The organism is Streptomyces sp. NPDC048718 (assembly GCF_043198875.1).
Classification (GTDB): Bacteria; Actinomycetota; Actinomycetes; order Streptomycetales; family Streptomycetaceae; genus Streptomyces.
In genome coordinates, this window is sequence record NZ_JBICVG010000003.1 from 524480 (window position 1) to 580528 (window position 56049).

Genomic DNA, 56049 nt, shown 5'->3' on the forward strand with positions numbered 1-56049 from the left:
GCCAGCTGGAGCCCTTCTTCCCGGACCTGTCCGACCCCCGCTTCGCCACCGCCCTCGCGCTGGTCCACTCGCGGTTTTCCACCAACACCTTCCCGAGCTGGCCGCTCGCCCACCCGTACCGCTTCGTCGCCCACAACGGCGAGATCAACACGGTCAAGGGCAACCGCAACTGGATGACGGCCCGCGAGGCGCAGCTCGCCTCCGACGTCTTCGGCACCGGCCCGGACGGCCGCGGCGTCGAGCGCGTCTTCCCGGTCTGTACCCCGGACGCCTCCGACTCCGCCTCCTTCGACGAGGTCCTGGAGCTGCTGCACCTCGGCGGCCGCTCGCTGCCCCACGCCGTCTTGATGATGGTTCCCGAGGCGTGGGAGAACCACGGCTCGATGGACCCGGCCCGGCGCGCGTTCTACCAGTACCACTCCACGATGATGGAGCCCTGGGACGGCCCCGCCTGCGTCACCTTCACCGACGGCACCCAGGTCGGCGCGGTCCTCGACCGCAACGGTCTGCGCCCCGGCCGCTACTGGGTCACCGACGACGGTCTCGTCGTCCTCTCCTCCGAGGTCGGCGTCCTCGACATCGACCCCGCAAAGGTCGTCCGCAAGGGCCGCCTCCAGCCCGGCCGGATGTTCCTCGTCGACACCGCGGAGCACCGCATCGTCGAGGACGACGAGATCAAGGCCGCTCTCGCCGCCGAACGGCCGTACGAGCAGTGGCTGGAGACCGGCGAGATCGAGCTCTCCGACCTCCCCGAGCGCGAGCACATCGTGCACACCCACGCCTCGGTCACCCGCCGCCAGCAGACCTTCGGCTACACCGAGGAAGAGCTGCGCGTCATCCTCGCCCCGATGGCCCGCACCGGCGCCGAACCCATCGGCTCCATGGGTACGGACTCGCCGATCGCCGCCCTCTCCGAGCGCCCGCGTCTCCTCTTCGACTACTTCACCCAGCTGTTCGCGCAGGTCACCAACCCGCCGCTGGACGCCATCCGGGAAGAACTGGTCACCTCGCTGCGCTCCTCGCTCGGCCCGGGCAGCAATCTGCTCGACCCGACCGCCGCGTCCTGCCGCAGCGTCACCCTGCCCTTCCCCGTCATCGACAACGACGAGCTGGCCAAGCTCGTCCACATCAACGCCGACGGCGACATGCCCGGCATGAAGGCCGTCACGCTCTCCGGTCTCTACCGGGTCTCCGGCGGCGGCGACGCGCTCGCCGCCCGGATCCGCGACATCTGCGCCGAGGCCGACGCGGCGATCGCCGCCGGCGCCCGCCTCGTCGTCCTGTCCGACCGGCACTCCGACGCCGAGCAGGCTCCGATCCCCTCGCTGCTGCTCACCGCCGCCGTGCACCACCACCTCATCCGCACCAAGCAGCGCACCAAGGTGGGGCTGCTCGTCGAGGCCGGCGACGTCCGCGAGGTCCACCATGTGGCCCTGCTCATCGGGTACGGCGCCGCCGCCGTCAACCCGTACCTCGCCATGGAGTCCGTCGAGGACCTGGTCCGGGCCGGGACGTTCATCACGGACATCGAGCCCGAGCAGGCCATCCGCAATCTGATTTACGCCCTCGGCAAGGGTGTCCTGAAGGTCATGTCCAAGATGGGCATCTCCACGGTCGCCTCCTACCGGGGCGCCCAGGTCTTCGAGGCCGTCGGTCTCGACACCGCCTTCGTCGAGACGTACTTCAACGGCACGACCACCAAGATCGGCGGCGCCGGCATCGACGTCGTCGCCCGGGAGGTCGCCGCCCGCCACGCCAAGGCGTACCCCGCCTCCGGCATCGCCCCGGCGCACCGCGCCCTGGAGATCGGCGGCGAGTACCAGTGGCGGCGCGAGGGTGAACCGCACCTGTTCGACCCGGAGACCGTCTTCCGGCTCCAGCACGCCACTCGCACCAAGCGGTACGACATCTTCAAGAAGTACACCGACCGGGTCAACGAGCAGTCGGAGCGGCTGATGACGCTCCGCGGCCTGTTCGGCTTCGCCGCCGAAGGCCGTACCCCGATCCCTCTCGACGAGGTCGAGCCGGCCGCCGACATCGTCCGCCGCTTCTCCACCGGCGCCATGTCGTACGGCTCCATCTCCCGCGAGGCCCACGAGACCCTCGCCATCGCCATGAACCGGCTCGGCGGCAAGTCGAACACCGGCGAGGGCGGCGAGGACTCCGACCGGCTGTACGACCCGGAGCGCCGCTCCGCGATCAAGCAGGTGGCCTCCGGCCGCTTCGGCGTCACCAGCGAGTACCTCGTCCACGCCGACGACATCCAGATCAAGATGGCCCAGGGCGCCAAGCCCGGCGAGGGCGGCCAGCTGCCCGGCCACAAGGTCTACCCGTGGGTCGCGAAGACCCGGCACTCCACCCCCGGCGTCGGCCTGATCTCCCCGCCGCCGCACCACGACATCTACTCCATCGAGGATCTCGCCCAGCTCATCCACGACCTCAAGAACGCCAACCCCGAGGCCCGCGTCCATGTGAAGCTGGTCTCCGAGGTCGGCGTCGGCACCGTCGCCGCCGGTGTGTCCAAGGCCCACGCGGACGTCGTCCTCGTCTCCGGCCACGACGGCGGTACGGGCGCCTCGCCCCTGACGTCCCTCAAGCACGCGGGCGGCCCCTGGGAGCTGGGCCTCGCCGAGACCCAGCAGACGCTGCTGCTCAACGGTCTGCGCGACCGGATCGTCGTCCAGACCGACGGCCAGCTGAAGACCGGCCGCGATGTCGTGATCGCCGCCCTCCTCGGCGCCGAGGAGTTCGGCTTCGCCACCGCGCCGCTCGTCGTCTCCGGCTGCGTCATGATGCGCGTCTGTCACCTCGACACCTGTCCGGTCGGCATCGCCACCCAGAACCCGGTGCTGCGCGACCGGTTCTCCGGAAAGCCTGAATTCGTCGTCAACTTCTTCGAGTTCATCGCCGAAGAGGTCCGCGAGATCCTCGCCGAACTGGGCTTCCGCACCCTGGAGGAGGCCGTCGGCCACGCCGAACTCCTGGACACCAGCCAGGCCGTGACCCACTGGAAGGCCCAAGGGCTCGACCTGGCACCGCTGTTCCATGTCCCCGACCTGCCCGACGGCGCGGTCCGCCACGCCCTCGTCCCGCAGGACCACGGCCTGGAGAAGGCCCTCGACAACGAGCTGATCGAACTCGCCGCCGAGGCCCTGAACGCGCCCTCCGCCGAGAGTGCCGCCCCCGTCCGGGCCCAGATCGCCATCCGCAACATCAACCGGACCGTCGGCACCATGCTCGGCCACCAGGTCACCAAGCGGTTCGGCGGCGCGGGCCTGCCCGACGACACCATCGACATCACCTTCACCGGCTCCGCCGGCCAGTCCTTCGGCGCCTTCCTGCCCGCCGGCATCACCCTGCGCCTGGAGGGCGACGCCAACGACTACGTCGGCAAGGGCCTGTCCGGCGGCCGGATCGTGGTCCGCCCGGACCGGGGCGCCGACCACCTCGCCGAGTACTCCACCATCGCCGGCAACACCCTCGCGTACGGCGCGACCGGCGGCGAGATGTTCCTGCGGGGCCGCACCGGCGAACGCTTCTGCGTCCGCAACTCCGGTGCCCTGGTGGTGTCCGAGGGCGTCGGCGACCACGGCTGCGAGTACATGACCGGCGGTACGGCCGTCGTCCTCGGCGAGACCGGCCGCAACTTCGCGGCCGGCATGTCCGGCGGCGTCGCCTACGTCGTCGACCTCGACCACGGCCGCGTCAACCCCGGCAACCTCGCCGCCGTCGAGACCCCGACCGCCGCCGACACCGACCGGCTGCGCGAGATCGTCCGCCGTCACCACGAGGAGACCGGCTCGACGGTCGCCGAGAAGCTGCTCGCCGAGTGGGACACCGCCGCGACCCGCTTCAGCAAGATCATCCCGACCACGTACAAGGCCGTGCTCGCCGCCAAGGACGCCGCCGAGCTCGCCGGTCTCTCCGAGGCCGAGACCACCGAGAAGATGATGGAGGCGGCGACCCATGGCTGACCCCAAGGGCTTCCTGACCACCGGGCGCGAGATCGCCCCGACCCGGCCGGTGGCCACCCGCGTCAAGGACTGGAACGAGGTCTACGTCCCCGGCTCTCTGCTGCCCATCATCGGCAAGCAGGCCGGCCGCTGCATGGACTGCGGCATCCCGTTCTGCCACAACGGCTGTCCGCTCGGAAACCTCATCCCCGAGTGGAACGACTACGCCTACCGCGAGGACTGGGAGGCCGCCTCCGAGCGGCTGCACGCCACCAACAACTTCCCGGAGTTCACCGGCCGGCTGTGCCCCGCCCCCTGCGAGGCGGCCTGTGTGCTCGGCATCAACCAGCCGGCCGTCACCATCAAGAACGTCGAGGTCTCCATCATCGACCGGGCCTGGGACGCGGGCGGCGTACGGCCGCAGGTGCCCGAGCGGCTGTCCGGCAAGACCGTCGCCGTCGTCGGCTCCGGCCCGGCCGGTCTCGCCGCCGCCCAGCAGCTCACCCGGGCCGGGCACACGGTCGTCGTGTACGAGCGGGCCGACCGCGTCGGCGGTCTCCTGCGGTACGGCATCCCCGAGTTCAAGATGGAGAAGCGGCACATCAACCGCCGCATCGAGCAAATGCGGGCGGAGGGAACCAAGTTCCGTACCGGCATCGAGATCGGCCGCGACCTCACCGCGACCGATCTGCGCAAGCGCTTCGACGCCGTCGTCGTCGCCGCCGGCGCCACCACCGCCCGCGACCTGCCCGTGCCGGGACGCGAACTGCGCGGTGTGTACCAGGCGATGGAGTACCTGCCGCTCGCCAACAAGGTGCAGGAGGGCGACTACGTCACCACCCCCCTGTCCGCCGAGGGCAAGCACGTCGTCGTCATCGGCGGCGGCGACACCGGTGCCGACTGCGTCGGCACCGCCCACCGCCAGGGCGCGGCCTCCGTCACCCAGCTGGAGATCATGCCCCGGCCGGGCGAGGAGCGCAGCGAAGGCCAGCCCTGGCCGACTTTCCCGATGCTCTACAAGGTCACCTCGGCCCACGAGGAGGGCGGCGAGCGGGTCTACTCCGTCTCCACCACCCACTTCGAGGGCGACGAGGACGGCAATGTGCGGTTCCTGCACCTCGTCGAGGTCGAGTTCGCGGACGGCAAGCTGGTTCAGAAGCCCGGCACCGAGCGGCGGATCCCCGCCCAGCTCGTCACCCTCGCGATGGGCTTCACCGGCACGGACACCGCCAATGGACTCGTCGCGCAGCTGGGTCTCGACCTTGACGAACGCGGTAACATCGCCCGTGACAAGGACTTCGCCACCAACGTCGATGGCGTCTTCGTCGCCGGCGACGCCGGCCGCGGCCAGTCGCTCATCGTATGGGCCATCGCCGAGGGCCGTTCCGCTGCCCGCGCGGTCGACCGGCACCTGACCGGAGCCAGCTCGCTGCCGGCCCCGATCCGCCCCACGGACCGCGCGCTGACGGTCTGACCCACCGCCCCGGACCCGGGGCCCCTGAATCGTCCCGTACAACGACGTGCGGAACTGAGCGCGGCGCTCGCCCGAACTGTCCCCGACCAAGGACGACCTGGGCGGGCGCCGCGGCGCTAGTGGTGCGGGTGCGCGAAGCTTCGTGGTGGGCTGGGCATGCGGCCGTCGGCGGCGCGTACGGTCGCTGTCGGTTTCCGGGTGCGGGCGGTAGGGGGCGCGGACTGTTCTGGGCGGGGCGGTGCGGGACGGCCCGGTGCGGTGCGGGACGGCCCGGTGCGGTGCGGGCTACTGGAGGCGCATCCGGTGCGGGTGGGCCGGGTCGGCGGGGCAGACGAAGGCGCGGTATTCGCCGTCCCGTCCGACTCTGATCCCCGTCGCCCCGCCCAGCAGGTCGAACGGCTCCCAACTACAGTCCGGCCGGTTCTTCTCGTACGTGTCGATGGTCAGCAGCACCCGCATCTCCGTTCCGCAGGCGTCGCAGAACACCCGGACCAGATCGGTCCTGTGCCACGACTCCCACCCGCCGGCCTTCCAACCGGGCGCGAGGGACAGGTCGTACTGATAGCCGGGAGCCAAGCCGCCCATCCGTGCGATGAGTTCGTCCTCCCAGGCGTCGATGCGCGCGACGAGTCCGGCGGGCAGATAGTCGGCGTACGGATACTCGGTCACCTGCTCGGGATGCAGGACGCAGGGCTCCGGCACGTAGTACTCGCGGCCCACGACACCCGGCTCGGGCATGACGGCGAGCGGATCCGTCACGTCCGCCGCCCGTCGCCAGAAGAGTCGGGTGTACGGGCACCAGTGGGCGAACGGCCCGTCCTCGTGCTCGTAGAAGGGGCACCACAGCACCTGGAGCAGATCCGTCCCGGGCGGGGCGAACGGCGCCAGATCCGGGACGTCCCGTACGTACAACTGGGCCAGAGCGAGCAGCGGCAGCGGCCCGCCGTCGTGACGGTCCGGCCGCCCCTCGGTGCGCGTCAGTTCGTCGAGTTCGGCTCGCTCCTCGGCGGTGTAGGCGGGCCGCCCGTCCTCCGTACGCGGCCGCTGCCGGACCTCCCGCAGGATCCGCCGGTGGCGCCGCACCCGGTCCGGCGCCAACCCGGACACCCGCCCGTGCTCCGCGCACACCGGCCACGCCTCGCCCGCCGGCCACAGCAGCGGCCCGCCCACCGAACTCTCCCCGGCGGTCGGCGCGCCGGGCCGGGGGTGCAGCCGCGTGCCGGTGCGGGCCCACGGGATCAGCTCGGGAAAGGGGACGGTGACGTCGAGGGGGCGATACGGCGTGTGGAAGGCCATGACCACGACGGTACGGGGCGCGCTGCGGACCGTCTCCCGAGTTCGCGCGCGAGCGGGCGCCCGCGTCGGCAAGTCCCTTTCGCCCCCCTGTCATTCGGGCGCTGAGCTGGGAGAAGGGGGCCATTGGGCGGGCGGTGGCCTCTTTTGTAGACTCGCCGACGATCTTGACAGGCCGAGGGATGGGGGACGGCGAGTTGAACGACGGGCACGAGCACCGGTTCACGTACGTGCAGACGGGGGAGCAGGGGCAGGGGCGGGCGCCGGGGCGGGGGCGGTGGCTCAGCGAGCGGCTGGACGTGGCGTCGTTCCGTAACCCCAAGACCGTGGCGAGGGCGGTCTTCCACCCCGCCTGGGTGCCCGAGGGCGTCGACCCCACCGTGGAGAGCCTCAAGCGCGCCCGGGTCATCGCCGGCGCGATCACGGCGGTCGGCGTCTACACCTTCGTGGAGGGCGGCTTCGCCTTCGACGAGATGCTGGAGAACGTGCTGACGGCCAGTCTCGTCCTGCTCGTGCTTACCCCGCTGACGGTCGGCGTGATGCTCCTCGTGTGGCGGCGCCGCGCCGGAGCCGTCGGCCGCCACCTGCGCACCCCGCTCTTCAACTCGCTCAAGCTGCTGCTGCTCTTCATCGGCTCGGTCGTGCTGATGGTGACGACCTGGCGGATGGTCAACGGCAGTGGCTTCCTCGTGGGACTGCTGTGCCTCTTGGTGGGGCTGTGGCTCACCGTGTTCGTGGCCATCGGTGCCATGCACGTGTCCGGGAACTTCTTCGGCACGGCGGCCGTCCACCGCTGCCTGCCGCCGCTGCTCGCCACCGTGACGACCTGGCTGGTGGCGATCCCGGACCTGGTCAGCGGCGACTTGCACGGCCTCAGCCTCACCATGGGCATCGTCTTCATCCTGGGCGCGCCGGTCACGGTCACGGCGATCGCCCTGCTGGAGATGAAGCGCCTGCGCAGCCGCCACGGCATCCGCCTGGGCGACCACCCGGCGCCCCTGTCCGGGTACGGCCACCTGCCGCACCAGGACGGCCCGCCGGCCGGGAACCCGTATGCGGCGCCGCAGGGTCACATGCCTCCGACCGGCAACCCCTACGCGACGGGACACCGGACGCCGCCGGTTCCGCCGATGCCGTCCTCGCCGCCGCCGAACCAAACGCGGTAGGGAAGGTGGGGCTCCCGGCTGCGGGCGAGTGGCGGCCGATCTCGCGTTCGATGTGGAGTGGCCGGGGGCTTTCCGGGCGGGCGATAGTGACCCCATGTCTTCTCTCGTACGCCACGTCACCATCGATTGCTCCGACGCCTACACCCTGGCCTCCTTCTGGGCCCGGGTCCTCGATGCCAAGCTCGCCGAGGACGACAAGCCCGGCGCCCCCGAGGCCGTGGTGGACTCGCCCGGTGCCAGCCTCCTCTTCCTCCAGGTCCCGGAGGGCAAGACGGTGAAGAACCGCATCCACCTTGACCTCCGCCCCCTGGACCGCACCCGCGACGAGGAGGTGGAGCGCGTCATCGCCCTCGGCGCCACGCTCGTCGACGACCGTCGCCGCCCGGACGGTACGGGCTGGGCCGTTCTCACGGACCCTGAAGGTAATGAATTCTGCGTCGAGCGCAGCCAGGCCGAGCACGAGGCCACGCGGCGGCTCGCCGAGTAGCCCACCCGACGCGAAGTGTCGTCGGCCCGGTCCGATCGTCAAGGCGGTCGGGCCGAGCCGACGGTGCTTCCGGGGCCGGGGCCGGGGCCGGGGCCGGGGGCAGTGGACGGAATCTCGAAGCTATCGAGCGCGAGAGTTCTGCCCCCGTGAAGGGCCTCGTAGACGATCTCCGCGCGCAGTCTGTAGCCGCTGGTCACCTGCACCAGTCGCACTGTTCCGCAGGACACAGGACGAGCTGATCCCGAGGGTGAACCGGCTCCCGGGAAGGCGCGAAGCCGCCGGACGGCCGGACCTCAAGGGCACGGGCGTGCGGCGGCTTCGTGGGGCAGGTGGGACAGGTGCGTCAGCGGGAACGGCGTTGGGCGACGATCGCGCGGGTGACGATGGGCGGCAGCACGTCCTTGGCCAGCTTCCTGACCTTCGACTGCGGACGGCGCGCGGCGGCCACGGCGGGCTTGGGCGCCGGCTTCGGGGCGGGCGCGGGGGTGGGCTTCGGGGCGACGGGGACCGGGGCCGGCTCCGGGGCCTTGTAGCGGGACTGCGGCAGCGCCGGGGCTATGGCGCGCTTGCCGCCTATGCGTATCAGCGGTGCGCCGGCCACCTCCTCCACGCCGTGCCACAGGTCCTCGCGGGTCGCCAGCCAGGCCAGCATTTCCTCGCGCAGCGGCTCCGCGTCGCTCCACGTGGCGTACAGCTTGGAGCCGGTCACGCAGATCACCTGGAGGCCGTCGCGGGCCACGGCGCCCCAGACCGCCGCCGCCACACCCGGGCAGTGCTCGGAGCGGTAGTCGTCGAAGACGACCACGGCGCCCTCCGTCGCCACCGCGCGGGAGGCGGCGATGTCACCGTGCACGTGCTCGTACAGGTGCGAGGCGTCGATGTGGATGAACCGGCAGCTGTCCGCCTTCACCTCCTCGGTCACGACCGAGGTCGGCGCCATGACGATGGTCGGCAACTCGTCGTGGAACGCGAGGTAGTTGGCCTCGAAGGCGCGGCGCGTGAGCGTGGAGTACGAGGTCTCCATCTCCACCAGGTTCGACGCGTCCGGCGCGGGCGCGTCGAAGAGGTCGCACACCGTGAACCGTTCGCCGGACTGGAGGTACGACCCTATGAGAATGGCGCTCTTGCCCATGTAGGCGCCCATCTCCAGGAGATCGCCCCGCGTGTCGGGGTCGTCGTTCTGCTTCTTCAGGAACCAGTCGAAGAGCAGTTGGTCGACGGCCCAGAACCACCCCTTGACGTCTTCGAGCCGGGTGGGTGCCGTCAGCGCGGCGGCGGAATCTTGGGACATGGAGCGGTCATCCTCCGAAACGTGCCTCGGTCCGCCGCACAGCCTCTCTGTGCAGGGACCTCATAGCCTGCGAACGAACCTAGGTGGCGAATCCGCAGCATGCAACAACTCGTAGGAGAAACCCTGGTAATGAACGATCATCGGCAACCGCGCCGCCCGTCGCGCCCTCGCCTGCCGTGCCGCCGTGTTCCTGGCCGGGGGTGGATGTGGCCCGCCCCGTCCGGGGTGGAGGCCGGGCGGGGCGGGGGTCTTATGGGTGGGTGAGGAGTGTGGTGATGAGGATGATCCAGGCTGCGGTGGCGAGGACGGCTGTGGTGGTGCGCCACATCAGCGGGTTGTGTGGGGGGTCGGGGGTAAGGAGCGTTTGAGGGTCATTTTGGGTGGGTCGTGGGGGTGGTTGCGGATTTCGACGGCGCAGTCGACGGCCGCCGATTCGTCGTGGTGGGGTCCGTGGGCCGTGTAGTGGGTGAACCATGCGGCGAGGAGGGCGCAGACCGTGCAGCCGGGGGAGGGCTGGGGGTGGCGTCGGAGTCCGTGGTCGGTGGGGGGTTCTATTCGGCTGGTCACGGTTTCACCACCGGGGGGACGGGGGTGGTGAGGACGCGGATGCGTTCGGCTTCGGTTTCGGTGGGCGGGCGGAGGTCCGTGGTGGGGGCGGTCCATTCGGTTCCGCCGGTCACAGGGCGCAGGACGACGTGGCCGTTTTCGTAATCCATCACCCGGCCGGGGCGAGTTGTCGCCATGCGGGTATCGACCATGTAGGAGCCGACGGGGGGCATCGTCGCAGGCTGTGGGCTTGTTTGGGGCGTGTGTTCGGCCATCACCCGTTCCTTTCTGTAGTGGATTCACTACGAGGCGTCGCCAGAGTGGCTTAGAGTCGGAAGCTCCTTCAACTGGCGAGAACCGAAGGACAAGTTGTGGCCAACCTCAAGGAATTGCAGCCGGAGAGCAGCCCCCGGGCCGCCTTCGGCGCACAACTGCGCAGAGTGCGGGAAAGTCGGGGCTGGAAGCAGGAAGACCTGTCCGAACGGATCGGGTGTTCCAGTCAGCACATCTCCGCCGTCGAAACTGCGCGCAAACCGCCAACCCTTCCTTTTGCGCGGAAGGCGGATCAGGTCTGCGGCACCGCGAACACGGCCGATTCGTTTGAACGGTCGTGGCACGAGATGCGGCACGGCATCCTGCTGGAGGGCTTCCCGGAGTACGTGGACTACGAGGCGCGTGCCGTGGAGATCCGGTTGTTCCAGATCGGGGTCATTCCCGGGCTGTTGCAGACACCGGCGTACGCGCAGGCACTGGCCAACGGTCATGTCGAGCGGGGTTCCTTCACCCAAGAACAGGCGGATGAGGGTGTCGCGTTCCTTGCGCAGCGGCAGGAGGGGCTGGCGAGGGAGCACCCACCCATGCTCCTCGTGGTGATGGACGAGAGTTGCATCCGGCGTCCGGTCGGCGGCCCGGAGGTCATGGACGGGCAGCTCAGGCGATTGGTCGAGTTCGCCCGCATGCCGAACACCATGCTCCAGATGGCGCCCTACGCACTGGGGGAGCGGAGGCCGTTCAGCCTTCCGGTCAACCTACTGACGTTGCCGGACCGGTCCATGGTCTCGTACACGGAATCGCATGCCCAGGGCCATGTGGACCGTGAAATCGCCTCCGTCATGCCCATCCTGACGGCCTACCATCAGCTTCAGGCTGAATGCCTCTCGCAGGCAGACTCCGCGGCCATGATCGAGCAGGTACGAAAGGGCACCTTGTGACGACCGCATCCCCTCGATGGTTCAAGTCCTCCTACAGCAACACCAATAGTGACTGCGTCGAGGTCGCCACCAACCTCGTCGCCTCGCGCGGCACTGTCCCCGTCCGTGACTCCAAGGTCTCCGACGGGCCGTCGTTCAGCGTCTCCGCCGTCGCCTTCTCGTCGTTCGTCGCGGGCGTCAAGGACGGTCGGCTCGGCGCGTAACCGGCAACAAGCAGCCCTGCCTCGCCCCGCTCTGGGGCGGGCAGGGCTTCCTCTTGGAAATCCGGTGGTCGTGAGGGGCTGGGGCAAGAAGAATCCGGGCCATGACCCTGCTGACGCACTGGCCTCTCGCGGGCTTACGGTTGACCACTCCACGCCTGGAACTGCGGCTGCCGAACCTGGACGATCTCGCCGGGCTGGCCGCGCTGGCAGCCGAAGGTGTGCACGACCCGGAGGTGCAGCCCTTCACCGCGGCGTGGACGGATGTCGGGCCCGAGCAGCGAGCCCGGAGCGTCCTCCAGTACCACTGGCACCGCTGGAGTGCGTGGCGGCCGGAGGACTGGGAGTTGAACCTGGTGGCCGTCCGCGACGGGATCGTTGTCGGCACGCAGGGCATCAGCGCCCGGGATTTCTCGGTCCGCCGGGAGGTGGAAACGGGTTCCTGGCTCGGCCGGACCCATCAGGGCCAGGGCCTCGGGACCGAGATGCGTACGGCCGCCCTCCACCTGGCCTTCGCCGGCCTCGGCGCACAGCACGCCGTCTCCGCGGCGATGGCATTCAACGCGGCCTCGCTGGGCGTCTCGCACAAGCTCGGCTATCGCGAGGACGGCGTCGAGCGTCATGCCGTACGCGGCGAGCTGGCCGTCATGCGCCGGCTCCGCCTCACCGCCGAACGGTGGCAAGAGCACCAACCGTTCCCCGTGACGGTGGAGGGGCTGACGGAGTGCCTGCCCTGGTTCGGCCTGGGATGACCGCCAGGACGACGGCGGCGATCACGGCTCGGGGCGCCGGGCTCGTCATCAGGCCATGGCGGCCCGCTACCCCGTGACCACCCCCGTCTTCCGCCACTAGCATCGGTCCCAGGCTGAATCCGTGTCCCGCACAGGTTCGAAAGGGCATCCCCGATGACCGAGTCCCTGCGTTGGTTCAAGTCCTCCTACAGCGGCACGACCAGTGAATGCGTCGAAGTCGCTGCCGAATGGGTCAAGTCCTCGTACAGCAGTGCCACAAGCGACTGCGTGGAAGTCGCCGCCGACTGGTTCAAGTCCTCGTACAGCTCCAACGGAGGCGACTGCGTCGAAGTCTCTTCCCGCATCGCCGCCGCCCACCTCCGTGACTCCAAGGTGCCCGACGGGCCGTCCCTCTGCGTCTCCGCTGCCGCGTTCTCGTCGTTCGTCGCGGGCGTCAAGGACGGCCGGCTCGGCGCCTGACCATATCGCCTGGCCGTAAGTACGACCGCTGACCCGCCCCCGAACCGGGAGCGGGTCAGCGGTCCGCCTCCGTCAGCGACGACTCACCCTGTCGCCCCTCCCCGGGTCCCTCCGCGTCCGCGCCCGCTCCTGCATCCGCTGCCGCGCCCGCGTCCGTCTGCCCCGGGCGGGTCCGCTCGGCCCACGCGGCCACCGGCGGGCCCGCCGCGCCCACGCCCGCGAAGAGCACGGCGAGCAGGATCCAGCCCGGGTGTCCGAGCGCGAGGACCACGCCGGTGAGGAACGCGGGGGCGAGGGCCTGGCCCGCGTTGAAGCCGGTGCCGAAGAAACCCTGGTACTGCCCCTGGGCGTGGTCCGGGGCGAGGCTGAAGGCGAGCGTCCAGCCGCCCGAGGACTCGTACACCTCGCCGATGCTGTGGATGACCACGGCGAGGAGGGCGAGCACGAGCGCGACCCACGACGGTACGTCGGCGGACAGCGCCATCAGCGGGCAGCTCACCAGGAACAGGATCCCGGCGAGGCGGAAGGCGCGGCCGCCCTGGCGCGGGGTCTCCACCTTGGAGCCGAGTTTGCTCTGGAGCAGCAGGCACACGCCGTTGTTGACCGCGTAGACCGCCGCCACCGTCCAGCGCGGCGCGTCGGTGTGGGAGGTGAGCCAGATCGGCAGGAGCAGGGAGACGGTCTGGTATTGCAGGCCCATGGCGCTGTAGAGGGCGACGAAGGACACGTACGGCCGGTCGGCGAGGACGGACCACTGGCGGTGGCCCTTGGGCTTGGGCAGCGGCCGGTAGTTCGGGACGCCGAGGAAGGCGACCAGCCCGGCGAAGGCGAAACTGGCGGCGTTGGCGAGGATCAGCGCGGTGTACGCGGGGCGGGTGTCGAGCTGGATGGCGACCGCCGCGCCCAGGGTGCCGAGGACGACGCCGAGATTGACGTACGTACGGAGCTTGGCGCGGAAGGCGGCGGGGCGTTCGCCGCTCGCCTGTGCGATGACCGCGCCGCCCGCGGCGCCGCCGGCCGAGGCGGCCAGCCGGTCCACGGTGGCGACCAGGGTGAAGACGAGCCAGCTGTCGATGAAGACGAAGGCCGTCATCGCGACGGCCTGGATGGCGAAGGCCGCCAGCCAGATGGTGCGGGGGCCGTACCGGTCGGCCAGATTGCCCGCCGGAATCCCGGCCGCCAGGCCGAGGAGACCGGCGATCGTCAGGCCCAATCCGACCTGGGTGGCGGGGAGATGGACCACGAGGGTGAAGTAGAGGATCGAGGCGGTGTTGAAGAGGCCGTTGCCCACCCGGTTGATGAAACTGGCCACGATCAGAGCGCGTTGAGGGCCCGCGTCCGCGCCGCCGGCCTTCCGTGCGCCCCGGCCGCCCCGTATGCCGAACCCCCGTGTTGTCATGCGGTGAGGTTAACAAGGGCCTGGAACTGGGCTGTTGTACCCATGAGCGGTGCGGCGGAGTCCGGCGGACGCCATGGCCGCGCGCCCCCGTCGGCCGGTCCCGTACGCTCGGCGGACGGTACGCGAGAGAGAGGAGGACCCGGTCGTGGTCCTGAGTCTGCGCAAGGTCGAGGAGCGCGCGCCCGCGCTGGTCAGCCTGTACAAGAAGGCGGGGGACTCGCTCCGCAGGCACGGGATGGAGGGGCAGCGGGCCGCCGTCTACCTCGTTGTCGACTACTCCGGCTCCATGCGCCCGTACTACGCCGACGGCACCGTGCAGGCGCTCGCCGACCGCGTCCTCGGGCTCTCCGCGCACCTCGACGACGACGGGCGGGTGCCGGTGGTGTTCTTCTCCACGGACATCGACGCCCAGGCGGAGATCGCGCTCGACGACCACGAGGGGCGGATCGAGCGGATCGTGGCCGGACTCGGGCACATGGGCAGGACCAGCTATCACGTGGCGATGGACGCGGTCATCGACCACTACCTCGACAGCGGGGCGACCGCGCCCGCGCTCGTCGTCTTCCAGACCGACGGCGGGCCGACCAGCAGGCCCGCCGCCGAGCGGTACCTGTGCAAGGCGGCACGGCTGCCGATGTTCTGGCAGTTCATCGGGTTCGGCGACCCGGAGAGCCGACAGCTCGACTTCCTGCGCAAGCTGGACGAACTGCCGGTGCCGGCGAAGCGGTTGGTCGACAACGCCGGCTTCTTCCACGCCGGGAAGGACCCGCGCCGGATGCCGGACGAGGAGCTGTACGACCGTCTCGTCGCCGAGTTTCCCTCATGGCTCGCCGCCGCCCGGGCCGAGGGGATAGTCCGGCCCTGACCGCCCCGGTTGGTCACAGGCCCTGGCCGTCCCGGCCGCCCTGGTGGCCCCGACCGACCTGACCGAGCCGGCGAAGCCTGCCTCAGCCCGCTGGTCGCGGCGGCGGAGGGCCGCGTGTCGGCGTCCGCGACCTCCCCCGGGTGACGTCGCTCGTACAGTCCGCGCAATCCCGACGGAGGGTGTCGGGATTCCCGTGTTTCCTGAACGCATGGAAGACACCGGAATCAACTGGTCCGCCTTCGAGGCGGCCGACCCCGGACTCGCCGCCACCGTGCGGGAGCGCTTCGGGCAGTACACCCACCATGTCCTCGCCACCCTCCGCGCGGACGGCTCGCCCCGGCTCAGTGGCATCGAGGCCGACTTCCGAGGCGGGGAGCTGTGGCTCGGGATGATGGTGAACTCGCTCAAGGCGCGTGACCTGCGGCGCGATCCGCGCTTCGCGCTGCTCGCGAACCCGGGGGACGGCACGGACATGGGCGGCGGAGACGTCCGGGTATCCGGGCGGGCGGTCGAGATCACCGACCCGGAGCGGATCGCCTGGTACGTGGGGGAGTCCGGCGCGCCGGAACCGCTGCACCTCTTCCGGGCCGAGCCGGCCGAGGTGGTGCGCACCCGCGTCGAGGGCGAGGAGATCGTCTTCCAGGTCTGGAACCCGGGCCGCCCCACCCGGGTCCTGCGCCGTGGCAACGACGACAGCCCGCCGCGCGAGGACGCGCCGTGAGGGAGCCCGGCGGGGGGTGAGGGGCGCGAGGGGGGTGAGGGGTGCGGCGGGAGCGACCTACCCGACGGGTGCCATGGCCGCCACAGCCGCCCCTCCTGTCGAATGTCCGTCAGATCATTGACGCGAATATCCCCTGAAAGGGCGATTCAACGCTTCATGTGACATGAATCCCGGATGCGCCAACCAGGATCCCCTCGGCGCTTCACCCCCGAACCGCCATCGCGCCGAAGGGAATCCGAGGAACGATGAAGCTTGCCCGCGCCCTGTCCCTGGCGGCCTCCGCCGCCGTACTGAGCACTCTCACCGTGGCCGGCCAGACGGCACCGGCCTCCGCCGCGTCGTTCGTGGTCAGCGAGTCCCAGTTCAACCAGATGTTCCCGGGCCGGAACTCCTTCTACACGTATCAGGGGCTGATCAACGCCCTGGGCGCGTACCCGAAGTTCGCCAACAGCGGCAACAGCACCACCAAGAAGCGCGAGGCGGCGGCCTTCCTCGCCAACGTCAGCCACGAGACGGGCGGGCTGAAGTACGTCGTCGAGCAGAACACCGCCAACTACTCGCACTACTGCGACGCGTCGCAGTCGTACGGCTGCCCGGCCGGACAGTCCGCGTACTACGGGCGCGGACCGCTCCAGCTGAGCTGGAACTACAACTACAAGGCCGCGGGCGACGCCCTCGGCATCGACCTGCTCCACGACCCGTACAAGGTGGAGAAGGACGCGGCCGTCTCCTGGAAGACCGGGCTCTGGTTCTGGAACACCCAGAGCGGCGCCGGACGGATGACCCCGCACGACGCGATGGTCAACAACAAGGGCTTCGGCGAGACCATCCGCAGCATCAACGGCGCGCTGGAGTGCGACGGGAAGAACCCGGACCAGCGCGACTCCCGCATCAACCTCTACAAGAAGTTCGTCGGCATCCTGGGCACCGACGCCGGCGGCAACCTGTCCTGCTGAGGGCAGCGTGAGAAGGGGAGGAACGCCGGCCGGTCCGCCGACGTCCCTCCCCTTTCCGTCTCTCTCCCCTTCATCCCCCTCATCCCCCTCCGTCACCGCTCCTCCGGACGCCGCTCCTCGTCCGACACCGGGTCCGGGTAGGAGTACTCGTCCGCTGGGCCCGACGGCGACGAGTAGCCGTTCGACAGGACGGTGACATTGACGGTCGACGGCTTGTCCGGGCCGGTGACCCCGGACGGCGCGTTCACGGTGATCGTGTCGGGCGGCGCGACCAGGGCGCCGGTGGCCTGCACACTGCCGAAGGAGACCGTGGCGTCGGCGGTGAAGTTGACGCCGCTGATGGTGACCTGGGTGCCGCTCTTGCCACGCGTCGGATTGATGCCGGTGACCAGGACGGGCGGCGGGCCGCCGTACGCGAACTGGGCGGTCGGCACGGCGGGGGAGGTGCCGAGGCGGGTGGTGACCCGAACGTCGACCACCCCGATGCCGGGCGGGGCCCAGACGGTGATCGTGTTGTCGTCCTCGACGATGGTCGTGCCCGTGTACGCGACCGGGCCGAAGTCGATCGCGACACCCCCGGCGAAGCCGCTGCCGGAGATGGTGATCTGGGAGCCGGCCTGCCCGGCGTTCGGCTTGATCCCGGTGACCACGGGGCCGGGGAGGAGGGCGGGCGCCTGGAGCAGCCGGAGATAGACGTCGTTCGAGTGCTGGTGGGCGGCCTGGGCCATGAAGTCCTGGACGGACTTGCGCATCACGGCCGTGTTCTTGGTGTCGTAGTTCGGGTTCAGCGGGATGGCAGGGCCGGGCTGGGCGTACTTGTTGGGGCCGGGGAGCCCCGCGATCGCCGAGATCACCGCCTTGGCGTCGAAGTCCGCCGCCGGGCCGCCGTCCGGGTACCAGATCTTGGCCGTGTCGACGCTCGTCCAGGCCAGCGGCACCACGTCGTAGTTGTTGACGTACCGCTCGTTGACCACCCAGGACAGACCGGACGAGACGTACTTGGCGAAGTCCGGGCCACCGGCCGTCGGGGCGGCGAAGGTGTAGAGCCCGAAGGCAGGGGCGGAGGAGCCGGGCCAGGTCAGCGTTCGCAGGTGCGGGGCGACCATGGTGGCCAGAGCGCCGCCGAGGCTGTGGCCGGTCACCAGGACCGTCGGGTTCGGCGGGGCGGAGGCGAGGGCGCCGGCAAGGGCCTGCACCAGGGTGATTCCCTGCGTGCTCATCGCCATGATCTGACAGAACGCCTCCATCGCGCCTTTGGATACGTACGGCGGCGCCGTGTTCGACGACGTATGGAGGGCGGTGAACGGGACCACCGTGCCGACGTCCAGGTCCTCCAGCAGATCCGTCACGCTGCCGGCGACCGTGCCGCGCAGCACCACGGCGAACTGGTTGAAGCGTTCGTTGGTCCTGGCCAGGTACGCCATGTTCGCGTTGTCCTCGCTCAGCGCCGCCCACACCAGGCTCCAGCCGCCCTGGGTGGCGAGCAGGGGGACGGTGAGCTGCTGATTGACGCCGAGGATCATCCGGGCGCACTGCTCGGCGACCGACTCGCCCGAGGGACGGGGGGTGGCGGCGGTCGCCGCGATCGCGGCGAGGGTCATCGCCACCTGCTTCGTCGCCGGTGTGATCTGCTGGGCCGACATCCACGACTCCCTCGCCTCACGCCCGGCCTGACCGGGCGGGTCGTGCGCAATCTAGGACGTGGCGGGACCGGGGCAGGGGACCGGTGGCCGGACGGCGCCGGGCGTCACGCGGGCGGCCGATCGGGAGGCTGGTCGGGCGGTCGGTGGGGCGGTCGGCGGGGTGGTCGGCGGGGTGGCCGTTCCGGCGGCATTGATCATCGGAGCGGCCCGAAGGTAGCGTCACCGCCATGGAATCGACGACGGGTTTACGCATGGACACGCCCTCCACCGACCAGGCGCCGGCGGATCCGGTCGCGGCCGACGACATGCTCGCCACCCAGCCCGTCGGCTACTGGGCGGGCCTCGCGCACGCCGCCGTCACCCGCCACCTGCGGGACGCGATGGCCAGGATCGACGCGACGCAGCCGCAGTACTGGGTGCTCAACCATGTGAAGTACCGGCCGGAGGCACCGAGCCGCGAGGAGACCGTCGCCGCGCTGACCCCGCTCGCCGACGGCCCGCACGACATCGGCCGGGTCGTGGACCAGCTGATCCACCGTGCCTGGCTGAGGTCGGAGGGGTCGGAGGGGTCGGAGGAGTCGGAGGAGTCGGAGCGGTCCGACTCGTCCGGCGCCGGGCAGCGCCTGTACCTCACCGAGGCGGGGGAGACGGCCAGGACCCGGCTGCGCGAACTGGCGACCGAGCTGCGCGCCGTGGTCCACGAGGGCGTCAGCGACGAGGAGTACGTGGCCGCGCTCAGGGTGCTGCGCCGGATGATCGCCAACGTCGAGGCCCACACGGCCGAGGGCTGAGCCGGCCGGGGGCTGTCGGGCGGCGGAAGCCGGCGGGCAGCCCCCGGCATGGCGCTACGACGTGGCGTTCTCGGAAGTGGCCAGCCAGCGCTCGTCCTCGAACTCGGCGGGCACCTCGTCCTCCCAGGGGTCGATCCCGCGCCGCTCCAGTTCCTCGAACCAGCGGTCCCGTTGAGATTCGGGAAGGCGGTTTCCGCACCAGGGGCAGAATTCGATCGAGGAGCTCGACGTTCCACCGTCGTGGATGATCAGCCCGTACTCCTGGAACTTGGCGCTGAAGCGGATCAGCGCGTCCGGGCAGTCGAACGGGTCGTCGTGCAGGTCACAGCGCATGTTCACGTGGCGGGTCATCGTCTCGCAGCAGTGTCGGGGTGTCACGCCCGGAAGTAGAGCATGTCCGGCCGGTGGGCACCTCCCAAATTCTTCGCCCGGCGCCGGGTCACCGGCGCGGGTAGCGGGCGCGGATCGCGTCGACGCAGGTGTCCCGGGAGGTCGGGCCGCCGAACCGGAGGCGGTCGTACGCGGTGAACGCCGGTTCCAGAGCGTCGAGTTCGTCGACCAGGGCGTGAAGACGCGCGGACCACGGCGCCGAACCGGCGTCCGGCTCGTCCATGGCCGCTTCGATCGCGGCCGTCAGCTGCTCCTTGCGCTGGATGGTGGCCGGGGTCACGGTGTGCAGACAGACGTACTGCCCGCTGAGATACGCGTCCCACTCCGCCCGCCCGGTGGCCGGGTCGGCCGCCCAGTGCGCGGTGAACCACGCCTCCAGCAGATCGACGCCCCCGGCCTCGTCAGCGAGGCCGAACAGGTCGGCCGGCACCATCTCGGTGCCGTCGGAGCGCAGATATCCGGGAAGCGGCAGGCGCCCTGCCAGCATCAGTCGGCGGACCTCGTCGGCGTCACGGCCCCGCACCTCGCACAGCTGCTCCAGGGCGACGAACTGCCCGCTGACGTAGGCGTCATCGGCCTCGGTCATGGGATGGACGCCGTTGACCTCGTGGAACCTGTCGACGATTCGCCGCTTCAGATCGGTGGCCGGTGCGGCGGGCACGGCGGACATGGTGGACACGGTGGGCATGGGCGGTGTCGGCGGCGTGGTCGGCCGGGTCGGAATGTGCGGCACGGGGGTCCTTCGGTGGCGTCGGCGCGGGGTCTTCCGCGGGGACTTCGCACGCTAGAGGCCGGACGGTTCGGCGCTCGCCGAACGATGGGCGGCGAGGACCCGGGCGCGGCACCAGGACGGGGTGCCCCAGGCATCGCGAAGGGGGCGGGCCTTGCGGAGCCAGAGGGAGAGGTCGAGTTCGTCGGTGTAGCCGAGGGCGCCGTGGACCTGGAGGGCGGTGCGGGCCGCCGCGTACGCGGCTTCGCCGGTCGCGACCTTGGCCGCGGCGAGATCGCCGCTCGCGAAGGTGAGTGCGGCCCCGAAGAGGAGCGGGCGGGCGAACTCCAGGCCGATCAAGGTGTCCGCGAGCCGGTGCTTGACCGCCTGGAACGAGCCGATCGGGGCACCGAACTGGGTGCGCTGCCGGGCGTATGCCACCGTCCGGTCGAGCAGCGCGAGCCCCACGCCCAGCGACTGCGCGGCCGTCGCGAGCAGCGCCCAGTCGCGGGCCCGCCGCGCCGCCGCGCGCACCGCCGGCCCGGTGGCGAGGAGTTCGCCCCCGGGCAGGGGCCGGGCCAGGCGCCGCACCGGATCGGCCGAGACCCGTACCTCCCCGTGCCCCGGCGCGAGCCACAGTTCGTCCCAGGGGCCGGTGACGACCAGGACGGCATCGGCGGCGTCGGCGTCCAGCGCGTACGGCGAGCCCTCGGCGGCCAGGACGAGCGTCGCTATGGTCTCGCCCGCGACGAGGCCGGGCAGCAGCCGCTTCGCCGGGCCGGTCGCACCGCTCTCGCCTTCGGCCTCGCCCCCGCCTCCACCCTCGCCTCCACCCTCGCCTCCGCCCGGCTCGGCGAGTCGGGCGAGTTCCGCGAGCAGGACCGTCGCCGCGACCGACTCCACCAGCGGACCGGGTACCGCATGTCGGCCCGACTCCACGAAGGCGTAGGCGAGTTCGACCGGCAGGGGTCCCACCCCCTCGTACTCTTCGGGGGCCGCGAGCGCGAACACCCCGGCCGCGCCGAGCCGTGCCCACAGCTCCCGCGCCGGCGCGGAGTCGCCCGCCGCCCAGGCCCGTGCCACGCCCGGCGTACCGGCGGCGGTGAGCATCGCGTCCAGGGAGCGTGTGAAGGCGCGCTGTTCGTCGGTCGGCAGGAAACGCATCAGCGGCGGCCCTTCGGCAGGCCGAGCAGACGCTCGGCGATGATGTCGCGCTGGATCTCGTTGGTGCCCGCGTAGATCGGCCCCGCGAGGGCGAAGACATAACCCTCGGCCCACGGTGAATCCGCCCACTCTCCCTCCTCGCCCAACAGGTCCAGCGCCGTCTCGTGCAGGGCGAGGTCGAGCCCCGACCAGAACACTTTGTTCAGGCTCGACTCCGCGCCGAGATCCGCGCCCTCGGCCAGCCGCGCCGCGCCCGCCGCCGTGAACAACTGGTACGCGCGCGCTCCGATCACCGCGTCCGCCACCCGGTCGCCCAAGCCCGCGCCCGCCCCCACGACCCCTGCCGCCTCGTCCGCCTCCCCCGCCCCCTTCGCATCCCCGGACCGCTCCCGCCACAGCCGTACGAGCCGGTCGGCGGTGGCCAGGAAGCGGCCGGGGGAGCGGAGCGTGAGCCCGCGCTCGTTGCCGGTGGCGGACATCGCGATGCGCCAGCCCTGCCCGGGAGCGCCGACGACGTCCTCGTCCGGTACGAACACCTCGTCCAGGAAGAGTTCGGCGAAGGCCGGGCGGCCGTCGAGCCGGCCGATGGGCCGTACGGTCACCCCGGGCGCCCGCAGGTCGAACACCAGATACGTCAGGCCCCGATGCGGCCGGCCCTCCGCCGCCGGACCGGGGTCGCTGCGGAAGATCCCGAAGGCCCGGTCGGCGAAGGCGGCCCGTGACGACCAGGTCTTCTGCCCGGACAGCAGCCACCCGCCGTCCGTACGCACCGCGCGCGAGGTGAGCGAGGCCAGATCGGAACCCGCCTCCGGCTCGGACCACGCCTGCGCCCAGATCGTCCCGCCCGTCGCCATGGGCGGCAGCACCCGGGCCCGCTGCTCCTCGGTGCCGTACGCGAAGAGGGTGGGGGCGAGCAGGCTGACGCCGTTCTGCGAGACCCGGCCGGGGGCGCCCGCCGCGTAGTACTCCTCCTCGAAGAGCAGCCAGCGCGTCAGATCGGCGTCCCGGCCCCCGTACCGCTCCGGCCAGGACACCACCGACCAGCCCCCGGAGGCCAGTTCGGCCTCCCAGGCGCGATGGGCGGCGAACCCTTCCGCGGTCTCCAGCGACGGCAGCGGATCCGCCGGTACGTGGTCGCGCAGCCAGGCGCGGGCCTCGGCGCGGAACTCTTCCTCCTCGGCGGTGTAGGAGAGGTCCATCAGCAAACCAACTCCCTTAAGGAGCAGGCTGGTTGAAGGGGATCGGGAATGTCCGGCATGGCGGCTGCACATCCTTCCCTAACAAGTGTTTGGTAGGTTAACGTACGGCCATGAGCAGCGTCGAGGAGTTCCGCGCCGCGATACGCGACTGGCTGCAGACCCGGCTCACCGGCGAGTTCGCCGCCCTGAAGGGCCTCGGCGGCCCCGGCCGGGAGCACGAGGCGTTCGCCGAACGCCTCGCCTGGGAACGGCATATGGCCGACCACGGCTGGACCTGCGTCGGCTGGCCCGAGGAGTACGGCGGGCGCGGCGCGGACCTCGCGCGGCAGATCGCGTTCCACGAGGAGTACGCGCTCGCCGACGCCCCCGCCCGCGTCAACCACATCGGCGAACAACTCCTCGGCCCCACCCTCCTCGACCACGGCACCGAGGCGCAGAAGGCCCGATTCCTTCCCCGCATCCGAGCGGTGGAAGAGTTGTGGTGCCAGGGCTACAGCGAACCCGGCGCCGGCTCCGACCTCGCCGCCGTCCGCACCCGCGCCGTCCGCGACGGCGACGAGTGGATCGTGGACGGCCAGAAGACCTGGACCTCGCTCGCCCACCACGCCCAGTGGTGCTTCGTCCTCGCCCGCACCACACCCCGCGCCCCCGGCACCCGCCCCCACGCCGGACTGTCCTACCTCCTCGTCCCGCTCGACCAGCCCGGCGTCACCATCCGGCCCCTCACCCAGCTCACCGGCACCAGCGAGTTCAACGAAGTCTTCTTCGACGGCGCCCGCACCCCGGCCGGCCATGTCGTCGGAGCCCCCGGCGACGGCTGGAAGATCGCCATGGTCACCCTCGGCCACGAACGCGGCGTCTCCACCCTCGGCCAGCAGGTCGGCTTCCGCCGCGAACTCGACGCCCTCACCGCCCTCGCCCGCGCGAACGGCACCGCCGCCGACCCGCTCGTCCACGACCGGCTCGTCCGGGCCTGGGCCGGACTGCGCACCCTGCGCGCCCACGCGCTGTGCGGCACCGACCCCTCCCTGACCAAGCTCGCCTGGTCCCACTGGCACCGCGACCTCGGCGAACTCGCCATGGACATCCGCGGCGCCGCCGCCACCCTGGCCACCGCCGCACCGTACGAACTCGACGACTGGCAGCGGCTGTTCCTCTTCTCCCGAGCCGACACCATCTACGCCGGATCCAGCGAGATCCAGCGCAACCTCCTCGCCGAGCGGGTACTCGGCCTCCCGAAGGAGCCGCGCCCATGACCCCCCGTACGCCCGACCCGCCCCGTACGCCGGACACTCCCCGTACGCCGAACCCGGCCGCCGCGCCGCCCCGTACCCCCGCACCCCCTCCGCCGTACGTCCCCGGGCACGGGCTGCTCACCGGCCGCACCGCCGTCGTCACCGCCGCCGCCGGAGCCGGCATCGGCGGCGCCACCGCCCGCCGCCTCCTGGAGGAAGGCGCCCGGGTCCTCGTCAGCGACACCCACGCCCGGCGCCTCGCGCAGACGCAGGCCGCCCTCGCCGCCGAGTTCGGCGCCGGGCGGGTCGCCGCCCAACTCTGCGACGTCACCGACGAGACCCAGGTCCAGGCGCTGTTCGACACGGCGGTGCGGCTCCACGGCGGCCTCGACGTCCTCGTCCACAACGCCGGTCTCGGCGGCACCGCCGAACTCGCCGACATGAGCGACGACCAATGGCACCGCGTCCTCGACGTCACCCTCACCGGCACCATGCGCTGCACCCGCGCCGCCCTGCGCCACTTCCGCGACGCGAAGAACGCCCAAGGCGCCCAAGGGGTTCGGCGCACCGGCGTGATCGTCAACAACGCCTCCGTCGTCGGCTGGCGCGCCCAGGCCGGGCAGGCCCACTACGCCGCCGCCAAGGCAGGGGTGATGGCCCTGACCCGCTGTGCCGCCGTCGAGGCCGCCGCGTACGGCGTCCGCGTCAACGCCGTCGCCCCCTCCCTCGCCCTGCACCCCCACCTGGTCAAGGTCACCTCCGCCGAACTCCTCCAGGAGCTCACCGCGCGCGAGGCGTTCGGCCGGCACGCCGAACCCTGGGAGGTCGCCAACGTCATCGTCCTCCTCGCCAGCGACTACACCTCCTACATGACCGGCGAGACGGTCTCCGTCAGCAGCCGGCACCCCTGAGGACCGGGCCGGGGCGCGAGAATGGACAGGTGCCATCCACCAAGAAGAAGACGCAGGTGACGCCCACCCCGCCCGCGCGGCGCGGGGAACTCCTCGGCACCGCCGCCGAGGTGTTCGCCGCCCAGGGCTACGACGCCACCACCGTCCGCCAGATCGCCGACGCAGCGGGCCTGCTCGCCGGCAGCCTCTACTACCACTTCGATTCCAAGGAATCGATGCTCGACGAGATTCTCTCCACCTTCCTCACCGAACTGTGGGACGGCTACGACACCGTCCTCGCCGCCGGCCTCGGCCCCCGGGAGACCATCGAGGCCCTCGTCACCGAGTCCTTCCGCGAGATCGACCGGCACCGCGCCGCCGTCGCGATCTACCAGCGCGAAGCCCGTCACCTCACCGACCAGCCCCGCTTCCACTATCTCGTCGAATCCCAGGTCAGGTTCGAACAGGCCTGGCTCGGCACCCTGGAACGCGGTGTCGCGGCCGGCGTCTTCCGCGCCGACCTCGACATCCGCCTCACCTACCGCTTCGTCCGCGACACCGTATGGGTCGCCGCGAGCTGGTACCGGCCGGGCGGGCAGCACAGCCCGGAGGAGATCGCCCGCCAGTACCTGTCGATGGTGCTCGACGGGATCGCCGTACGCATGCCCTAGACGTCCGAGGGCCCGGGGTGGCCAGTGCCCGGGGTGGCCAGTGCCCTGGCTGCACGCGTGCCTTGGGTGTACGCGTGCACCGGACGTCCAAGGGCCGTCAACGCCCGCAGTCCACCAGGCACAGGAGGGACAGTCATGGCCGAGGCCTACATCGTCGACGCGGTTCGCACCCCGGTGGGCCGCCGCAGGGGCGGTCTCGGCGCGGTCCACCCGGCCGACCTCGGCGCCCACGTCCTGACCGCCCTGGTCCGGCGCACCGGCATCGACCCGGCCGCCGTCGAGGACGTCGTCTTCGGCTGCCTCGACACCGTCGGCCCGCAGGCGGGCGACATCGCCCGCACCTCCTGGCTGGCCGCCGGACTGCCCGAGGAGGTCCCCGGCGTCACCGTCGACCGCCAGTGCGGCTCCTCCCAGCAGGCCGTGCACTTCGCCGCCCAGGGCATCCTGTCCGGCACCCAGGACCTGGTCGTCGCGGGCGGCACCCAGAACATGACGATGATCCCGATCGCCTTCGCCTCCCGGCGGGCCGCCGCACCGCTGGGCCTCACCGAGGGCCCGTACGCCGGATCCGAGGGCTGGCGCGCGCGATACGGGAACGTGCCCGTCGATCAGTTCCACGGCGCCGAACTGATCGCCGCCACCTGGCACATCACCCGCCGCGACCAGGAAGAGTTCGCCCTGCGCTCGCACCGGCGGGCGGTCCGCGCGAGCGACGAGGGCCGGTTCGCGCGCGAGATCGTCCCGTACGGGCAGGTCACCGCCGACGAGGGGCCGCGCAGGGACACCAGCCTCGCCAAGATGGCGGGCCTCGCGCCGGTCGTCGAGGGCGGCACCATCACCGCCGCCTGCTCCTCCCAGATCTCCGACGGAGCCGCCGCGATGCTGCTCGCGAGCGAACGGGCGCTCCGCACCCACGGGTTGACGCCCCGGGCCCGGATCCACCACCTCTCCGTACGCGGCGAGGACCCGATCCGGATGCTGTCCGCGCCGATACCGGCGACCGCGCACGCCCTGAAGAAGACCGGGCTGACGATGGACGCCATCGACCTGGTCGAGATCAACGAGGCGTTCGCTCCGGTCGTCCTCGCCTGGCTCAAGGAGACCGGAGCCGACCCGGATCGCGTCAACGTCAACGGCGGCGCCATCGCCCTCGGCCACCCCCTCGGCGCCACCGGCGTCCGGCTGATGACGACCCTGCTGAGCGAACTGGAACGCACCGGCGGCCGTTACGGCCTCCAGACGATGTGCGAGGGCGGCGGCCAGGCCAATGTGACGATCATCGAACGGCTGTAGGGCGGATCCCTTACGGGCTGTACCCGATATACGGGTCTTACGGGGCCGTATATCGGTTGTCGACCGATAGGTGATCGGGGGACGGCTTACTGAGAGTCGACGTTCTCTTCGCGACGACCCTGGAGGCCCTCGTGCTCAGGCAGGCAGTTCTTCGAGTCATGATCGGCGGGGCGGCGGCCCTGGTGATCGGCGCCGTGGTCGTGCCGGCCGTGTCCGCTCACGCCACGACCACGGAGCCCGCCCCCGCGGGGACGGCGCCCAAGGGATGCAGTGGCAGCACCATGGGCTGCGTCTAACCCGGCCGTACGACGGGGACCGGCGATGACCGACATCGTGACGCGCCGCCTCCGGCTGCGCCGCTTCCGCGTCGACGACGCGCCCGCCCTGGCCCGGTATCGCTCCGATCCGTCGGTCGCCCGCTACCAGACCTGGCGCTCGCCGATCGGCCGGGCGGAGGCCGAGAAGATCGTCGCGGGCTACCGCGCGGAGAATCCCGAGGTGCCGGGCTTCTTCCAGTACGCGATCGAGCGCCACCGGCGCCCCGGCCTGATCGGCGACCTCGCCGTCGCGATCGAAGCCGGTGGTGGCCAGGCGGCGATGGGCATCACGCTCGCCCCGGACGTGCGGCAGCACGGCTATGCCACCGAGGCGATGGCGGCGGTGGCCGACCGGCTCTTCACCCTGGGCGTCCGGCGGATCACCGCCGCCTGCGACACCCGCAACACGGCGTCCGCGAGGCTCCTGCGACGGGTGGGCTTCGAAGAGTGGGGCCGGGAGAACCAGTACATAGAGGAGCGCGGCACCCACGCCGACCATCTGCTGTTCACGATGTCGAACGAGCAGCCGCGCCGCACCTCGTGAACCTGCCGGGAACCGACCGGTTCCCGGTGAACACCCCGCGCACCCCGCGCGGACACAACTCACAGGAGGACAACATGGTGGACCCGGGACGCGTCTCGGACCGTATCGCACCGGTCGACGCCGAGACCGAGAACGGAGCGCCGGCCGAGGAGGTGCGGAACCGGCCGGAGGAGCCGGGTGACGCGGAGGACACCGAGGCGTAGCCCTCGGACCCTTCGGGGTAGCCAAGGGCCGTAGGGGAGAGCATCCCTTACGGCCCTTACGGCCCTTACGGCCCTTACGGCCCTTACGGCCCTTACGGCCCTTACGGCCCTTAGGGGTCGGGGAGGACGTGTCTCTTGCGGCCTCCTACGGGCCCGCGTCCCCTACGGGCGGGGCAGGGTCCGCAGCGCCTCCGCCGCCTCCGTCATGATCCGGTCCACCAGCTCCCGGCAGCTCGGCAGATCCTCGATCACCCCGGCGACCTGGCCCGAGGCCATCACCCCCAGATCCGTGCGGCCCTCGACCAGCGCGGCCCTCAGCAGCATCGGGGTGTTCGCGGCGAGCAGGACCTGGCTCCAGGACAGATCCTTGCCGTGCCGCAGGGCCCGGCCGTCGCGGACCATCGCCGTCCAGGACAGCCCCGACACCCGGCGGAAGACCGCCGCCCGCCGGACCGCGTGTGCCAACGCCCGTACCCTGCCAGCTCGTTCGAGTGCGTCGACCATCTCGGTGCGCAGCATCCGGTGCGGCAGTCCGTCGACGGCGGTGGTGACGAGGGCGTCCCGGGGGGCCGCTGCCAGATAGCGGGCCTTGACGGCGTCGGGGACGGTCGAGTCCGAGGTGAGGAGGAAGCGGGTGCCCATGGCGATGCCCGCCGCCCCGTAGGACAGCGCGGCGACCAGACCGCGCCCGTCGTGGAAGCCGCCCGCCGCGATCACGGGGATCCCGACGGCGTCCACCACCTGCGGCAGCAGGACCGTCGTCGCCACCTCGCCGGTGTGCCCGCCGCCCTCGCCGCCCTGGACGACCACGGCGTCCGCGCCCCAGGCGGCGACCTTCTCGGCGTGCCGGCGGGCCCCGACCGACGGGATGACGACGACTCCGGCGTCCTTCAGCTCGGCGATCAGCTCCCGTGACGGCGCGAGCGCGAACGACGCGACCCGGACACCCTCTTCGACGATGATCCGGACCCGTTCCCGGGCGTCGCCCGCGTCCGCCCGCAGATTGACCCCGAACGGCTGGTCGGTGCGGGACCTCACCTCCCGTACGGCGGCCCGGAGCCGTTCGGTGCTCATGGTGGCGGAGGCGAGGATGCCGAGGGCGCCGGCGTTCGCGGTGGCCGACACCAGCCGGGGCCCGGCGACCCAGCCCATGCCGGTCTGCACGATCGGGTGCCGTACGCCGGTCAGTTCGGTCAGCGCCGTTCTCACCGGGGTCCCACCTCGCGCTCGCGCCGCCCGCCGGGGTCGAGGATCTCGCGGATCAGCCGCAGTTCGGCGGGGCTCGGTGCGCGCGTCACCGGTACCTCCTCGTCGGGGCCGTCGACGGCGAGGTCGAAGCCGGTCGCGGCCCGCACCTCGGCCACGGTGACGCCCGGGTGGGTGGACGCGAGTCGCATCCGGTGGTCGGGCGTCGCGAAGTCGAGCACGGCCAGATCGGTGACGACCCGGGGGAGATGGTGGTACGGGCCCGTGGCGTGGTCGTAGCCGACACCGCTGATCATGTCGACGCGCTCGACGAACACCCGCAGCGAATGCCGGGGAATCCAGTAACTCACCGGATGATTCAGCGTGTTGACGGGGGCTCCGCGTACGCCGAGGAGTTGGCGGGTCGGCCGGTGCCAGTCGCCGACGCAGGAGATGTTCTGGTTGCCGTACCGGTCGATCTGGCTCGCGCCCATCATCACGTGCCGCCGGCCGCCGGTCACCAGGGCCAGATGCCTGCGGTACGGCAGCCAGCCCTCGGGGCGCCCGTCGAGGCCGACCAGGAGCGCCTCGCCGTCGGTGAGCAGCAGCTCGGGGGCGAAGGTCCGCCGGGCGAGAGCGGCCCCGAGGGCCGGGACGAGACCCATCGGGCTGGCCAGGATCTCCCCGTCGCCCCGCCACGCCTCGGCGCAGGCCACCACGCAGACCTCGGCCCGGGTGGCAGGCGCGGCTTCGACGGAAGGGGCGGCTTCGGCGGTAGGGATGGTCTCGGCGGCGGGGGTCGCCGGGCCGCTGTCCGCTGTCGTCATGTCCGTCCCTCCTCGCGCGCGTCACTCGCGCTCCGTTCCTCGTGCCAGGCGCGGACGGCGGCCTGGTAGTCGTCCTCGCTCTTGCCGGACAGGAAGCGTGCGGCGAACGCGGGCCAGGGCGTGGTCGCGTACAGCTTCTGGAACGCCTCGTCGCGCCCGTGGTCGGGGGCCGCCGAGGTGAAGTGCGCCCCGTTCGGGGCCTCGGTGACCCCGGTGACGGTGTGCCGGGAGACCAGCAGGGTCTGCGGGACGGTGTCCGGCCCGAAGCCGTCGACCAGCCGTTCGCAGGAGACGTACGCGGTGTCGGCGGCCTCGCAGAACAGGTCGTCGAAGTACGGATCGGGCCCGAGGTACTGGCCGTTGCCCCGGCGGTCGGCGCGGTCCAGATGGACGAGCGCCGCGTCGAGGCGCAGCGCGGGCACGGCGACGAACTCCTCGCCGTCCTCGTACGGCGAACGCACCGTCCGCAGCCCGGGGTTTACCCGCATCACATCGGAGCCGAGGCCCGCGCGCACCGGCAGGAACGGCAGCCGGTTGGCGGCCGCGTGCAGGCCCCACATGAACATCGCCTCGTCCAGCTCGGTCAGTTCGAGGGTGCCGTGTTCACGGGCGGCCCGGAAATGGGGTTCGAGGGGGATCGAGTCGAGGGTGGCGAAGGGGGCGACGAGCCGGCGGATCCGTCCTGCGGCGGCGAGCATGCCGACGTCGGGACCGCCGTACGACACCACCGTCAGATCACCGATCCCGGCCCGGAGCACCGCTCTCACCAGCGCCATCGGCTTGCGCCGGGAGCCCCAGCCGCCGATCCCGACCGTCATCCCGGACCGCAGCCGGCCCGCGACCTCGTCGGGCGTGAGCACCTTGTCCGGACCGCCGGGGGCACCGGGCCTGTCGATCTCTTCGGTCCCGCCGCTCATGACCGCGCCTCCTTCGCGTCAAAGGAGCCGAACGTGTCGCGGACCCGGCCGGCGACGCCGTTCAGGTTGGCCTCGAAGGTGAAGCCCTGCTCGAAGCGGTAGCTGCGGCGGACGTCGACCGGATCGATGCCGTTCAGGGCGGCCTTGGCCAGCCGGAGCAGCGTGCCGTCCTTCGCCGCTATCTCGCCCGCCAACTCCAGTGCGGAAGCCAGGAGTTCCCTGCGCGGGACCACTCGCCAGACCGATCCGTGGGCGTGCAGCTCGTGCGCGGTGACGGTGCGCGCGGTGTAGTAGAGCGCGCGCGTCAGATGCTGGGGGACGAGACGAGCGAGATGGGTGGCGGCGCCGAGCGCGCCCCGGTCGAGTTCCGGCAGTCCGAAGACCGCGTCCTCGGCGGCCACGATCGCGTCGGCGTTGCCGGCGAGCCCGACACCGCCGCCCAGGCAGAAGCCGCCCACCGCCGCGACCACCGGCACCTCGCAGTCGTAGACGGCGGCGAAGGCCGCCGCGCAGCCGTGGTTGACGCCGATGAGCGCGTCATGGCCCGGGTCGCGCCGCAACTCCTTGATGTCGACGCCCGCGTTGAAGCCGCGCCCCTCGGCGGCGAGCACGACACAGCGGGTCCCCGGATCCCGCCCGGCGGCGCGGACGGCGTCGGCGAGGTCGTACCAGCCGCGTACGGGAAGGGCGTTGACGGGTGGGAAGTCGACGGTGACGACGGTGATGCCCGGTTCCGGGCGAGAGGTGGAGACACCCATGAGCGGATCAGCTACCTTTCCACCAAACGTTTGTTAGGTAACTCTGGGAGGAAGGTAGCAGCCGATGGAGCTGGAGGGGAGGGTCGCCGTCGTCACCGGCGGCACCCGGGGCGTCGGCGCCGGAATCGCCCGGGCCTTCCTGCGAGCCGGCGCCGAGGTCGTCGTCTGCGCCCGCCGCCCCCCGGACGCGCCGGTCGCGGCTTCCGGTCGCGAGGCCGCGTACCACCCCGTCGACCTGCGGCGGCCGGACGAGGTGACCGGCCTGTTCGCCCGCGTCGCCGAGCGGTACGGGCGGCTCGACACCCTCGTCAACAACGCGGGCGGCACCCCGTACCGCCTCCTCGGCGAACGGGCCGATACCGAACGGGCCGATACCGGACGGGCCGATACCGGACGGGCCGACGCCGAACGGAACGGTGCGGGGCTCGGCGGTACCGGACGCGGCGATGTCGAACGGCACGCCCGTGTCGTCGAGTTGAACCTGATCGCCCCGCTCGCCGCGTCCCTCGCCGGGTACCCTCTGCTGCGTGCCGCCCGAGGCTCCGTCGTCATGATCGGCAGCGTCAGCGGCGCCCGTCCCTCGCCCGGCACCGCCGCCTACGGTGCCGCGAAGGCCGGTCTGGAGCACCTGGCCCGCTCGATGGCCGTGGAATGGGCGCCCGAAGTCCGCGTGAACACCCTCGTCCTGGGCATGGTCCGTACCGAACTGTCCCACCTGCACTACGGCGACGCCGACGGCCTCACGGCCATCGGGCGCACCATCCCGCTCGGCCGGCTCGCCGAACCGTCCGACGCCGGCGAGGCCGCCGTCTTCCTCGCCTCCGACCGGGCGGCCTACGTCTCCGGCGCCTCGCTGCTGCTGCACGGGGGCGGCGAACGACCCGCCTTCCTGGCTGCGGCGACCGTCAACACCCGAACGGACAAGGAGAACTGACCATGGGTCTGTGCGACGAACGCGTGGTGATCGTGACCGGTGCCGGCCGCGGCCTCGGCCGCGCCCACGCCCTGGCCTTCGCCGCGGAGGGCGCGAAGGTCGTCGTCAACGACCTGGACGTCGGCCTCGACGGCCGGGGCTCGGGCGGCGAAGCGGCGGCCGGCGTGGTCGCCGAGATCCGGGCGTCGGGCGGCGAGGCCGTCGCGCACGGCGGCGACATCGCGAGCGAGCAGGGCGCGTCGTCCCTGGTGCGGATCGCGCTGGAGACATACGGGCGGCTCGACACCCTCGTCAACAACGCCGGCTTCCTGCGGGACCGGATGCTCGTCAACCTCACCGAGACCGACTTCGACGCGGTGCTGCGCGTCCATGTGAAGGGCCACTTCCTGCCCCTGCGGCACGCGGCCGCGTACTGGCGCACCGAAGCCAAGGAGGGCCGGCCCGTCGTGGGCCGGGTCGTCAACACCACTTCCGGGGCGGGGCTGTTGGGGAGCGTCGGGCAGGCCAACTACGTCGCCGCCAAGGCCGGGATCGTCGGGCTGACCCTGGTCGCGGCGGCCGAACTGGCCGGTTACGGGGTCCAGGTCAACGCCATCGCCCCGGCCGCCCGCACCCGGATGACCGAGCGGACCTTCACGGACCTCGCCGCGCCGCCCGAGGACGTCTCGCCGCTGGTCGTCTGGCTCGGCTCGGCCGCGTCGGCCGGGGTCACCGGCCGGGTCTTCGAGGCCGAGGGCGGGCGGCTGACCGTCATGGACGGCTGGCACTCCGGCCCCACCGCCGACAAGGGGTCCCGCTGGACCCCCACCGAAGCGGGCGAGGCCGCCCTGAAGCTCCTGGCCTCCGCCACCCCGCCGGGCCCCGTGTACGGAGCCTGACGCCGGCCGGACGGGGCTTGGCGCGGGCCTGACGCGGGTCGGGCGGTGATCGGATACGACGGGGCCCGCGGAGAACTGCTGTCTCCGCGGGCCTCGTTCGGGTGTCTCCGTGCGCGCTGCCGCCCTCCGCCTATCCGCGCGAGGCGCGGACGCGCGGGGGGTCAGAGCTGCGAGACGAAGTACGGCTCGACGGTCATGTAGCCGTTGTTGCTGGCGCCGTAGAGGGTGCCCTTGCTCTGCTTGGCCAGGGTGTACCAGCTGTCGACGTAGTCCGGGTCGTCGGTCCACCAGGAGTCCGGGATGGCGTCCAGGATCGCGTTCACCAGCGGGATGTAGGCGCCCTGGTCGGTGATCGTGAGCAGGACGGTCGCGATCGCCTTGGCGAGGTCGCGGTAGTTGGTGCTGCCGTCCTCCTCCATCATCACGACGTCGGCCAGGTTGTACTTGTAGTTCGACCAGTTGACCAGGAGCTGGTTCGGGTAGTAGACGACGCCGTCGTCCTTGATGTACGGCATGGTCACCGGGTCGACCCGGACCTTGCCGTCCTGGCCGAAGCCGCTGACGAGGCTGTAGATCTCGGCGCCGCCCTTGATCCAGGGCTCCTTGTCGTCCTTGAGGTGGACGGCCGTGATCTTCGTGCTCCAGTACCCGGCCGCCGCCGCGCCGGCCACGCCGGCCGTCTTCGACTGCGGGGCGGTGGTCGTGGTGTTCACGGCCCCGGGCCCGGCGGAGGGAACGCCCGCCTTGTTGAACTCCTCGCGCATGACGTCCAGACCGGCCGCCAGTGCCTTCTCGCCGTCGACGTCGACGACGTACACGGGCCGCGCGGGCGCCTTGGCGGCGTCCAGCCGGTGGGCGACGCCCCGGCTGTCGTAGGCGGTGACGGTGGTGAGGCCGTCGTCGGCGACGGCGGCGGCCACCCACGGCTCCTCGCCGGCGCGGAGCGCGGAGCGCATCGACTCGTCGCCGAGGCGCAGCTCCAGCAGCGAACCCGTCTTCGCGTCCAGGCCCTTGGCGCGGGCGATGTCCCGGTCGGCGGCGGCGAGTTGGGTCTTCAGGGCGCCGGGCGCCTTCGCGGCCAGGGGGACCTCGCCCGACTTCAGCGCGGCCGCGCGCAGGCTCTTGTTCCAGGCCGCGTCGCCGAGCGAGCGTGCGACGGCCTTCGCCGCCCGGTCCTGGGCCGAGGTGACGGCGGCCCGGGTGGCGGTACGGGAGTGGGCCGAGGCCGCACCCGCCACCCGGTCGTGGGACGGGGCCGGGGCGGGAGCCGCGGTGGCGGCGGAGGCCACGGACAGGGTCTGGGCCGCGCAGAGCGCGACCAGGGTCGCCGCGGTCGCGGCGAGGGTGCGGGGGCGTCGGGTGGGACGAGATCTCACGGCTCGATCCTCCAGGGTGGGAGCGGTCGGGGGGGGCGTGCGGGTGGGGGGTGCGGGTGTGCGCGTGTGCGTGGGGGCGTCCGCCCGGTCGGCGGGGTGGTGCGAGGGGTGTCGAAGCAGACCCGGAAGGGGGGTGGAATCCCGGGTCTCGTAGGCGATCTATGCGGGTAGATTCTTTCCGCGAAGCTCATGATGGCGTGTGCATGTCATGTACACAAGGTCTGCCGGACACGAGCCCGCCGACTTGTCACCGGCCGCCGGAAACAACACGGTTCGAGCCGCAGGCGACACGGATCGAGGGGAGGGGCAGTCGGCGGCGGCTCACCGGCCGCGCGGCACGGTCCACTCCAGACGGGTCCGGACCCGCGGGTCCGCGAGGTGTTCGAGGGCCGCCAGCGCCGTCTCGCGAGCCGGTCCCTCGGGGTCACCGTCCGCGAGAATCGCCGCCAACACCTCGATAGCGCGCGGATCCTGACGGATCGCCAGCCCACGCGCCGCCTCGGCGGCCGTCTCCGGATCCGGGTCGGCGAGCCGCGCCGCGAGCGCGTCCCGCACCACGGCCGTGTCGTCGGGGAGTTCGGCGAGCGCGAGCGTCGCCCAGTCCCGTACCCGCGCCACCGGATCGCGGGCGAGCCGCACCAGCACCCCGGTCGCCACCGTGTCCCCGGCGGGCACCAACCCCGCGAGCGCCGCGCCCACCTGCTGCCGCACCTGCGGATCGGGATGCCCGGCGAGCTCCAGCAGCTCCGGAACGGCCGCCGGATCCGCCAGCCGCCCGAGCGCCACCACCGTGGACAGCGCGGGCTCCCGCGCCCCGAGGGCCCGCGGATCCGCCGACCGGTACGCCCGCGCGCACCCCGCCGCCAGCGCGCGCAGCACCTCCACCGCGTCCCCGGCGCCCCCCGGCCCCGCGGCGAGCTCACCCAGCACCCGGGCCCCGAACGCACGGCGCAGCGGATCCGGATCCGCGCACCAGGCGCCGGCGGCGGCCAGCACGTCCGGCGCCCCGGCCCGCTCCACGAGCGCGGTCGCGGCCGTGGTCCAGTCCTCCTGCTCCGGATCACCGCATCGCAGCGCCCGCCCGGCCAGCTCCTCCGGTACGGCCGGCAGCCCCAGCGCGCCCTCCAGCAGCGTGGCGATCGCCGCGTGCCCAGTCTGCCGCTCGTCGCCGCTGCCCGGCGCCCCGTCCTCCCGCAGCAGCTCGACGACCACCGTGATCCCACCGTCCTCGGGCACCCGCCGCACCACCGCCTCGTAGGTGTCCTGGGCGCCCCCGCCCCGGCCCTGAACGAGCCCGCGCCGCAGTTCCGCCGCCATGTCGACACCGATCCACCGCCGCGCCTCGGCCAGCGCCCGGGCCACCGCCTCCCGGTCCCGGCTCGCGCCGTGTTCGAGCAACGTCCGCACCAGGGACGACGAGCCGCGCCGGGCGGCGGCCGTCAGCGGGTCGAGCCCGTCCGGACCCGGCCGACCGGGGTCGGCGCCGGCCGTCAGCAGCTCCCGCGCCACCTCCGTGTGCCCGAGCCGAGCCGCCCAGGCCAGGGCCGTGTATCCGAACTCCTCCTCCTGGTCGGGCGCCGCGCCCGCCGCGAGCAGTGCCCGGACGACCTCGGTGTGCCCGCCGCACGCCGCTCCGCACAGCGGCAGATCGACGGAGTCCTCGCCGCTCGCGCGCCCCGGGTCGGCACCGGCGGCCAGCAACAGCCGTGCGGTGCCGGGCCGGTTGTGGACGGCCGCCGCGTACAGCGGCGTCTCGCCCTCGTCGGACCTGCCCTCGGGATCGGCACCCGCCCGCAAGGCCCGGACGACCGCGTCGTCCCCGGCGGTCAATGCGTCGAACAGCGTGTTCATGCGCCGATTCTGGCCCACGCCGGAGCGGCGTCGCACTCGGGATGCGGCCCGGGAGATCTCTCGGACCGGCGGGTTCACCGGCCCGTGCTGCCGTACGGAGGCCGGGCCGGTCCTGGGGTGCGCGAGGCGGTCTCTCGCGGGGCTGTCCCGCCCGGGCAGGCGAGTCCCGTACGACTGTGTGACCGTACGACGAGCCCGGCGCCCTCGCGTCGATCAAGGGCCTTCGCACCCGGGACGGGACCGGCTCAGAGCGCGCACTCCAGGACCGTACGGCACACCCCGCACCGGGCCCTGACGTCGCGTCCGCCATGTCCGCCACCGTGTCCACTGCCATGACCGGTGCCGTGTCCGGCGTCCGCGCCGCCGTCCGGGACCCGCAGTCGCTGCGCGCAGACGGGACAGGGGAAGACCCGGTCCCCGGCGGCCCGGGCGCGGCGGCGGGCGGCCCACCCCGCGCCCGCCAGTGGTGCCCGCCGCCAGTCGCGCGCCGCCTCGGCCCGGCCCCGTACCCACGCGTCGTACGCCACCGCGCTGGTGAACCAGGGGGAGGGGTCCTCGCCGAACACCCCGGCGCGTTTGGCGAGGACGTAACCGAACTCCTCCGGCGTCAGATAGCCGAGCTTCTGGCTGGACATGCCGTCCTGCCGGAACGCGTCGAGCAGCAGCCAGCCCGCGCCGAGGTAGGTGGTGACGACATCGGTGAGGATCTCGTTCTCGGCGGTCGTCGGGAACGAGAGCCCGAGCCGGTGCAGCAGCACATGGGTCATCTCGTGGGCGAGCGCGGCGCCGATGTCGGTGCGGTGGGTGCGGAAGCGTTCGTTCAGTTCGACGGCGTACACGGTGCCCGCGGCCGGGTCGACGCTCGCCGCGTGCTCCATCGAATGGAAGGTCACCAGGGTGGGGGCGTCCGGGAGTCGCAGATGCTGTACGAGCGCGCGGGCGGCGCGGGCGGCGCCGGTGTGCGGATCCTCGGCCGTGCCGACCGCCACCTCCGAGGCCGGGACGCTCGACTCGTAACGGCGCACACCGTCGGGGGAGAGGCGCCGGTAGAGGGCCGTGATCGACGATCGGACCGTGTCGAGATGCGGGAACCCGTGCTCGACGCGGGAGACTGCTTCGCTGTGCGGCACGTTCGGCACGCCGGACCACCCCCTGCCGTCCAGGGTACGGCCGGTGACCCGGCGTTCCCCGGCCCTTGTCACCCGATCGCCCCATCCTCCCCCCGCGCCCCCGCTCCGTTCCCCTCCCCCTTCCGTATCCCGCCGCTTCCTCCCGCCGCTCGGGCCGCTCCCGTCCCCTTCCGTCTCGTCTCGTCTCCTCCCGTCTCTTCCCGCCTTCCCTGCCTCTCCCGCCCCCTCTGTCTCCCTCCACCCCGCTCCGTTCCCCGGCCTCTCCGGGCCCTCCGATATCTCCTGTTTCTCCAGCCTCAGGATGATCCCTCCCGGACTTCGCCGATCTGGCCGAAAAGGCCACCTTGTGACTCCTGTCGGGTGCTGTCCATAATCCGGGACATGCCTTGACGGGCTCATGTCATCAAGGCCAACCCCCCACGAAAGGGCAGTCGCATGCAGCAGAAGAAGAACAGACTGGTCCGCGCCCTCCAGAGGCTCGCCGCGACCGGAGCCGTCGTTCTCGCCGCCGTCAGCCTCCAGCCCACCACGGCCACCGCCGCGCCCAACCCCGTCGTCGGCGGCACCCGCGCCGCCCAGGGCGAGTTCCCCTGGATGGTCAGGCTCTCCATGGGCTGCGGAGGCTCCCTGATCAGCCCCCAGGTCGTCCTCACCGCCGCGCACTGCGTCAGCGCGACCGGCAACAACACCAGCATCACCGCCACCGCCGGCGTCGTCGACCTCCAGTCCAGCAGCGCCATCAACGTCCGCTCCACCAAGGTCTACCGCGCTCCCGGCTACAACGGCATGGGCAAGGACTGGGCCCTCATCAAGCTCGCCTCGCCCATCAGCGGCCTGGCCAACCTGAAGCTCGCCGAGACCACCGCCTACAACAACGGCACCTTCACCATCGCCGGCTGGGGCGCCGCCAGCGAGGGCGGCGCGCAGCAGCGCTACCTGCTCAAGGCGACCGTCCCGTTCGTCTCCGACGCCGCCTGCCAGGCGGCGTACGGCAGCGACCTCGTGCCCAGCGACGAGATCTGCGCCGGCTACCCGCAGGGCGGTACCGACACCTGCCAGGGCGACTCCGGCGGCCCGATGTTCCGCAAGGACGACACCGGCGCCTGGATCCAGGTCGGCATCGTGAGCTGGGGCCAGGGCTGCGCCCGGCCCAACTACCCCGGCGTCTACAGCGAGGTGTCCACCTTCGCCGCCGCCATCAAGGCGGCCGCGGCCACCCTGTAGCGACGAGCCACGACGCGACGCCGCCCGCACGCGCGGGCGGTCATGCGGCACACACCCAGCGGTGCCCGGGGCCACGACCGGCCCCGGGCACCGTCGCACGAGGGCGCCGCGAGGCCCCGTACCGCCTGCCGCTCCCGCCCCTTACCGCACCACCGGCTCGCCCCCGCCCGTCACCGCTCCACCGGCTCGCCCCCGCCCCCTGCCCACTCCACCAGCTCGACCCCGCCGCCCGCCGGCCCCGCCAGCTCCAGCACCCACACCTCGTTCGCACCCGCCCGCAGCACCGGACCCGGGACGAAGAGGGAGTCCTGCGGACCCGCGTTCCAATAGCGGCCCAGGCAGAACCCGTTCACCCACACGAAGCCGCGGGTCCACCCCGGCAGCCGCAGCGCCGCGTCACCAGGGGAGGGGACCCCCACCACCGCACGGAACAGGCCGGGACCCGGCGTCGCCGGCACCGCCGTGAACGGCACCCGCGCCACCGCCTTTGGCACGAACGTGTCCAGCCGCAGCGCCTGGGACCGCACACCGTGCAGATACTGCCGCTCGTGCAGCACCCCGCCCGTGACGCCCTTCGGCTCCGTCAGCCGAGGCCCGTAGTTGACCCGGCCCAGCGACTCCACCCACAGCTCCACCGCCGCGGGCCCCGCCACCGGCTCCGGCAGCACCGCGTCCGCCGTGTCCAGCACCCCGGCCAGGGCCCCGTCCACGTACACCGTCGCCAGATCCGCGAGCCCCGCCACCCCCAGCGGGTACGGCTGCCGCGGCCCCGGCACGTCCAGCCGGTAGCGGACCACACCCCGGTCCACCCCCAGCTCCTCGAAGGACGGCGGCACCGCCGTGTGCCGCTCCTCGTCACCGAGGACCTCCATCACCCGCGCCGGCGAGGCCCAGCCGTCCACCGTGCCCACCGCCGGCGCGCCGATCCGTGCCGGCGGCTTTGGCACCTCGGGCAGCGGCCCCTCCGCGTACTTCTCCAGCACCTCACGGAACAGCCGGAACTTCTCCGTCGGCAGCCCCGCCTCGTCGATCGGCGCGTCGTAGTCGTACGAGGTCACCGTCGGCCGCAGCTCGCCCCGGTGCAGCTCCCCGTCCCGGTTCGCCCCCGCCCAGCCGCCGAAGCTCGTCCCGCCGTGCGCCATATAGATGTTGACCGACGCGCCGCACTCCAGGATCTCCCGCAGCGTGTCGGCCGCGTCCGCCGGCGCCCGGCCCACATGCTCCCGGCCCCAGTGGTCGAACCAGCCGCACCAGAACTCCATGCACATCAGCGGACCGTCCGGCCGGTGCCGCCGCAGCGTCTCGAAGGCCTTCCGCGCGCCCGAGCCGAAGTTCGCCGTCGCCAGCAGCCCCGGCACCGAACCGCCCGTCAGCATGTGATCCTCGGGGCCGTCCGACGTGAACAGCGGCACCTCCACCCCGCACGCCACCAGCAGATCCCGCAGCCACTCCAGATACGCCGTGTCGGTGCCGTAACTGCCGTACTCGTTCTCCACCTGAACCATGAGCACCGGGCCGCCGCGCCCGATCTGCCGCTCGACCACCTGCGGAAGCAGCCGCCGGAACCAGCGCTCCACATGCTCCAGATACGCGGCGTCCCGGGTACGCACCCGCAGGCCCAAAGGGCCCGTCAGCCAGTGCGGCAGCCCGCCGTTCTCCCACTCGGCACAGATGTACGGGCCCGGGCGCACGATCGCCCGCATCCCGGCCGCCGCCACCGCGTCCAGGAACCGGCCGAGCGCCTCGACGTCCCCGTAGCGGCCCGGCTCCGGCTCGTACAGATTCCACGGCACGTATGTCTCGACGCAGTTCAGGCCCATCGCGCGGAGCATCCCGATCCGGTGCTCCCACTGCTCCTCGTGCACCCGGAAGTAGTGCAGCGCCCCCGACAGCAGCCGCACCGGCCGCCCGTCGAGCAGGAAATCCTCGTCACCCACCACGAAGTCACTCATGGACCCACCCTCGCGCGTGGACGGCGGACCGGTCCATGGACAAAAATCAGGGCGGTTTGGACCTTTCTGTACGCGACGGGAGCGGGCCCCGCCCGTGCCGGGGACGTACGACAGCCCCGGCAGCCCCACCAGCCCCGGCAGCCACACCACCCCCGGCAGTCACACCGCCGACAATCGCGGAGACGGCACCACCGCACCACGGCAGCACCGCACCAACGAGGCCAGGAAAGCAGCCACGCGATGTACGAGACCTGGATGCGCTTCTTCACACCCAGCCCCGTCCACCACCGACTCGGTCTGGTCTGCCTCGGCGTCGGACTCCAGCACGGACCCCTGCCCACCGTCGGCCCGCGCACCCTCGACCACCATGTCGCCGTCGTCGTGGCCGCCGGCAGCGGCTGGTTCCTCGGCCCCGACGGCCACCGCGCCCCCGTCACCGCCCCCGCCCTGCTCTGGCTCACCCCCGGCGTACCCCACCACTACTCCGCCGACCCGGACACCGGCTGGGACGAGTCCTTCGTCGACTTCTGCGGACCGGCCACCGCCACCTACACCGAACTCGGCTACATCGAACCCGACCGGCCCGTCGTCCCCCTCTCCGACGCCGCCCCCGCCCGCGCCGTCATCGGCCGCATCGCCCGCGCCGCCCGCCCCGGCAACCCCCTCCTCGAAGTCGAGACCGCCGCCGCCGTCCACGAACTCCTCGTCACCCTGCGCCACGCCCGCGCCGACACCACCGCCGACGGCGCCCCCGTCCTCGCCGCCCTCGCCCGCGACGCGTTCACCCCGCTGACCGTCGCCGAACACGCCGCCCGGCACGGCATGTCCACCGCCGAACTGCGCACCGCCGTCCAGCGCACGGCCGGCCGCAGCCCCAAGGACTACCTGCTCACCATCCGCCTCGGCCGCGCCAAGGAACTCCTCGCCGGCACCGAACTGTCCGTCTCCGCCGTGGCCCGCCGGGTCGGTTACGACGACCCCGCCTACTTCTCCCGGCTCTTCACCCGCCGCGTCGGCACCGCGCCCGTCCGCTTCCGCGCCCAGCAGCGCGTCACCCTCCCGGACGGCTGGAACACCACCGTCCCCGTCCCGGATCCCGAACACGAACCGGCCGTTTCCCCCGGTTCCGGCTAGGCTCCCCGCTCATGAGCGACACCCCCGACGACACGACGAACAGCCACCGTGAGACCGGCGGCCAGAACAGCGGCGAGAACAGCGGAGACAGCGGCGGTACGCGCGGCGTCGACCCGGCCGTCCAGGCCGAGCTGAACCGGCTGCGCGCCAGCATCGACAACATCGACGCGGCCGTCGTCCACATGCTCGCCGAACGGTTCAAGTGCACCCAGCAGGTCGGCGTCCTCAAGGCCGAACACAATCTGCCGCCCGCCGACCCCTCCCGCGAGGCCCGTCAGATCGCCCGGCTGCGGGAACTCGCCGAGAGCGCCCGGCTCGACCCGGCGTTCGCGGAGAAGCTGCTGAACTTCATCATCGCCGAGGTCATCCGCCACCACGAGACGATCGCCGACGAAACGCGCTGAACCGCGCCGCCGGGCCACGCCCCGACGTACCGTAGGCCCGCGCGCGTACACGTACACGTACCCGAACTCCGCACCGGAACGTGTACGAGCACGCGGGCACAGGCACAGGCACGGGCGACGGGAACGGGACAGGGCACCCACATGACCGACCACGACACACCCCAGCACACCGACACCAGCACCGACCCCGACCCCAGCACCACGACCGCCTTCGCCGCAGCCGAACCGGCGCGCCGCGTCACCGTCCTCACCCTCGGCGGCACCATCTCCGCACGCGGCGGCGGCGCCGACACCCGCCTCAGCGGCCGGGAAGTCCTCGACACACCCGGCATCACCCCCGACGGCGTCCGGGTCGAACTGCGCGACTTCCGCCGCGTCCCCAGCTCCTCCCTCGCCTTCGAGGACCTGACGGCCCTCGCCGACGAGGTCCGCGAGGCCGTCGCCGGCGGATCGGGCGTGGTCGTCGTCCAGGGCACCGACACCCTGGAGGAGACCGCCTTCCTCCTCGACCTGCTGTGCACCACCGAGCGGCCCATCGCCGTCACCGGCGCCATGCGCCGCCCCGACCTGCCCGGCGCCGACGGCCCCGCCAACCTCGCCGCCGCCCTCGCCGTCGCCGCCGACCCCGGCTGCCAGGGCCTCGGCGTCCTCGTCGTCCTCGCCGACGAGATCCACGCCGCCCGCCACGCACACAAAGCCCACACCACCTCCGTCGCCACCTTCACCTCACCCGGCGCGGGCCCCCTCGGCACCGTCGTCGAAGGCGTCCCCCGCGTCCTGCTCCGCCCCACCGTCCCCACCCGGGCCTGCGCCCTGCGCTTCGACCCCACCCTCCGCGTCGCCCTGCTCACCCTCACCCTCGGCGACACCGGTGAACTCCTCGACGCCGTCGCCGAACACCCCGAGCGCTACGACGGCCTGGTCGTCGCCGCGTTCGGCGCCGGCCACGTGCCCGCCCCGCTCGTCGCGCCCCTCGCCGAACTGGCCGCCCGGATGCCCGTCGTCCTCGCCTCCCGTACGGGCGCCGGTACGACGCTCTCGCACACCTACCGCGGCCCCGGCTCCGAAACCGACCTGCTGCACCGCGGCCTCATCCCCGCCGGCCCGCTCGCCCCCGCCAAGGCCCGCCTGCTGCTGCACGCCCTGCTCTCCAGCGGCGCCCGCGGCCCCGCCGGCTACGACCGCCCCCGTATCACCGCCGCCTTCGCCCACCTCGACGGCGCCGGCCTCGCCTGAGGACCGGTCGACATGAGCGAGCGGGGACGGAGCTATCGGTATGTCGGACCGGTCGAGCTGAAGGCCGCGGTCCGGCCCGGCGACGGCGGCCGACGGATCGGCTCGGCTGCGGACTTCGCTCGCTGGAGCACCGAGCGGCCGGCGGCGGAGACGGTCGAACCGTTCACCTTCGTGGTCGGCATGGACGGCGTTCTCCGGCTGGCGCCGCGGCGAAGCGAGCACGTGGCCTGCGCCGGCGGAGACATGGTCCTGGCCGCCGGTGAGATGTCCTTCCTGCGCGAGGCGGACCGGTGGACCGTGAGCGAAGTCAGCAACCAGTCCACCGGGTACTGCCCGGACGCAGATTCCTGGGCGGCGGTCGCCCGTGCCCTGGACCTCGCGGAACTCCGGCGGCCTTCCGGCTTCACCCACGAGATCGTCTTCCGGCGGTGCCCCGACTGCCAGGAACACAACATCGTGCGCGAGGACGACTTCGTCTGCGTCTTCTGCGACGGCGAGCTGCCCGCGGAGTGGAATGTGGACCGCACCGACTGACGGCCGCGGGCCGCAGCGCGGGCGGGCGGGCACGGATCTCGCAGGAGACGCCCCCGGCCCGCACGCGACGTAGCGTCCTCCCCGCCCTCCGTCCCCCTCCCGCGCGTCCTGATCCGCCTCACCGCCCAGTCCCGCCTGAGCTGTCGGTGAACCCCTCTCCCCCTGAAGAAGACCATCAGGCAGCATGAGCGCATGTCCGTACTGACGCGCGACGAAGCGCAGACCCGAGCCCAACTCCTCGACGTCCAGCACTACACCGTGGACCTCGACCTCACCACCGGCGACGAGACCTTCGGGTCCACCACCACCATCCGGTTCACCGCCCGCGCCGCCGGGGACACCTTCGTCGAGCTCAAGCCCGAGACGCTCCACTCCGCCGCCCTCGACGGCACGCCGCTCGACCCCGCCACCCTTGACGGCAACCGCCTCCCCCTCACCCTCACCGAGGGCGAGCACACCCTCGACATCGCCACCACCATGCGCTACTCGCACACCGGCGAGGGCATGCACCGCTTCACCGACCCCACCGACGGCGAGTCGTACACGTACACCCAGCTGTTCATGGAAGACGTCCAGCGCGTCTTCGCGGCCTTCGACCAGCCCGACCTCAAGGCCGTCTTCGCCTTCTCCGCCACCCTCCCCGACGGCTGGACCTTCCTGTCCAACGGCCGCACCGAACAGCGACCCGACGGCCGCTGGCAGGCCGCCCCCACCCCCCTGCTGTCCACGTACTTCGTCTGCGTCGCCGCCGGCCCCTGGCACTCCATCCGCACCGAACACGCCGGCCTGCCCTTCGGCATCCACTGCCGCCGCTCCCTCGCCCCCCACCTCGACGCCGACGCCGACGAGATCCTCGCCGTCACCCGCGCCTGCTTCGACCGCTTCCACGAGAAGTTCGACGAGCCGTACCCCTTCGACTCCTACGACCAGGCCTTCGTCCCCGAGTTCAACCCCGGCGCCATGGAGAACCCCGGACTCGTCACCTTCCGCGACGAGTTCGTCTTCCGCTCCGCCGTCACCGAGACCGAACGCATGACCCGCGCCATGGTCATCGCCCACGAGATGGCCCACATGTGGTTCGGCGACCTCGTCACCCTGCGCTGGTGGGACGACATCTGGCTGAACGAGTCCTTCGCCGAGTACATGGGCTACCAGACCATCAACGAAGCCTGCTCCGACCTCTTCGCCGACACCTGGCTCGACTTCGGCATCGACCGCAAGGCCTGGGGCTACGAAGCCGACCAGCGGCCCTCCACCCACCCCGTCGCCCCCGACCCGGCCGCCGTCCCCGACACCGCCTCGGCCCTCCTCAACTTCGACGGCATCTCCTACGCCAAGGGCGCCTCCGCGCTGCGTCAACTCGTCGCCTGGATGGGGGAGAAGGACTTCCTCGCCGGCATCAACATCCACTTCAAGCGGCACAAGTTCGCCAACGCCACCCTCGCCGACTTCATCGACAACCTCGCCGCCGCCACCGACCGCGACGTCCACGCCTGGGCCGACACCTGGCTGCGCACCACCGGCGTCGACACCCTCACCCCCCGCCTCGAAGGCGAGGCCCGCACCTGGCGCCTCACCGTCGACCGCGACGGCAGCCGCCCGCACCGCATCGCCGTCGGCATCTACGACCGCGACGCCGCCGGCGACCTCGTCCTGCGCGACCGCCCCTGGGTCGACGTCCCGCAGACCGCCCCGCTCGAACTGGACGGCCCGCGCCCCGCGCTCGTCGTCCTCAACGACGGCGACCTCACCTACACCAAGATGCGGTTCGACGCCGTCTCCCAGGAGACCGCGCTCCGCTCCCTCTCCCGCATCCCCGACGCCCTCACCCGCGCCGTCGTCTGGAACGCGCTGCGCGACATGGTCCGCGACGGCGAACTCGCCGCGACCGCCTACCTGGAGACGGCCGCCGCCCACCTCGCCGACGAATCCGAACTCGCCGTCGTCCAGGGCGTCCTGGCCTTCGCCCGCACCCAACTCGCCGACCGCTACGTCACCGAGGCCGACCGCCCCGCCGCGCTCGCCACCCTCACCGCGATCAGCCGCGACCTGCTGCGCCGCACCGAGGACGGCGACGCCCCCGACCTGCGCCTCGCCGCCGTCCGCACGCTCATCGACAGCGCCACCACCCCCGACAAGATCGCCTCCTGGCTCGACGAGGGCACCGTCCACGGCGGCCCCGAACTCGACCCCGAACTGCGCTGGCGCATCCTCGCCCGCCTCGCCGTCCTCGGCGCCACCGACGAGACCGCCATCGCCGCCGAACTCGACCGCGACCCGAGCGCCACCGGCCAGGAAGGCGCCGCCCGCTGCCGCGCCTCCCTGCCCACCCCCGAGGCCAAGGCGGCGGCCTGGGCCGCCATGTTCGAGACCGACGACCTGTCCAACTACCTGTTCAACGCCACCGCCCGCGGCTTCTGGCAGCCCGAACAGGCCGATCTCGTACGGGAGTACACGACCCGCTACTTCCCGGCCGCCATCGCCCTCGCCGACCGCCGCGGCCCCGCCATCGCCGAGGCCGTCGGCCGCCACGCCTTCCCCACCCACGCGGTCGACGCCGACACCCTGGCCCTCGGCGAACACCACCTCGCCAAGGACACGATGACCCCGGCCCTCCACCGCAAGCTGGTCGACCAACTCGACGACCTCCGCCGCGCGCTGCGAGCCCGAGGCTGATTTCCACCCCCTTCCCCCTCCCACCCACCTGCCGCACCCGCCCCCACCCCCCCTCCACTCAAGCGGACGGGGTGCGGGGCGGTGCGCGGACGACGGGCGGGAGCGGGGGCTGGGGAGGGGGTCGTGTTCGAAACGTAAAGCGTGATTTGTGGCGCGGAAACAGCAACGCTTCACGCGCTACGAGGGCGCCCGCGCCGTAAATCATGCAGTGCAGAACACGACCCCCGGACCGGCCCACGCGCACCCACCACGAACCCCCAGCGCACCACCCCGCAACCCCGAACGCGCCCCCACGCCCCGCCACCACCACGCCCACCCGCACCGCAGCGCGCAGCACCCCGCAGCGCCACGCGTACCTCGTTCGGGTCACACTTCCCCCGTCCCCGGACACACCGCCCAAAACCCCGGCACCCTGTCGTCCATGTGTGCCGTATCCCTCGCCGGTGGCGCCTTTGGCGCAGACGCCCTCCGCGAGCTCCTCCCCCCTCTCCTCGACGCCCTCCACGAAGGCGCCACCACCCGCGGCGGCCCCCTCCCCGCCGGCGGCCCCACCGCCGTCACCCGCCATGTCACCGCGACACTCGGCCCCGTCCTCCCCGAACACGGCACCGGCGCCGAAGAAGCCCTCCGCACCCTGGTCCGTACACTCGCCGCCGGCGCCGCCGACCCCGCCCACCCCCTGTGCGCAGCGCACCTGCACACCCCGCCGCTCGCACTCGCCGCGGTCGCCGACCTCGCCGCCTCCGCGCTCAACCCCTCCCTGGACTCCTGGGACCAGGCCCCCGCCGCCTCCACCCTCGAAGCCCTCGTCACCCACGCCCTCGCCGCCGAGGCGTACCCCGACGCCCCCCGCCCCGACGCCCTCGTCACCACCGGCGGCACGGAGTCCAACCAGCTCGCGCTCCTCCTGGCACGCGAGCGCCACCCCGGCCGTCCGCTCCGAACCGTCGTCGGCGCCAACGCCCACCACTCGTTCCTCCGCGCCACCTGGCTGCTCGGCCTGCCCGCGCCGGTCGTGCTTCCCACGCCCCGCGGCACCGTCGACCCGGCGGTCCTCGACCACGCGCTCGACGACCTCGCCGGCCAGCCGGTTCTCGTCGCCGCCACCGCCGGTACGACCGACGCCGGTCTCGTCGACCCGCTCCCCGCGATCGCCGACCGCTGCGCCGCCCACAACACCCCCAACACACCCGGCGCCCCCACCACCCCCAACACCCCCACCCCCGGCGCCACGCCCGCCGACCTCCACGTCGACGCCGCCTACGCCGGCCCCCTCCTCTTCAGCGCCACCCACCGCGAACTCCTCGCCGGCCTCGACCGCGCCCGCACGGTCACCCTCGACCTGCACAAACTCGGCTGGCAGCCAGCCGCCGCCGGACTGCTCGCCGTCCGCGACAGCAGCGACCTCGCCGTCCTCGGCCACACCGCCGACTACCTGAACGCCGACGACGACACCGACGCCGGGCTCCCCGACCTCCTCGGCCGCTCGCTGCGCACCACCCGCCGGCCCGACGTCCTCAAGACCGCCGTCACCCTGCGCGCCCTCGGCCGCACCGGCCTCGGCGCGCTCGTCGACGCCTGCATGACGCTCGCCCAGGACCTCGCCGACCAAGTCGAGAAATCGCCCCGCCTGGAGCTGAACGCCCGACCGACACTCACCACGGTCCTGTTCCGGCCTTACGACGCGGACGACCCCACCGTCGCGTCGATCCGCCGCACCCTCCTCACCGAGGGCCGCGCCGTGCTCGGCCGGGCCACCGCCGACGGGCGGCTCTGGCTCAAGGCGACGCTCCTCAACCCCCACACCACCCTCGACGACCTCGTCCAGCTCATCACCCTCGTGGAAGGCAGCACCCCCCGATGACCGGCACCACCGGCGGCACGACCAGCACCACCGGCACCACCCGCGTGACCAGCCCCACCAGCAGCACCCGCACCACCCGGCACCCCCACACCCCCGGCGAGGGATACGGCCCGGACCACGCTCCCGACCACGGATCCGACCGCCCCTACGACCTCGTCGGCGTCGGCATCGGCCCGTTCAACCTCTCCCTCGCCGCCCTCGCCCACGGCACCCCCGGCCCCCTCGCCACCGCCTTCTACGACCAACGGCCCGCCTTCCACTGGCACCCCGGCCAGCTCATCGACGGCGCCACCCTCCAAGTCCCCTTCCTCGCCGACCTCGTCACCCTCGCCGACCCCGCCAGCCCCTGGACCTTCCTCAACTACCTCCGCGACCGCGACCGCCTCTTCCCCTTCTACTTCGCGGAGAAGTTCCACATCCACCGCGCCGAATACGACGCCTACTGCCGCTGGGTCAGCGAACACCTCCCCGGACTGCACTTCGGCCACCAGGTCGACACCGTCCGCTGGAACCCCGAACACCGCCTCTTCGAAGTCGACTTCACCCAGCTCGACGCCGACGGCGAAGCCACCGCCCTCGGCCGCGCCCACACCCGCAACGTCGTCCTCGGCGTCGGCACCGCCCCCCACGTCCCCGAACCGCTGCGCCCCCTCGCCGACGCGCCCGACGTCCCCGTCATCCACTCCGCCGACTACCTCGCCCACCGCGACACCCTGCTCGCCGCCGGACACGTCACCGTCATCGGCTCCGGCCAGTCCGGCGCCGAGATCTTCCTCGACCTGCTCCGCGCCCGCCCCGCCGGCGCCGAACGCCTCCACTGGCTCGCCCGCACCGAGGCCTTCGCCCCCATGGAGTACTCCAAGCTCGGCCTGGAGCACTTCACCCCCGACTACACCCAGTACTTCCACGCCCTGCCCGAACAAGCCCGAGCCGAACTCCTGCCACTGCAATGGCAGTTGCACAAGGGCATCGACGCCGAGACCCTCGCCGCCGTACACGACGAGCTGTACCGCCGCACCCTCCACGGCGGCTGGCCCGACGCCGTCCTCACCCCCGGCGTCCAGGTACGCACCGCCGGCCGCGTCGCCGGCACCCACCTCGAACTCCACCTGGAACACGTCCGGCAGGGCACCCGCTCCCGCCTCACCACCGAAGCCGTCGTCCTCGCCACCGGCTACCGCGAACGCCCCCTCGACCACCTGCTCGCCGGCCTCGACCCCCACCTGCGCCGCGACTTCGCCGGCCGGCCCCGCGTCGACGCCGGCTACCGGCTGGTCCTCGACGGCATCGACTCCGATTCCGACACCGACTCCAGCTCCGGCCCCGCCGCCGGCTCGGGCGCCGTCTACGTACAGAACGCCGAACGCCACACCCACGGCGTCGGCACCCCCGACCTCGGCCTCGCCGCCTGGCGCAGCGCCGCCATCCTCAACTCCGTCACCGGCAAGGAGCCCTACCCGCTGCCCCGCCGCACCGCCTTCACCACCTTCGGCCTGGAAGCGCGAGAGGCGCCGAGCCTGCCGGCCCAGAGCCGGAAGCTGACGCCTCTCGCGGAAAACGTGTGACGGGCCGAAGGGCCCGGAAGCCCCGGGAAACCCAGGAGCCCCGGGAAGCCCCGAAGGTCACAGAGACCCCGCAGACCCCGGAGCCCCCAAGCCCCTGGATCCCTGAGCCCCCTGAGCCCCCTACGCCCCCCGAACCACCGGAGATCAGAACACCGGAACGCCGTTCCGCGTCAGCTTCCAGTCCACCGAGGCGAACACCGCCGGGTCGATCGACCCCTTGGCCCGCACCCACTGGATGATGGTGTTACGGATCTCCTCCGAGTTCGCCCACAGCTGCTGGGCGCCGGCCACGTGCGGGAACGCACCGCCGCCGCTCGCCCGGTAGTTGTTCACCGCGAACACGAACCGCGCCGCCGGGTCCAGCGGCTTGCCCTCGAACGACAGGTTCACGATCCGCTGGCCGACCGGCTTCGCGATGTCGATGTCGTACGTCAGACCCGACACGGCGTCGTAGTTGTAGTCCGGGGTGTCGCCCGCGTTCGTCAGCTTCGACGTGTCGACCGGAGCACCCGCCGCCGTCTGGACGTAGTACTTCGCCGAGTACTCCAGGTAGTCCTTCAGCTGGGCACCCGTCAGCAGGCGGGCCTCCAGGGTGTTCTCGAACGGGTACAGCCCGGCCGCGTCCTTGATGGTGATCTCGCCCGCCGGGATCCGCGCGGTCCGCGAGAAGCACGACGCCTGCGACAGCACCGGCAGATCGGCGTACGCGCCACCCGCGAGCGCCTCCCGCACCGTCTCCGCCTGGACGACGTTGATCAGGTCGATGATCGGCTCGTCCTTCCACGGCGCGTCGGCCGTGGACATCGCGGCGGCCGAGTGGCCGATCACCTGGTTGACGTACGCGACGACCTTCCGGTGCTCGTCCACCAGCAGCCCGGTGACCGCCGGGTCCTCCGGCACCGTGTTGGAGTTCAGGACCCGCGCGCCCGCCTTCTCGACGATCCAGCTGCCCTTCTCCCACACCACCTCGAAGTCGAACAGGGTCAGCCGCTGACCCCACTTCGCCGGCTCGGACAGCACCACGTCCTTGCCGGTCTCCTTGTTCTTCACCCGGTACTCCGGGATCTCCGCGTGCGCGTGACCCACCAGGATCGCGTCGATCCCCGGCACCTGCTCGGCCACCAGCGCGGCCGCGTTCTCCACGTACGGCAGCTGGTCACCCCACGACGACGTGCCGTTCGAGCCCGAGTGCGCCGACACGATCACCACGTCCGCGCCCATGGAACGCAGCTTCGGCACCCACACCGCCGCCTGCTCCTCCAGGCCCGGGAAGACCATCTTGCCGGAGACGTTGGCCTTGTCCCACAGGGCGATGCCCGGGTTGGTCAGACCGAGGACGGCGATCTTCACGTCCCGGCCCTGCGGGGTGGGCAGCGTGTGCATGCTGTACGGCGGGAAGGCCGGGCGCAGCGTCTTCGCGTCCAGCGCGTTGGCGCCGAGCAGCGGGAAGTCGCACTGCTCCTGGAACGCGCGCAGCACCGGAATGCCGTAGTTGAACTCGTGGTTGCCGAGCGCGACCGCGTCGTACCCGATCTTGTTCATGGCGACGGCCATCGGGTGGACCGGGCCGCCCTTCTTGGTGATCGGGTCGATCTTCGCGTAGTAGTACGCCAGCTGGGTGCCCTGGATGGTGTCACCCGCGTCGATGAGCAGCGTGTTCCGCCGGCCCTTCTCGGCGCGGACCTGGTTCACCAGGGTGGAGATCTTGGCGAGACCGACGTCGTTGTGGGCCTTGTCGTCGAACTCGTGGTCGGTGAAGTAGTCCCAGTTGAACACGTTTCCGTGCAGGTCGGTGGTGCCCATCACCGTGAACGCGTACCGCTTCTGCGGGTGCGGACTGTTACCGGCGGCGGCACCCGTGGCGGACTGGGCGGCCTCGGCCGGGGCGACGACCGCGCCCGTGAGGGCCACACCGGCCCCGGCGGCGGCCGAGCGCTCCAGGAACGTCCTGCGGTTCAGCGGCATGTGTTCTTCTCCTTGGGTGGTTCATTGGCGTCATATCACGCACAACGCGCGTAGATTCTGGCCCACGATTCACGGTCGCAACAGGCCTATCGGGTTACGGACTGGGAAAGTGTTCGGCACGAAACGGACGCCTCTCCCCGCCCCCGCGAAGCCCGCCACCCGCCCCGGACCAGCGGAACCACCCCCGTCCACCCGCTGAGACAAACCCCCGAAAGCCCCCGCGACCGCTCATCGGAGCGACCACCCGCACACATTCAAGACTTGTCAACAACCTTTCACGTAAAGCTTGTTGAGTCGTCATTCCGGAGCCCTTCGCTACCCGTAAGTAAGCCCTAGGGTCGTGCCCATGCGCCGAGCGAAAATCGTCTGCACCCTTGGACCCGCCACCGCGGCATACGACCAGATCAAGGCACTGCTCGAAGCCGGAATGAACGTGGCCCGCCTCAACCTCAGCCACGGCACCCACGCCGAACACGAGGAGCGCTACCGCAGCGTCCGTAAAGCCGCCGACGAAACCGGCCGAGGCGTCGCCGTCCTCGCCGACCTTCAAGGCCCGAAGATCCGCCTCGGACGCTTCCGCGAAGGCCCCGTACTCCTTGAACGCGGCGACCACTTCACCATCACCGTCGAACCCGTCGAAGGCGACCGCCACCACTGCGGCACCACCCACACCGGCCTCCCCGACGACGTCACCCCCGGCGAACGCGTCCTCGTCGACGACGGCCGCGTCACCCTCGAAGTCACCGCCATCGACGGACCCCGCGTCCACACCCGCGTCCTCGAAGGCGGCATCGTCTCCGACCACAAGGGCCTCAACCTCCCCGGCGTCGCCGTCTCCGTCCCCGCCCTCTCCGACAAGGACATCGACGACCTCCGCTGGGCCCTGCGCACCGGCGCCGACGTCATCGCCCTCTCCTTCGTCCGCACCGCCCACGACATCGACGACGTCCACCGCGTCATGGACGAAGAAGGCCGCCACGTCCCCGTCATCGCCAAAATCGAAAAACCACAGGCCGTCGACAACCTCGACGCCATCGTCGCCGCCTTCGACGGCATCATGGTCGCCCGCGGCGACCTCGGCGTCGAAATGCCCCTCGAACAGGTCCCCATCGTCCAAAAGCGCGCCATCACCCTCGCCAAGCGCAACGCCAAACCCGTCATTGTCGCCACCCAGATGCTCGACTCGATGATCGACAACTCCCGCCCCACCCGCGCCGAAGCCAGCGACGTCGCCAACGCCGTCATCGACGGCACCGACGCCGTCATGCTCTCCGGCGAGACCAGCGTCGGCAAATACCCCGTCGAAACCGTCCGCACCATGAGCCGCATCGTCGAAGCCGCCGAACACGACATCCTCGCCGACGGCCTCCCACCCCTCACCGAGAACACCAAACCCCGCACCCAGGGCGGCGCCGTCGCCCGCGCCGCCGCCGAGATCGGCGACTTCCTCGGCGCCCGCTACCTCGTCGCCTGCACCCAGTCCGGCGACACCGTCAAACGCCTCGCCCGCTCCCGCACACCCATCCCCCTCCTCGCCTTCACCCCCGACCCCGGCACCCACGCCCAGCTCAACCTCACCTGGGGCGTCGAAACCTTCCTCGGCCCGCACGCCGACTCCACCGACGCGATGGTCGCCCAGGTCGACACCGAACTCCTGCGCCGAGGCCACTGCCGCGAGGGCGACCTCGTCGTCATCACCGCCGGCTCCCCGCCCGGAGTCCCCGGCTCCACCAACATGGTCCGGGTGCACCGCGTGGGGGATCCGGTGACGAACTGAGGGGGGCGGGGGCGGGGGTGGGGCCGGCGGGTCCGGGGAGCGGTGCGGCGGTCAGTACTTGGGGCCGATGTGGGTGTCCATGAGGGCGACCGCCTCCCGCCGCGCCACCGAGACATCCTGCACGCCGTTCTTCCGGCGCCGGCTGCGCCAGGCGACGCCGAGGCGGTCGAGCGTGTCCGTGAACAACCGCACGATGTCGTCGGAGACGTTGGAGAAGAAGTAGCGAGGGTACTCGTACCGCTTGCGCTCGCCGCCGACAAGGCACGAGGCCCAGTTGACGATCCGCGCGCCGTCGGAATGGATCAGCCCCCGGATGAACTCCCAGGGGTGCGCGTCGACGATGCCCTGCTGCCAGTCTTCGAGGACGATCCGGCGGTCGTGCTTCTTGCCGGGACCGTGCTGCGGGAAGAGGCATGTCCAGTGGCGGCCGTAGCTGGTGACCGCGACGCATCCCTGCTTCCGTACGAGGCACACGGAGCCGTATGGTTGCACGGCCCGCATCGCGTCGCGGCACGCCTCGATCAGCCCTGGCCAGGCGTCCGCGCAGGCGATCCGAAGATGCTGGCTCCCCTGACGGTGCGGGCTGACGCAGCCGTCGCCGAGGTAGAGCCCGAGAAGATAGGCGTACGCCTCCACGGCTTCGGGCAGGCCGGGGGTGGGGCGGCAGCGGACGCAGGGCGCGCGATGGGCGGACATGCGCGGGCGAGGTTCGAGGTGGATCTGCCAGCTGCGGAGAGCGGCTCGGGAGATCCCCGTCTGTTTGCTGACGGAGTTGAGGCTGCGACCTTGGTCGACCAGTGCCAGGGCGCGACGGCGCGTACTGATGTCGTACATGCGGCCGAGCGTGGCGAGGTGGTTCGCACTGTGAAGGGTGAATAGCCGGATTTCACACGTGTGGGTGACGAATGCTCAAGATGGCTCGACCATGGAAATGAAGGTAAAGTGCCCCGGGTGGGATTCGAACCCACGCTGGATGGTGTTTGAGACCACTGCCTCTACCGCTGGGCTACCGGGGCTTCCTTTGAAACAAAGGTTGGCGGTCACCCGCCGTGCTCCTACTTTACAGGAGGTGGGTAGGCTCGTGTCAGCAGTAGTTGCCCCGCAACGAGGAGCCCGCGTGACCGCCCCCGAGTCGCCCCAGCCCGCCGCCGAAGACGACGCCGTCGACGCTTCCCACGTCCCCCCGCTGACGACCCGTGTCGTCATCGCCGAGGACGAGGCCCTCATCCGGCTCGATCTCAAGGAGATGCTGGAGGAAGAGGGCTACATGGTCGTCGGCGAGGCCGGTGACGGGGCCCGGGCCGTCGAGCTGGCGCGCGAGCACCGGCCCGATCTGGTGATCCTGGACGTGAAGATGCCCATCCTCGACGGCATCTCCGCGGCCGAGAAGATCGCGGGCGAGTCCATCGCCCCGGTCCTCATGCTCACCGCCTTCTCCCAGCGCGAGCTGGTCGAGCGGGCCCGGGACGCCGGTGCCATGGCGTATCTGGTGAAGCCGTTCAGCAAGAGCGATGTGGTGCCGGCCATCGAGATGGCCGTATCCCGGTTCGCCGAGCTGCGGGCCCTGGAGAAGGAGATCGCCGATCTCAGCCAGCGTCTGGAGACCCGCAAGCTGGTCGACCGTGCCAAGTCGGTCCTGCAGACGCAGTACGGGCTGACGGAGCCCGCCGCGTTCCGGTGGATCCAGAAGACGTCGATGGACCGGCGGATGTCGATGCAGCAGGTCGCGGAGGCGGTCATCGAGGACGCCGAGGAGAAGAAGGCCGCGAAGGCCAAGGAGCAGTAGGGGCCGGTACGTACGGGACAGGGCCCGCGCCACGTTTCCGTGGTGCGGGCCCTGCTGGTTCCCTGGCCGGTACCGGAGGGGCTACTCCTCGCCGAGGTACGTCTTGCGGACCTCGTCGTCGACGAGGAGGTCCGCGCCGGTGCCGTGCAGTTTGATCGTGCCGACCTCCAGCACGTATCCGTAGTCCGCCAGCGAGAGGGCGGCCTGCGCGTTCTGCTCGATGAGCAGGATCGTCATGCCCTCCGCCTTGAGGG

The 56049-nt window shown here is 71.9% G+C and carries 51 protein-coding genes and 1 tRNA gene (2 of these 52 only partly in view); 31 read left to right on the plus strand and 21 right to left on the minus strand.

Features of this window, described 5'->3' with window-relative positions; translation table 11 throughout:
* Together gltB and ACGFRB_RS08015 are read left to right on the plus strand one after the other, a co-directional pair.
* Positions 1 to 3974 carry the 3' portion of a glutamate synthase large subunit gene (gene gltB, locus ACGFRB_RS08010; protein ID WP_393240399.1) on the plus strand. It extends 697 nt beyond the left edge of the window, so only the last 3974 of its 4671 coding nucleotides appear in the window; its start codon lies off the left edge, out of view; it ends in the stop codon at positions 3972 to 3974.
* Positions 3967 to 5427: a glutamate synthase subunit beta gene (locus ACGFRB_RS08015; RefSeq protein WP_393240401.1), complete on the plus strand. Its 1461-nt coding sequence runs from the start codon at positions 3967 to 3969 to the stop codon at positions 5425 to 5427. Before gltB ends, ACGFRB_RS08015 begins: the two co-directional genes overlap by 8 nt.
* Positions 5428 to 5712: 285 nt before the next feature.
* On the opposite strand, the gene ACGFRB_RS08020 is transcribed toward ACGFRB_RS08015, so the two are convergent.
* On the minus strand, positions 5713 to 6723 hold the full coding sequence (locus tag ACGFRB_RS08020) for a hypothetical protein (protein ID WP_393240403.1): 1011 nt from the start codon (positions 6721 to 6723) through the stop codon (positions 5713 to 5715).
* A gap of 290 nt (positions 6724 to 7013) precedes the next feature.
* Between ACGFRB_RS08020 and ACGFRB_RS08025 the strand changes: the two genes are divergently transcribed.
* Together ACGFRB_RS08025 and ACGFRB_RS08030 are read left to right on the plus strand one after the other, a co-directional pair.
* Positions 7014 to 7886: a hypothetical protein gene (locus tag ACGFRB_RS08025; protein WP_393240615.1), complete on the plus strand. Its 873-nt coding sequence runs from the start codon at positions 7014 to 7016 to the stop codon at positions 7884 to 7886.
* A 94-nt stretch (positions 7887 to 7980) separates the two neighbouring features.
* Positions 7981 to 8373, plus strand: coding sequence for a VOC family protein (locus ACGFRB_RS08030; RefSeq protein WP_393240405.1), 393 nt, complete (start codon positions 7981 to 7983; stop codon positions 8371 to 8373).
* 343 nt (positions 8374 to 8716) lie between these two features.
* On the opposite strand, the gene ACGFRB_RS08035 is transcribed toward ACGFRB_RS08030, so the two are convergent.
* Positions 8717 to 9664 (minus strand): class I SAM-dependent methyltransferase, encoded by a 948-nt coding sequence (locus ACGFRB_RS08035; protein ID WP_393240407.1) that lies wholly within the window; start codon positions 9662 to 9664, stop codon positions 8717 to 8719.
* 563 nt (positions 9665 to 10227) lie between these two features.
* Entirely contained in the window at positions 10228 to 10485 is a 258-nt protein-coding gene (locus ACGFRB_RS08040; protein WP_393240410.1) for a hypothetical protein, read from the minus strand.
* A gap of 96 nt (positions 10486 to 10581) precedes the next feature.
* Here ACGFRB_RS08040 and ACGFRB_RS08045 point away from each other — a divergent pair, with 96 nt between their 5' ends.
* The 4 genes from ACGFRB_RS08045 (at position 10582) to ACGFRB_RS08060 (ending at position 12832) form a co-directional block, all read left to right on the plus strand.
* A complete protein-coding gene (locus ACGFRB_RS08045; protein WP_393240413.1) occupies positions 10582 to 11421 on the plus strand; it encodes a helix-turn-helix transcriptional regulator in 840 nt (279 codons plus the stop codon).
* Positions 11418 to 11624 (plus strand): DUF397 domain-containing protein, encoded by a 207-nt coding sequence (locus ACGFRB_RS08050; protein ID WP_393240416.1) that lies wholly within the window; start codon positions 11418 to 11420, stop codon positions 11622 to 11624. Before ACGFRB_RS08045 ends, ACGFRB_RS08050 begins: the two co-directional genes overlap by 4 nt.
* A gap of 101 nt (positions 11625 to 11725) precedes the next feature.
* The gene (locus tag ACGFRB_RS08055) at positions 11726 to 12373 is read left to right on the plus strand and encodes a GNAT family N-acetyltransferase (RefSeq protein WP_393240419.1); all 648 of its coding nucleotides are present in this window, start codon (positions 11726 to 11728) and stop codon (positions 12371 to 12373) included.
* A 153-nt stretch (positions 12374 to 12526) separates the two neighbouring features.
* The gene (locus ACGFRB_RS08060; RefSeq protein ID WP_393240421.1) at positions 12527 to 12832 is read left to right on the plus strand and encodes a DUF397 domain-containing protein; all 306 of its coding nucleotides are present in this window, start codon (positions 12527 to 12529) and stop codon (positions 12830 to 12832) included.
* A 55-nt stretch (positions 12833 to 12887) separates the two neighbouring features.
* Here ACGFRB_RS08060 and ACGFRB_RS08065 read toward each other — a convergent pair whose 3' ends face one another.
* The gene (locus ACGFRB_RS08065) at positions 12888 to 14231 is read right to left on the minus strand and encodes an MFS transporter (protein WP_393240424.1); all 1344 of its coding nucleotides are present in this window, start codon (positions 14229 to 14231) and stop codon (positions 12888 to 12890) included.
* 145 nt (positions 14232 to 14376) lie between these two features.
* Here ACGFRB_RS08065 and ACGFRB_RS08070 point away from each other — a divergent pair, with 145 nt between their 5' ends.
* The 3 genes from ACGFRB_RS08070 to ACGFRB_RS08080 all read left to right on the plus strand — a co-directional run bounded on the left by ACGFRB_RS08070 (position 14377) and on the right by ACGFRB_RS08080 (position 16773).
* Positions 14377 to 15096 (plus strand): vWA domain-containing protein, encoded by a 720-nt coding sequence (locus ACGFRB_RS08070; RefSeq protein WP_393240427.1) that lies wholly within the window; start codon positions 14377 to 14379, stop codon positions 15094 to 15096.
* A 208-nt stretch (positions 15097 to 15304) separates the two neighbouring features.
* Complete coding sequence (locus ACGFRB_RS08075; RefSeq protein ID WP_363011841.1) at positions 15305 to 15817, plus strand: pyridoxamine 5'-phosphate oxidase family protein; 513 nt, start codon at positions 15305 to 15307, stop codon at positions 15815 to 15817.
* 245 nt (positions 15818 to 16062) lie between these two features.
* A complete protein-coding gene (locus tag ACGFRB_RS08080) occupies positions 16063 to 16773 on the plus strand; it encodes a chitinase (protein ID WP_393240430.1) in 711 nt (236 codons plus the stop codon).
* Between the two features lie 92 nt (positions 16774 to 16865).
* Here the strand turns inward: ACGFRB_RS08080 and ACGFRB_RS08085 are convergent, their stop codons facing one another.
* The gene (locus ACGFRB_RS08085; RefSeq protein WP_393240432.1) at positions 16866 to 18416 is read right to left on the minus strand and encodes an IPT/TIG domain-containing protein; all 1551 of its coding nucleotides are present in this window, start codon (positions 18414 to 18416) and stop codon (positions 16866 to 16868) included.
* A gap of 227 nt (positions 18417 to 18643) precedes the next feature.
* On the opposite strand from ACGFRB_RS08085, the gene ACGFRB_RS08090 reads away from it, so the two are divergent.
* Positions 18644 to 19207 (plus strand): MarR family transcriptional regulator, encoded by a 564-nt coding sequence (locus ACGFRB_RS08090; protein ID WP_393240435.1) that lies wholly within the window; start codon positions 18644 to 18646, stop codon positions 19205 to 19207.
* Between the two features lie 54 nt (positions 19208 to 19261).
* Here the strand turns inward: ACGFRB_RS08090 and ACGFRB_RS08095 are convergent, their stop codons facing one another.
* From ACGFRB_RS08095 to ACGFRB_RS08110, 4 genes are all read right to left on the minus strand, one after another.
* The gene (locus ACGFRB_RS08095; protein ID WP_393240438.1) at positions 19262 to 19585 is read right to left on the minus strand and encodes a DUF6980 family protein; all 324 of its coding nucleotides are present in this window, start codon (positions 19583 to 19585) and stop codon (positions 19262 to 19264) included.
* Between the two features lie 61 nt (positions 19586 to 19646).
* Complete coding sequence (locus ACGFRB_RS08100) at positions 19647 to 20267, minus strand: DUF6058 family natural product biosynthesis protein (RefSeq protein WP_393240441.1); 621 nt, start codon at positions 20265 to 20267, stop codon at positions 19647 to 19649.
* A 114-nt stretch (positions 20268 to 20381) separates the two neighbouring features.
* A complete protein-coding gene (locus ACGFRB_RS08105; RefSeq protein ID WP_393240444.1) occupies positions 20382 to 21470 on the minus strand; it encodes an acyl-CoA dehydrogenase family protein in 1089 nt (362 codons plus the stop codon).
* Positions 21470 to 22669 (minus strand): acyl-CoA dehydrogenase family protein, encoded by a 1200-nt coding sequence (locus tag ACGFRB_RS08110; RefSeq protein ID WP_393240447.1) that lies wholly within the window; start codon positions 22667 to 22669, stop codon positions 21470 to 21472. Before ACGFRB_RS08110 ends, ACGFRB_RS08105 begins: the two co-directional genes overlap by 1 nt.
* Before the next feature lie 110 nt (positions 22670 to 22779).
* On the opposite strand from ACGFRB_RS08110, the gene ACGFRB_RS08115 reads away from it, so the two are divergent.
* The 7 genes from ACGFRB_RS08115 to ACGFRB_RS08145 all read left to right on the plus strand — a co-directional run bounded on the left by ACGFRB_RS08115 (position 22780) and on the right by ACGFRB_RS08145 (position 27822).
* Complete coding sequence (locus ACGFRB_RS08115; RefSeq protein ID WP_393240450.1) at positions 22780 to 23925, plus strand: acyl-CoA dehydrogenase family protein; 1146 nt, start codon at positions 22780 to 22782, stop codon at positions 23923 to 23925.
* Entirely contained in the window at positions 23922 to 24815 is an 894-nt protein-coding gene (locus ACGFRB_RS08120; protein ID WP_393240452.1) for an SDR family oxidoreductase, read from the plus strand. The genes ACGFRB_RS08115 and ACGFRB_RS08120 overlap by 4 nt, the downstream gene beginning before the upstream one ends.
* Before the next feature lie 29 nt (positions 24816 to 24844).
* Entirely contained in the window at positions 24845 to 25465 is a 621-nt protein-coding gene (locus ACGFRB_RS08125; protein WP_393240455.1) for a TetR/AcrR family transcriptional regulator, read from the plus strand.
* A 135-nt stretch (positions 25466 to 25600) separates the two neighbouring features.
* Positions 25601 to 26758, plus strand: a complete 1158-nt coding sequence (locus ACGFRB_RS08130) for an acetyl-CoA C-acetyltransferase (protein ID WP_393240457.1) — start codon at positions 25601 to 25603, stop codon at positions 26756 to 26758.
* Between the two features lie 131 nt (positions 26759 to 26889).
* Positions 26890 to 27054 (plus strand): hypothetical protein, encoded by a 165-nt coding sequence (locus ACGFRB_RS08135; RefSeq protein ID WP_393240460.1) that lies wholly within the window; start codon positions 26890 to 26892, stop codon positions 27052 to 27054.
* A 25-nt stretch (positions 27055 to 27079) separates the two neighbouring features.
* Positions 27080 to 27619 (plus strand): GNAT family N-acetyltransferase, encoded by a 540-nt coding sequence (locus tag ACGFRB_RS08140; protein WP_393240464.1) that lies wholly within the window; start codon positions 27080 to 27082, stop codon positions 27617 to 27619.
* Positions 27620 to 27693: 74 nt separating this feature from the next.
* The gene (locus ACGFRB_RS08145; protein WP_393240467.1) at positions 27694 to 27822 is read left to right on the plus strand and encodes a hypothetical protein; all 129 of its coding nucleotides are present in this window, start codon (positions 27694 to 27696) and stop codon (positions 27820 to 27822) included.
* Positions 27823 to 27984: 162 nt separating this feature from the next.
* Here the strand turns inward: ACGFRB_RS08145 and ACGFRB_RS08150 are convergent, their stop codons facing one another.
* From ACGFRB_RS08150 to ACGFRB_RS08165, 4 genes are read right to left on the minus strand one after another with little or no spacing between them, the layout of a single operon-like run.
* On the minus strand, positions 27985 to 29031 hold the full coding sequence (locus tag ACGFRB_RS08150) for an NAD(P)H-dependent flavin oxidoreductase (protein ID WP_393240470.1): 1047 nt from the start codon (positions 29029 to 29031) through the stop codon (positions 27985 to 27987).
* Positions 29028 to 29834, minus strand: a complete 807-nt coding sequence (locus tag ACGFRB_RS08155; protein ID WP_393240473.1) for a CoA-transferase subunit beta — start codon at positions 29832 to 29834, stop codon at positions 29028 to 29030. The genes ACGFRB_RS08150 and ACGFRB_RS08155 overlap by 4 nt, the downstream gene beginning before the upstream one ends.
* Positions 29831 to 30751, minus strand: a complete 921-nt coding sequence (locus ACGFRB_RS08160) for a CoA transferase subunit A (protein WP_393240476.1) — start codon at positions 30749 to 30751, stop codon at positions 29831 to 29833. The genes ACGFRB_RS08155 and ACGFRB_RS08160 overlap by 4 nt, the downstream gene beginning before the upstream one ends.
* Complete coding sequence (locus ACGFRB_RS08165; RefSeq protein ID WP_393240478.1) at positions 30748 to 31509, minus strand: enoyl-CoA hydratase family protein; 762 nt, start codon at positions 31507 to 31509, stop codon at positions 30748 to 30750. The genes ACGFRB_RS08160 and ACGFRB_RS08165 overlap by 4 nt, the downstream gene beginning before the upstream one ends.
* 64 nt (positions 31510 to 31573) lie before the next feature.
* Here ACGFRB_RS08165 and ACGFRB_RS08170 point away from each other — a divergent pair, with 64 nt between their 5' ends.
* Complete coding sequence (locus ACGFRB_RS08170; RefSeq protein ID WP_393240481.1) at positions 31574 to 32443, plus strand: SDR family oxidoreductase; 870 nt, start codon at positions 31574 to 31576, stop codon at positions 32441 to 32443.
* 2 nt (positions 32444 to 32445) lie between these two features.
* Complete coding sequence (locus ACGFRB_RS08175) at positions 32446 to 33321, plus strand: SDR family oxidoreductase (RefSeq protein ID WP_363011804.1); 876 nt, start codon at positions 32446 to 32448, stop codon at positions 33319 to 33321.
* Between the two features lie 161 nt (positions 33322 to 33482).
* Here the strand turns inward: ACGFRB_RS08175 and ACGFRB_RS08180 are convergent, their stop codons facing one another.
* The 3 genes from ACGFRB_RS08180 to ACGFRB_RS08190 form a co-directional block, all read right to left on the minus strand.
* Positions 33483 to 34697 (minus strand): DUF3103 family protein, encoded by a 1215-nt coding sequence (locus tag ACGFRB_RS08180; RefSeq protein WP_393240484.1) that lies wholly within the window; start codon positions 34695 to 34697, stop codon positions 33483 to 33485.
* A 321-nt stretch (positions 34698 to 35018) separates the two neighbouring features.
* Complete coding sequence (locus ACGFRB_RS08185) at positions 35019 to 36548, minus strand: ankyrin repeat domain-containing protein (RefSeq protein WP_393240487.1); 1530 nt, start codon at positions 36546 to 36548, stop codon at positions 35019 to 35021.
* A gap of 245 nt (positions 36549 to 36793) precedes the next feature.
* The gene (locus tag ACGFRB_RS08190; RefSeq protein WP_393240618.1) at positions 36794 to 37678 is read right to left on the minus strand and encodes a hypothetical protein; all 885 of its coding nucleotides are present in this window, start codon (positions 37676 to 37678) and stop codon (positions 36794 to 36796) included.
* 435 nt (positions 37679 to 38113) lie between these two features.
* On the opposite strand from ACGFRB_RS08190, the gene ACGFRB_RS08195 reads away from it, so the two are divergent.
* A complete protein-coding gene (locus ACGFRB_RS08195) occupies positions 38114 to 38902 on the plus strand; it encodes a serine protease (protein WP_363011796.1) in 789 nt (262 codons plus the stop codon).
* Between the two features lie 170 nt (positions 38903 to 39072).
* Here the strand turns inward: ACGFRB_RS08195 and ACGFRB_RS08200 are convergent, their stop codons facing one another.
* Positions 39073 to 40854: a beta-galactosidase family protein gene (locus tag ACGFRB_RS08200; RefSeq protein ID WP_393240490.1), complete on the minus strand. Its 1782-nt coding sequence runs from the start codon at positions 40852 to 40854 to the stop codon at positions 39073 to 39075.
* A 240-nt stretch (positions 40855 to 41094) separates the two neighbouring features.
* Here ACGFRB_RS08200 and ACGFRB_RS08205 point away from each other — a divergent pair, with 240 nt between their 5' ends.
* The 7 genes from ACGFRB_RS08205 to ACGFRB_RS08235 all read left to right on the plus strand — a co-directional run bounded on the left by ACGFRB_RS08205 (position 41095) and on the right by ACGFRB_RS08235 (position 50267).
* A complete protein-coding gene (locus ACGFRB_RS08205) occupies positions 41095 to 41988 on the plus strand; it encodes a helix-turn-helix domain-containing protein (protein ID WP_393240493.1) in 894 nt (297 codons plus the stop codon).
* A gap of 11 nt (positions 41989 to 41999) precedes the next feature.
* Positions 42000 to 42392, plus strand: a complete 393-nt coding sequence (locus ACGFRB_RS08210) for a chorismate mutase (protein WP_363011792.1) — start codon at positions 42000 to 42002, stop codon at positions 42390 to 42392.
* A gap of 141 nt (positions 42393 to 42533) precedes the next feature.
* Positions 42534 to 43628 carry an asparaginase domain-containing protein gene (locus ACGFRB_RS08215; RefSeq protein WP_393240496.1) on the plus strand — a complete coding sequence of 365 codons (1095 nt, stop codon included), beginning with the start codon at positions 42534 to 42536 and terminating at the stop codon, positions 43626 to 43628.
* A 12-nt stretch (positions 43629 to 43640) separates the two neighbouring features.
* Complete coding sequence (locus ACGFRB_RS08220) at positions 43641 to 44162, plus strand: hypothetical protein (RefSeq protein ID WP_393240499.1); 522 nt, start codon at positions 43641 to 43643, stop codon at positions 44160 to 44162.
* 192 nt (positions 44163 to 44354) lie between these two features.
* Positions 44355 to 46838, plus strand: coding sequence for an aminopeptidase N (gene pepN, locus ACGFRB_RS08225; protein ID WP_393240502.1), 2484 nt, complete (start codon positions 44355 to 44357; stop codon positions 46836 to 46838).
* 421 nt (positions 46839 to 47259) lie between these two features.
* Positions 47260 to 48702 carry a pyridoxal phosphate-dependent decarboxylase family protein gene (locus ACGFRB_RS08230; RefSeq protein ID WP_393240505.1) on the plus strand — a complete coding sequence of 481 codons (1443 nt, stop codon included), beginning with the start codon at positions 47260 to 47262 and terminating at the stop codon, positions 48700 to 48702.
* On the plus strand, positions 48699 to 50267 hold the full coding sequence (locus tag ACGFRB_RS08235) for a lysine N(6)-hydroxylase/L-ornithine N(5)-oxygenase family protein (protein WP_393240508.1): 1569 nt from the start codon (positions 48699 to 48701) through the stop codon (positions 50265 to 50267). The genes ACGFRB_RS08230 and ACGFRB_RS08235 overlap by 4 nt, the downstream gene beginning before the upstream one ends.
* 144 nt (positions 50268 to 50411) lie before the next feature.
* On the opposite strand, the gene ACGFRB_RS08240 is transcribed toward ACGFRB_RS08235, so the two are convergent.
* Positions 50412 to 52232: a bifunctional metallophosphatase/5'-nucleotidase gene (locus tag ACGFRB_RS08240; RefSeq protein ID WP_393240511.1), complete on the minus strand. Its 1821-nt coding sequence runs from the start codon at positions 52230 to 52232 to the stop codon at positions 50412 to 50414.
* 346 nt (positions 52233 to 52578) lie between these two features.
* Between ACGFRB_RS08240 and pyk the strand changes: the two genes are divergently transcribed.
* On the plus strand, positions 52579 to 54009 hold the full coding sequence (pyk, locus tag ACGFRB_RS08245; protein ID WP_393240514.1) for a pyruvate kinase: 1431 nt from the start codon (positions 52579 to 52581) through the stop codon (positions 54007 to 54009).
* A gap of 51 nt (positions 54010 to 54060) precedes the next feature.
* Here the strand turns inward: pyk and ACGFRB_RS08250 are convergent, their stop codons facing one another.
* Together ACGFRB_RS08250 and ACGFRB_RS08255 are read right to left on the minus strand one after the other, a co-directional pair.
* Positions 54061 to 54843: a transcriptional regulator gene (locus ACGFRB_RS08250; RefSeq protein WP_393240517.1), complete on the minus strand. Its 783-nt coding sequence runs from the start codon at positions 54841 to 54843 to the stop codon at positions 54061 to 54063.
* Positions 54844 to 54952: 109 nt separating this feature from the next.
* Positions 54953 to 55025 (minus strand) — tRNA-Leu (locus tag ACGFRB_RS08255).
* A gap of 101 nt (positions 55026 to 55126) precedes the next feature.
* Between ACGFRB_RS08255 and ACGFRB_RS08260 the strand changes: the two genes are divergently transcribed.
* Positions 55127 to 55795 (plus strand): ANTAR domain-containing response regulator, encoded by a 669-nt coding sequence (locus ACGFRB_RS08260; protein ID WP_393240520.1) that lies wholly within the window; start codon positions 55127 to 55129, stop codon positions 55793 to 55795.
* Positions 55796 to 55876: 81 nt separating this feature from the next.
* Here the strand turns inward: ACGFRB_RS08260 and ACGFRB_RS08265 are convergent, their stop codons facing one another.
* Positions 55877 to 56049: the 3' portion of an ABC transporter ATP-binding protein gene (locus ACGFRB_RS08265; RefSeq protein ID WP_363011772.1), read on the minus strand. Its footprint extends 544 nt past the window's final position; 173 of the gene's 717 nt are visible here — the last part of the coding sequence; its start codon lies beyond the right edge, outside the window; its stop codon occupies positions 55877 to 55879.

What these genes read in the sequence shown, in the direction of transcription:
- ACGFRB_RS08015 (WP_393240401.1), top strand. Translation starts at nt 3,967, where the DNA reads ATGGCTGACCCCAAGGGCTTCCTGACCACCGGGCGCGAGATCGCCCCG.
- ACGFRB_RS08020 (WP_393240403.1), bottom strand. Translation starts at nt 6,723, where the DNA reads ATGGCCTTCCACACGCCGTATCGCCCCCTCGACGTCACCGTCCCCTTT.
- ACGFRB_RS08030 (WP_393240405.1), top strand. Translation starts at nt 7,981, where the DNA reads ATGTCTTCTCTCGTACGCCACGTCACCATCGATTGCTCCGACGCCTAC.
- ACGFRB_RS08035 (WP_393240407.1), bottom strand. Translation starts at nt 9,664, where the DNA reads ATGTCCCAAGATTCCGCCGCCGCGCTGACGGCACCCACCCGGCTCGAA.
- ACGFRB_RS08040 (WP_393240410.1), bottom strand. Translation starts at nt 10,485, where the DNA reads ATGGCCGAACACACGCCCCAAACAAGCCCACAGCCTGCGACGATGCCC.
- ACGFRB_RS08055 (WP_393240419.1), top strand. Translation starts at nt 11,726, where the DNA reads ATGACCCTGCTGACGCACTGGCCTCTCGCGGGCTTACGGTTGACCACT.
- ACGFRB_RS08060 (WP_393240421.1), top strand. Translation starts at nt 12,527, where the DNA reads ATGACCGAGTCCCTGCGTTGGTTCAAGTCCTCCTACAGCGGCACGACC.
- ACGFRB_RS08065 (WP_393240424.1), bottom strand. Translation starts at nt 14,231, where the DNA reads ATGACAACACGGGGGTTCGGCATACGGGGCGGCCGGGGCGCACGGAAG.
- ACGFRB_RS08075 (WP_363011841.1), top strand. Translation starts at nt 15,305, where the DNA reads ATGGAAGACACCGGAATCAACTGGTCCGCCTTCGAGGCGGCCGACCCC.
- ACGFRB_RS08080 (WP_393240430.1), top strand. Translation starts at nt 16,063, where the DNA reads ATGAAGCTTGCCCGCGCCCTGTCCCTGGCGGCCTCCGCCGCCGTACTG.
- ACGFRB_RS08085 (WP_393240432.1), bottom strand. Translation starts at nt 18,416, where the DNA reads ATGTCGGCCCAGCAGATCACACCGGCGACGAAGCAGGTGGCGATGACC.
- ACGFRB_RS08090 (WP_393240435.1), top strand. Translation starts at nt 18,644, where the DNA reads ATGGAATCGACGACGGGTTTACGCATGGACACGCCCTCCACCGACCAG.
- ACGFRB_RS08100 (WP_393240441.1), bottom strand. Translation starts at nt 20,267, where the DNA reads ATGTCCGCCGTGCCCGCCGCACCGGCCACCGATCTGAAGCGGCGAATC.
- ACGFRB_RS08105 (WP_393240444.1), bottom strand. Translation starts at nt 21,470, where the DNA reads ATGCGTTTCCTGCCGACCGACGAACAGCGCGCCTTCACACGCTCCCTG.
- ACGFRB_RS08110 (WP_393240447.1), bottom strand. Translation starts at nt 22,669, where the DNA reads ATGGACCTCTCCTACACCGCCGAGGAGGAAGAGTTCCGCGCCGAGGCC.
- ACGFRB_RS08115 (WP_393240450.1), top strand. Translation starts at nt 22,780, where the DNA reads ATGAGCAGCGTCGAGGAGTTCCGCGCCGCGATACGCGACTGGCTGCAG.
- ACGFRB_RS08120 (WP_393240452.1), top strand. Translation starts at nt 23,922, where the DNA reads ATGACCCCCCGTACGCCCGACCCGCCCCGTACGCCGGACACTCCCCGT.
- ACGFRB_RS08130 (WP_393240457.1), top strand. Translation starts at nt 25,601, where the DNA reads ATGGCCGAGGCCTACATCGTCGACGCGGTTCGCACCCCGGTGGGCCGC.
- ACGFRB_RS08140 (WP_393240464.1), top strand. Translation starts at nt 27,080, where the DNA reads ATGACCGACATCGTGACGCGCCGCCTCCGGCTGCGCCGCTTCCGCGTC.
- ACGFRB_RS08145 (WP_393240467.1), top strand. Translation starts at nt 27,694, where the DNA reads ATGGTGGACCCGGGACGCGTCTCGGACCGTATCGCACCGGTCGACGCC.
- ACGFRB_RS08155 (WP_393240473.1), bottom strand. Translation starts at nt 29,834, where the DNA reads ATGACGACAGCGGACAGCGGCCCGGCGACCCCCGCCGCCGAGACCATC.
- ACGFRB_RS08160 (WP_393240476.1), bottom strand. Translation starts at nt 30,751, where the DNA reads ATGAGCGGCGGGACCGAAGAGATCGACAGGCCCGGTGCCCCCGGCGGT.
- ACGFRB_RS08165 (WP_393240478.1), bottom strand. Translation starts at nt 31,509, where the DNA reads ATGGGTGTCTCCACCTCTCGCCCGGAACCGGGCATCACCGTCGTCACC.
- ACGFRB_RS08170 (WP_393240481.1), top strand. Translation starts at nt 31,574, where the DNA reads ATGGAGCTGGAGGGGAGGGTCGCCGTCGTCACCGGCGGCACCCGGGGC.
- ACGFRB_RS08175 (WP_363011804.1), top strand. Translation starts at nt 32,446, where the DNA reads ATGGGTCTGTGCGACGAACGCGTGGTGATCGTGACCGGTGCCGGCCGC.
- ACGFRB_RS08185 (WP_393240487.1), bottom strand. Translation starts at nt 36,548, where the DNA reads ATGAACACGCTGTTCGACGCATTGACCGCCGGGGACGACGCGGTCGTC.
- ACGFRB_RS08195 (WP_363011796.1), top strand. Translation starts at nt 38,114, where the DNA reads ATGCAGCAGAAGAAGAACAGACTGGTCCGCGCCCTCCAGAGGCTCGCC.
- ACGFRB_RS08200 (WP_393240490.1), bottom strand. Translation starts at nt 40,854, where the DNA reads ATGAGTGACTTCGTGGTGGGTGACGAGGATTTCCTGCTCGACGGGCGG.
- ACGFRB_RS08205 (WP_393240493.1), top strand. Translation starts at nt 41,095, where the DNA reads ATGTACGAGACCTGGATGCGCTTCTTCACACCCAGCCCCGTCCACCAC.
- ACGFRB_RS08210 (WP_363011792.1), top strand. Translation starts at nt 42,000, where the DNA reads ATGAGCGACACCCCCGACGACACGACGAACAGCCACCGTGAGACCGGC.
- ACGFRB_RS08215 (WP_393240496.1), top strand. Translation starts at nt 42,534, where the DNA reads ATGACCGACCACGACACACCCCAGCACACCGACACCAGCACCGACCCC.
- ACGFRB_RS08220 (WP_393240499.1), top strand. Translation starts at nt 43,641, where the DNA reads ATGAGCGAGCGGGGACGGAGCTATCGGTATGTCGGACCGGTCGAGCTG.
- pepN (WP_393240502.1), top strand. Translation starts at nt 44,355, where the DNA reads ATGTCCGTACTGACGCGCGACGAAGCGCAGACCCGAGCCCAACTCCTC.
- ACGFRB_RS08230 (WP_393240505.1), top strand. Translation starts at nt 47,260, where the DNA reads ATGTGTGCCGTATCCCTCGCCGGTGGCGCCTTTGGCGCAGACGCCCTC.
- ACGFRB_RS08235 (WP_393240508.1), top strand. Translation starts at nt 48,699, where the DNA reads ATGACCGGCACCACCGGCGGCACGACCAGCACCACCGGCACCACCCGC.
- ACGFRB_RS08240 (WP_393240511.1), bottom strand. Translation starts at nt 52,232, where the DNA reads ATGCCGCTGAACCGCAGGACGTTCCTGGAGCGCTCGGCCGCCGCCGGG.
- pyk (WP_393240514.1), top strand. Translation starts at nt 52,579, where the DNA reads ATGCGCCGAGCGAAAATCGTCTGCACCCTTGGACCCGCCACCGCGGCA.
- ACGFRB_RS08250 (WP_393240517.1), bottom strand. Translation starts at nt 54,843, where the DNA reads ATGTACGACATCAGTACGCGCCGTCGCGCCCTGGCACTGGTCGACCAA.